The sequence below is a fragment of the Peribacillus glennii genome (assembly GCF_003429105.1).
GTDB classification, from domain to species: Bacteria; Bacillota; Bacilli; order Bacillales; family DSM-1321; genus Peribacillus; species Peribacillus glennii.
The window spans coordinates 1-57,671 of the sequence record NZ_QVTD01000017.1 but is presented as its reverse complement, the minus strand read 5'-3'; the positions used below and the strand labels follow the sequence as shown (position 1 = coordinate 57,671).

At 40.6% G+C, this 57,671-nt stretch carries 39 protein-coding genes and 2 pseudogenes (1 of these 41 running past the window's edge); 17 read left to right on the top strand and 24 right to left on the bottom strand.

What is annotated here, in order from left to right; translation table 11 throughout:
- Nucleotides 1–832, bottom strand: partial view of an Ig-like domain-containing protein gene (locus D0466_RS19270; protein WP_117324158.1) — the 5' end (the start) only. Its footprint begins 998 nt before the window's first position; 832 of the gene's 1,830 nt are visible here — the first part of the coding sequence; it begins with the start codon at nt 830–832; its stop codon lies beyond the left edge, outside the window.
- Between the two features lie 301 nt (nt 833–1,133).
- On the bottom strand, nt 1,134–2,432 hold the full coding sequence (locus tag D0466_RS19265; protein ID WP_233522724.1) for a BMP family lipoprotein: 1,299 nt from the start codon (nt 2,430–2,432) through the stop codon (nt 1,134–1,136).
- Nucleotides 2,433–2,701: 269 nt separating this feature from the next.
- On the opposite strand from D0466_RS19265, the gene D0466_RS19260 reads away from it, so the two are divergent.
- The 3 genes from D0466_RS19260 (at nt 2,702) to D0466_RS19250 (ending at nt 7,802) form a co-directional block, all read left to right on the top strand.
- Nucleotides 2,702–3,457 (top strand): YncE family protein, encoded by a 756-nt coding sequence (locus D0466_RS19260; protein WP_117324157.1) that lies wholly within the window; start codon nt 2,702–2,704, stop codon nt 3,455–3,457.
- A gap of 672 nt (nt 3,458–4,129) precedes the next feature.
- Nucleotides 4,130–5,692, top strand: coding sequence for a sensor domain-containing diguanylate cyclase (locus D0466_RS19255; protein ID WP_199484590.1), 1,563 nt, complete (start codon nt 4,130–4,132; stop codon nt 5,690–5,692).
- A gap of 37 nt (nt 5,693–5,729) precedes the next feature.
- A complete protein-coding gene (locus tag D0466_RS19250; RefSeq protein ID WP_233522722.1) occupies nt 5,730–7,802 on the top strand; it encodes a sensor domain-containing protein in 2,073 nt (690 codons plus the stop codon).
- 845 nt (nt 7,803–8,647) lie between these two features.
- Here the strand turns inward: D0466_RS19250 and D0466_RS19245 are convergent.
- Complete coding sequence (locus tag D0466_RS19245) at nt 8,648–9,454, bottom strand: hypothetical protein (RefSeq protein ID WP_117324154.1); 807 nt, start codon at nt 9,452–9,454, stop codon at nt 8,648–8,650.
- 818 nt (nt 9,455–10,272) lie between these two features.
- Here D0466_RS19245 and D0466_RS19240 point away from each other — a divergent pair.
- Nucleotides 10,273–10,995 (top strand): SH3 domain-containing protein, encoded by a 723-nt coding sequence (locus D0466_RS19240; RefSeq protein WP_117324153.1) that lies wholly within the window; start codon nt 10,273–10,275, stop codon nt 10,993–10,995.
- Between the two features lie 186 nt (nt 10,996–11,181).
- Here D0466_RS19240 and nagZ read toward each other — a convergent pair whose 3' ends face one another.
- Together nagZ and D0466_RS19230 are read right to left on the bottom strand one after the other, a co-directional pair.
- Complete coding sequence (nagZ, locus tag D0466_RS19235; protein WP_233522720.1) at nt 11,182–12,543, bottom strand: beta-N-acetylhexosaminidase; 1,362 nt, start codon at nt 12,541–12,543, stop codon at nt 11,182–11,184.
- On the bottom strand, nt 12,540–13,967 hold the full coding sequence (locus D0466_RS19230; protein ID WP_158555963.1) for a TcaA 3rd/4th domain-containing protein: 1,428 nt from the start codon (nt 13,965–13,967) through the stop codon (nt 12,540–12,542). Before D0466_RS19230 ends, nagZ begins: the two co-directional genes overlap by 4 nt.
- 464 nt (nt 13,968–14,431) lie before the next feature.
- Between D0466_RS19230 and D0466_RS19225 the strand changes: the two genes are divergently transcribed.
- Genes D0466_RS19225 through D0466_RS19215 form a run of 3 tightly spaced genes read left to right on the top strand, consistent with a single transcriptional unit; the run spans nt 14,432 to nt 17,977 of the window.
- On the top strand, nt 14,432–14,920 hold the full coding sequence (locus D0466_RS19225; RefSeq protein ID WP_117324151.1) for a zinc ribbon domain-containing protein: 489 nt from the start codon (nt 14,432–14,434) through the stop codon (nt 14,918–14,920).
- A gap of 15 nt (nt 14,921–14,935) precedes the next feature.
- On the top strand, nt 14,936–16,531 hold the full coding sequence (locus D0466_RS19220; protein ID WP_117324150.1) for a zinc ribbon domain-containing protein: 1,596 nt from the start codon (nt 14,936–14,938) through the stop codon (nt 16,529–16,531).
- Nucleotides 16,532–16,546: 15 nt separating this feature from the next.
- Nucleotides 16,547–17,977 (top strand): zinc ribbon domain-containing protein, encoded by a 1,431-nt coding sequence (locus tag D0466_RS19215; protein ID WP_117324149.1) that lies wholly within the window; start codon nt 16,547–16,549, stop codon nt 17,975–17,977.
- A 220-nt stretch (nt 17,978–18,197) separates the two neighbouring features.
- Here D0466_RS19215 and D0466_RS19210 read toward each other — a convergent pair whose 3' ends face one another.
- The 5 genes from D0466_RS19210 to D0466_RS19190 all read right to left on the bottom strand — a co-directional run bounded on the left by D0466_RS19210 (nt 18,198) and on the right by D0466_RS19190 (nt 24,026).
- On the bottom strand, nt 18,198–19,871 hold the full coding sequence (locus tag D0466_RS19210) for an NPCBM/NEW2 domain-containing protein (RefSeq protein WP_158555962.1): 1,674 nt from the start codon (nt 19,869–19,871) through the stop codon (nt 18,198–18,200).
- 578 nt (nt 19,872–20,449) lie between these two features.
- Nucleotides 20,450–20,812 (bottom strand): hypothetical protein, encoded by a 363-nt coding sequence (locus D0466_RS19205; RefSeq protein ID WP_117324147.1) that lies wholly within the window; start codon nt 20,810–20,812, stop codon nt 20,450–20,452.
- Nucleotides 20,813–20,871: 59 nt separating this feature from the next.
- Nucleotides 20,872–21,276, bottom strand: a complete 405-nt coding sequence (locus tag D0466_RS19200) for a hypothetical protein (RefSeq protein ID WP_117324146.1) — start codon at nt 21,274–21,276, stop codon at nt 20,872–20,874.
- 509 nt (nt 21,277–21,785) lie between these two features.
- Entirely contained in the window at nt 21,786–23,111 is a 1,326-nt protein-coding gene (locus D0466_RS19195; protein ID WP_117324145.1) for an APC family permease, read from the bottom strand.
- 15 nt (nt 23,112–23,126) lie between these two features.
- A complete protein-coding gene (locus tag D0466_RS19190; protein WP_117324144.1) occupies nt 23,127–24,026 on the bottom strand; it encodes an acetamidase/formamidase family protein in 900 nt (299 codons plus the stop codon).
- 384 nt (nt 24,027–24,410) lie between these two features.
- On the opposite strand from D0466_RS19190, the gene D0466_RS23110 reads away from it, so the two are divergent.
- The gene (locus D0466_RS23110) at nt 24,411–25,253 is read left to right on the top strand and encodes an anthrax toxin lethal factor-related metalloendopeptidase (RefSeq protein ID WP_233522718.1); all 843 of its coding nucleotides are present in this window, start codon (nt 24,411–24,413) and stop codon (nt 25,251–25,253) included.
- Nucleotides 25,254–25,355: 102 nt separating this feature from the next.
- Here the strand turns inward: D0466_RS23110 and D0466_RS19180 are convergent, their stop codons facing one another.
- Both D0466_RS19180 and D0466_RS19175 read right to left on the bottom strand, forming a co-directional pair.
- Complete coding sequence (locus D0466_RS19180) at nt 25,356–27,533, bottom strand: DUF262 domain-containing protein (RefSeq protein ID WP_117324143.1); 2,178 nt, start codon at nt 27,531–27,533, stop codon at nt 25,356–25,358.
- A gap of 12 nt (nt 27,534–27,545) precedes the next feature.
- Complete coding sequence (locus D0466_RS19175) at nt 27,546–29,183, bottom strand: DUF262 domain-containing protein (protein ID WP_117324142.1); 1,638 nt, start codon at nt 29,181–29,183, stop codon at nt 27,546–27,548.
- 503 nt (nt 29,184–29,686) lie between these two features.
- On the opposite strand from D0466_RS19175, the gene D0466_RS19170 reads away from it, so the two are divergent.
- Together D0466_RS19170 and D0466_RS19165 are read left to right on the top strand one after the other, a co-directional pair.
- Nucleotides 29,687–31,651 carry an alkaline phosphatase family protein gene (locus tag D0466_RS19170; protein WP_117324141.1) on the top strand — a complete coding sequence of 655 codons (1,965 nt, stop codon included), beginning with the start codon at nt 29,687–29,689 and terminating at the stop codon, nt 31,649–31,651.
- A 447-nt stretch (nt 31,652–32,098) separates the two neighbouring features.
- Entirely contained in the window at nt 32,099–33,904 is a 1,806-nt protein-coding gene (locus D0466_RS19165; protein WP_158555960.1) for an Ig-like domain-containing protein, read from the top strand.
- A gap of 203 nt (nt 33,905–34,107) precedes the next feature.
- Here D0466_RS19165 and D0466_RS19160 read toward each other — a convergent pair whose 3' ends face one another.
- The gene (locus D0466_RS19160) at nt 34,108–38,175 is read right to left on the bottom strand and encodes an InlB B-repeat-containing protein (protein WP_117324139.1); all 4,068 of its coding nucleotides are present in this window, start codon (nt 38,173–38,175) and stop codon (nt 34,108–34,110) included.
- A gap of 750 nt (nt 38,176–38,925) precedes the next feature.
- Between D0466_RS19160 and D0466_RS19155 the strand changes: the two genes are divergently transcribed.
- A complete protein-coding gene (locus D0466_RS19155; RefSeq protein WP_117324138.1) occupies nt 38,926–39,111 on the top strand; it encodes a hypothetical protein in 186 nt (61 codons plus the stop codon).
- Nucleotides 39,112–39,139: 28 nt separating this feature from the next.
- Here D0466_RS19155 and D0466_RS19150 read toward each other — a convergent pair whose 3' ends face one another.
- From D0466_RS19150 to D0466_RS19140, 3 genes are all read right to left on the bottom strand, one after another.
- Entirely contained in the window at nt 39,140–39,331 is a 192-nt protein-coding gene (locus tag D0466_RS19150) for a hypothetical protein (RefSeq protein ID WP_117324137.1), read from the bottom strand.
- Nucleotides 39,332–39,353: 22 nt separating this feature from the next.
- Nucleotides 39,354–40,301: a hypothetical protein gene (locus tag D0466_RS19145; protein WP_117324136.1), complete on the bottom strand. Its 948-nt coding sequence runs from the start codon at nt 40,299–40,301 to the stop codon at nt 39,354–39,356.
- A 448-nt stretch (nt 40,302–40,749) separates the two neighbouring features.
- A complete protein-coding gene (locus D0466_RS19140; RefSeq protein WP_158555959.1) occupies nt 40,750–42,510 on the bottom strand; it encodes a pre-peptidase C-terminal domain-containing protein in 1,761 nt (586 codons plus the stop codon).
- Nucleotides 42,511–42,862: 352 nt separating this feature from the next.
- Between D0466_RS19140 and D0466_RS19135 the strand changes: the two genes are divergently transcribed.
- Complete coding sequence (locus tag D0466_RS19135) at nt 42,863–43,954, top strand: DUF5050 domain-containing protein (protein ID WP_158555958.1); 1,092 nt, start codon at nt 42,863–42,865, stop codon at nt 43,952–43,954.
- Nucleotides 43,955–44,134: 180 nt separating this feature from the next.
- Nucleotides 44,135–47,164 (top strand): leucine-rich repeat domain-containing protein, encoded by a 3,030-nt coding sequence (locus tag D0466_RS19130; protein ID WP_117324133.1) that lies wholly within the window; start codon nt 44,135–44,137, stop codon nt 47,162–47,164.
- A 145-nt stretch (nt 47,165–47,309) separates the two neighbouring features.
- Here the strand turns inward: D0466_RS19130 and D0466_RS19125 are convergent, their stop codons facing one another.
- Nucleotides 47,310–47,801, bottom strand: a complete 492-nt coding sequence (locus D0466_RS19125) for a hypothetical protein (RefSeq protein WP_117324132.1) — start codon at nt 47,799–47,801, stop codon at nt 47,310–47,312.
- A gap of 91 nt (nt 47,802–47,892) precedes the next feature.
- On the opposite strand from D0466_RS19125, the gene D0466_RS19120 reads away from it, so the two are divergent.
- Nucleotides 47,893–50,760: a carboxypeptidase regulatory-like domain-containing protein gene (locus tag D0466_RS19120; RefSeq protein WP_117324131.1), complete on the top strand. Its 2,868-nt coding sequence runs from the start codon at nt 47,893–47,895 to the stop codon at nt 50,758–50,760.
- Between the two features lie 55 nt (nt 50,761–50,815).
- Nucleotides 50,816–51,478 carry a hypothetical protein gene (locus D0466_RS19115; protein ID WP_117324130.1) on the top strand — a complete coding sequence of 221 codons (663 nt, stop codon included), beginning with the start codon at nt 50,816–50,818 and terminating at the stop codon, nt 51,476–51,478.
- A 234-nt stretch (nt 51,479–51,712) separates the two neighbouring features.
- Here the strand turns inward: D0466_RS19115 and D0466_RS19110 are convergent.
- Nucleotides 51,713–52,044 (bottom strand): annotated as a pseudogene (locus D0466_RS19110) (IS110 family transposase); the annotation flags it as partial.
- A gap of 325 nt (nt 52,045–52,369) precedes the next feature.
- Nucleotides 52,370–52,762 carry a hypothetical protein gene (locus D0466_RS19105; protein WP_117324129.1) on the bottom strand — a complete coding sequence of 131 codons (393 nt, stop codon included), beginning with the start codon at nt 52,760–52,762 and terminating at the stop codon, nt 52,370–52,372.
- Nucleotides 52,763–53,103: 341 nt separating this feature from the next.
- Here D0466_RS19105 and D0466_RS19100 point away from each other — a divergent pair, with 341 nt between their 5' ends.
- The gene (locus D0466_RS19100; protein WP_233522716.1) at nt 53,104–53,466 is read left to right on the top strand and encodes a hypothetical protein; all 363 of its coding nucleotides are present in this window, start codon (nt 53,104–53,106) and stop codon (nt 53,464–53,466) included.
- Between the two features lie 379 nt (nt 53,467–53,845).
- Here D0466_RS19100 and dnaB read toward each other — a convergent pair whose 3' ends face one another.
- The 4 genes from dnaB to D0466_RS23705 form a co-directional block, all read right to left on the bottom strand.
- Nucleotides 53,846–55,138: a replicative DNA helicase gene (dnaB, locus tag D0466_RS19095; RefSeq protein WP_233522715.1), complete on the bottom strand. Its 1,293-nt coding sequence runs from the start codon at nt 55,136–55,138 to the stop codon at nt 53,846–53,848.
- Nucleotides 55,135–55,479, bottom strand: coding sequence for a replicative helicase loader/inhibitor (locus D0466_RS19090; RefSeq protein WP_117324127.1), 345 nt, complete (start codon nt 55,477–55,479; stop codon nt 55,135–55,137). The genes dnaB and D0466_RS19090 overlap by 4 nt, the downstream gene beginning before the upstream one ends.
- A complete protein-coding gene (locus D0466_RS19085) occupies nt 55,472–56,227 on the bottom strand; it encodes a conserved phage C-terminal domain-containing protein (RefSeq protein ID WP_117324126.1) in 756 nt (251 codons plus the stop codon). Before D0466_RS19085 ends, D0466_RS19090 begins: the two co-directional genes overlap by 8 nt.
- Before the next feature lie 196 nt (nt 56,228–56,423).
- Entirely contained in the window at nt 56,424–56,495 is a 72-nt protein-coding gene (locus D0466_RS23705; RefSeq protein WP_407675652.1) for a hypothetical protein, read from the bottom strand.
- Between the two features lie 31 nt (nt 56,496–56,526).
- On the opposite strand from D0466_RS23705, the pseudogene D0466_RS19080 reads away from it, so the two are divergent.
- Nucleotides 56,527–56,813 (top strand): annotated as a pseudogene (locus D0466_RS19080) (IS1595 family transposase); the annotation flags it as partial.
- 114 nt (nt 56,814–56,927) lie between these two features.
- On the opposite strand, the gene D0466_RS19075 reads toward D0466_RS19080, so the two are convergent.
- Nucleotides 56,928–57,230 carry an EthD family reductase gene (locus D0466_RS19075; protein WP_117324125.1) on the bottom strand — a complete coding sequence of 101 codons (303 nt, stop codon included), beginning with the start codon at nt 57,228–57,230 and terminating at the stop codon, nt 56,928–56,930.
- Nucleotides 57,231–57,671: the final 441 nt, after the last annotated feature.

The window sequence follows — 57,671 nt, the reverse complement described above, 5'->3', positions numbered from 1 at the left end:
TGAAGATGGTACCATCATCGGCAACAGCAGCAGACCCAAATTCAGCAGTGGAAGCCTTTATGAATTCGTGATTTTTAAAAAACAATCCTTGTGCCCATATATATCCCCCTTTTATTAATGTAGGGGTAGTATAAAAGCCTATGTCATGAAGCGCTTTACCTTCAGGAAAAACATCCCTGGGCTTAAAGCTCCAAATGATTTTCCCATTTGGGTCAAGCTTATATAAATCACCAGGTGAATTATATAATCCTGTGCCAATGTAAATGTTCCCTTCCTTGTCTAAGGATGGAGATGAACCTGCTACAGCATCTTCGAATAATGTCCGCCACTTTTCCTTACCATCTGGAGAGATTGCAGCAAGAACACCTGGGAAACATTTGCTTCCTTCACAAAATTTCTTATCCGATTCAGGATCCCAGCTAAATGCGCCAATATAAATGGTACCGTCACTGCCTATGGTTGGAGTCGACCCGATTTCCACATCTTCACCATTGCCAAGGGAGTATACCCATTTGGTTTTCCCATTTGGATAAAGGGCATGGACTGACCCGTCAGCATATCCCCCCATGTAGATAATCCCATCTTTATCAATGGCGATACCTGAACCGAGCTTTCCAGAACTCCACTTTACTTGAGGCACGGACGGACCTTCATACTTTGACTGTCTCGACCAATTGTATGTAGTAGGGTGAGGAGCCTCTGATTGATATGCCCCTTGTTCATAACCTTTTCCTTGCTCAAATATCAGGCCTTCACCTGCCGCATAAATTGGAATGGAATGGCTCATCAAAAGAAATAGAATGAATCCGTAAAATATAAACCTTCTAAACATTTAGTCCTCCCGCGATTACTATCAGTTCCCTTATGTTTTTAATAAACTATTACCATAAAATTCATAAACTTATAATATTCGAAACGTCTATATAAGTAAATATACCTACTTCTGCAATAACACTGCTTTCAGCACCAATGGCAAAAAAGAGTAGTTCTCAATGTATATAATTAGGACAAAACTTTTAAGGATAAAAAGTACAACAATGGATGTAAAATCTCACGATGAAATCCAAATAATACAAAAAGGATAGACAAGCGGAATCTCACACTGTCTATCCTTTTCTATCGTAAAAAAAAGATTAATTATGGGGAACTTTAATCTCGCCGGATTTGACTTTCTTTTTATATTCCTCTACTTTTTTAATTGTATTGTAGTCTAAGTTAGCAGTTGCTACATCTACTCCATTTTCCGCAATGCCGTAGGAGATCGCTTTTCCACCAGGGAACTGCCCCTTTTTCGTCCTGCTTGCTATATCATAGACGGCAACATCCACCTTTTTTAATGCAGACGTCAATGTTACATTGTATTCCTTGCCGTCCACTTTTACCATACCTTCATAATGCTGGTCACGATCAACCCCGATAACCCATATATTTTGGGATGGATCTTTCATCTTTAACTGCTTGGCTGCAGCAAAAACGCCATTTCCCGTTCCTCCAGATGCATGGTAAATGATATCCGATCCCGCTGAATACATAGCGGAAGCAATCGCCTGCCCTTTATCAGGCGCTCCAAACGAGCCGGCATATTGAATCGCAACCTCGGCGGAAGGGTTGACAGCTTTAACGCCCGCTACGAAACCTGCCTCATATGCCTTTATCATCGATGATTGAATACCGCCGATAAAACCTACATTATTAGTTTCTGTCTTAAGACCAGCTACCACACCTGCCAGGAAGCTGGCTTCATGCTCTTTAAATACAACGCTTGCCACATTCGGTTGATTCACATAGCTGTCAACAATGGCATATTTGCCTTTTTTATTTTTAATGGCAATACTGCTGATTGGCTCATGCAGGAGATATCCGACACCAAATATAAGGCCATAACGGTCTTTAGTAAGAGCCTCAAGATTCTTAGCGTAATCCGCATCAGTTTTCGACTGTTTATACGCAAAGTGAACACCCGTATCCTTGCCGAATTTCGAAAGCCCTTCCCATGTCGATTGGTTAAAGGACTTGTCATCAACGCCCCCAACATCCGTGACCATCCCGACCTTCGTCAGACCTGTACTCGGCGGGTTTAATTTCGCTAAGACTTCCTTTGGAACCGCCGTATATTTCACTCTACTATCCTTTTTCACATTATGTCCGCTCCCAACGTTGTACCACGTTGTCTTCGAAAGCTTTTTCGTACTGTAAACGGCATATACTGATCCTTTTTTTATTTTCTTGATTGTTTTGAGCTTGTTTTTCTCAATCTTAACAAGAGTTGTCTCTTTTACTGCTGTTACTTTCCCGACAACGCCTTTTTTGACGGTGATTCCGCCCCATTTCACGGAAGCGGGCGCAGCTGCCGCTTCACCAGGTAAAAATGCAGACGCGAAAACAATTGCCGCAACCAGAAAAATGAATAATGATTTTAGTGTCTGTCTCATTTCTATTGCCCCTTATCTTTCATATCATTTATAAAATAGGTGACTAACAAGACAATACATCGTATCAACCTGATTTATACGTCACAATACCTAGGTTTTTAATAGGTATAATATACCATTTAAGTGTAAATTTATCTATAATAAACTATAAAACTTTTCTTATAAACGGAATGATTTAAATTATTGTTAAGTCCTTTATCCCTTTATCAGCTTCCTGAAAATATGTACCATTAGGTTATAATGTATTGAATAATCACCAAGGAGGCATCATGAGTAAATTAAAAATTCTTCTTTTTGTGATTGTGTCACTTCTTGTAGTTACTGGCTTTATTAAAAGCTCCAAGGCAGAATTAGAGATAAATGATACTGTTGTAAAGCCTAAATTCCATGTGGATTCGAAAGAGAATATGCAAGGAATAGCGTACTCAAACGGGCATATGTATATTGGATTCGATATCGGGAAAGACCGCGGCAGGATAAGGCAATACACACTGACCGGCAAACTTGTGAAAACAACTGCGCCGCTTAAAACCGGCCATACAGCCGAATTGGACGTCAGAAATAAAAACGGACGGTTATATGTGGCGAATGGCGGAGGAAAAAACCCCTTAAAAATCCATGAAGTAGATGTAAGCAAAAATAAAATAACCGATACATTACACCTTGATAATTTAGGCAATTCCGGCCTTTTGGCGGTAGACAACGACCGCGATCGCCTGATTATCCATTCTGCGAAAAATGATAAAGGCACCCCGCTGTTCAGCATTACCGACTTTAATGGAAAGATACTAAAACAATTTAAAATTCCTTATCAAGGTGTACCGCAGGGTTTAGAGCACCATAATGGAAAAATTTATTTTTACACAAATAGCAAAATCACCGTTATTGATGAAAAAGGAAATATCCTCAAAACACATAAACTCAAAATAAAAGGGGAAAGCCAGGGAATCACGGTTGTAGATGACAAGAAACCTTATATCGCAGTGGCATATGATGAGCCCCACAGAATCTTTGAATTGAAATAAAATTGGTCCTTTGCGAGTGAGAGGGGTTGTTCCTCATTAAAACAACCGTAATGTACTTTCCAATCAGCTTTTACTGAATTAACTAAACCGTTATATACTTCCAATTGATGCTGGTGCTCTTCACATACTAGCAGCATATCAGCCCCCGCCGGAATTGCTTTTTTTCCATGTTTTTATACGAATAACATTTATTGACTGCTATACGATTTATTATGGAGACGGGACTACAAAAAGTGAAAATTTCCGATCCAAATTCTTTGTATTTCTGCTGCCTGACGGCTTAAAGGTCTAGCAGCTTCTTGACACAATACAAATCCCCACTTATAACTAAAACATTTTTAGTCTGAAATTGTGAAAAACGAGGTTGTCCCAAAAGGTTGTTGAATGACGACTTTTATGGGCAGCCTCTATTTTTTTCTGTTTTTTCCTTCGAAAAAATTTTCGTGTATGGAAAATTCTGCTTTAAATGCTTGAATGGAAATTTCCGCATGCTAAACTCTTAAAAAACCATGCTGAAATGTCAAATATAGTGCTTAAAGGCGGTTGGACAGGTTGTTACACATATGATTCTATAGAAGTGAGCTAAAATACCCATAACCAATCAGGTATTTATAACTAGTCATTATTGCTGCTCACTTACCTACTTTTACCTACCAATAAAGGATGTTTGGAATGAAACCAAATAAAGGATATACACTCCGATTTACGATTAGTTTGCTGGTTATTGCCTCTGTTTTGCTAACTGCAACCATAAGCACATATCTTTCAATAAGTTTTAATAAAAGGTCTTTAACGGCAAACTATCTGGATTACAATTTTCAATATGCGAAAAAGCTAGCTTTAGAGACTAACACACTTATAACTTCCATGCAGCAAAAATTGGATGCGGTGGCAAAACTGGCTAACCATCATACTTTTACGCAAGAAGAAATGGATCTCCTGTTAACGGCGAACAAGCACTTCTTCAATTCTATTTTTATTGCTGATTCTAACCGGGTGATTCAGAATATTAGTCCTTCAAGTGCAGGATTAAAGCCAGGTATTCAATTAAATACTGAAACAGCCAAGATGGCGGTGAAACTTAAGAAAGGGTTTATATCAAAGCCCTATAAAGCGACATCAGGACGGCTCATCCTTTTAATTTCTTCTCCTATTTTTAGCCGTGATGGGGCATATGGGGGTTTTGTAGGCGGTACGATTTACTTGGAGGAAGAAAATGTACTAAGCCAAATGTTATCGGAGCATTTCTATGGGAATGGGTCATTTGTTTATGTAACCGACCAGAATGGAAATATCATATTCCATCCTAACAAAACAAGAATCAATACTTCAGCATTGTCAAACAACACCGTGAAAAAGGTCCTTTCGGGTAAAAATGGCTCGCAGCAGGTCCGGAATTCCAAAGGAAAAGATTTTTTTATGGGTTATGCATATGAACCGAATACAGGCTGGGGGATAGTATCCCAGACTCCTGTTACAGTCTTGGAGCGGCCACTTAACCATATGATACTGCAAACGATAATAAAATCGTTACCTCTGTTTATATTGATTTTATTGGTTTCCTGGTTGATTGCGAATCGTATTTCAAAGCCGCTCCATCTATTAGCAAAAGGTTCTGAAGATGCGATTGCACACAAAAAACAAGTTCCCTCCCAACCAAAAATCAGTTCCGGGATCTATGAAGTGAAACAGTTATACAAGCATATTAATAAACATATCGAATTATTAAACAATGAAAATCAAATCGACGGGTTGACAGGACTGGCGAATCGAAAAACCTTTCAGCAGGTGATTGAGGAATGGTTTGAGAATAAAATCCCTTTTTCCCTTATTCTCCTGGATGTTGATCACTTTAAAGGCATTAATGATAAATTTGGACATTTAGCGGGAGATGAAGTGCTAAAATGCCTCGCCTCTTCGCTCCGGTCGTACTCCAGAGAGGGAAATTTGAATTTCAGGTATGGCGGTGAAGAATTCGGCATTCTAGTTAAGGCTGCTGATGCAGACACTGCATTCAATATAGCCGAACGGATAAGAATTGCTGTAGAAACCGCAAGGACTCCAACAGGAAGAAATATCACAATCTCTCTTGGGATTTCACAGTTTAACAATGACACATCAGATATAGATGAAATTATTAAAAAGGCGGACTATGCCCTCTATCAATCGAAGTCAAATGGCAGGAATATAACAACCATGTATAAGGATATAAACCATTTTAAAATAGGCAGTTAATTGTAGGGAGATTACCATGGAAAACTATTACCGTAGAATGATAAATAAATTGTCAAAAAATAATGATAACTCTGTTTTTCAGCTTGCCTTTTATCAATCAACATTTCATACATTAATTGAAAAAGCCCCGGTTGGCATATATATATTAGAAGAAGGGCAATTTGCTTATGTAAACCAGTTTTATTCAAACCTTTTAGGGTATCAAAAACAGGAAATATCTGAAATAGAATTGTCTCTGGAACAAATCATCTATCCGGAAGACCTCTCCATTTTAAAAAATCACATCAAGAAAACAGCCTTACGAGAAGATGTTGTGGCAGAATACAGGGTTAGACAGATTAAAAAAGACGGCACTATCCTGTTGACTGAAATGAATATTTCTACTTCTGAAATAAATGGAAAACAAATATTTTTCGGGACTGTCATGGATATTTCAAAACAAGTGGCATTTCAGCAGCAAATCGAGGAAGCCAACGAACGACACAGATCCCTTTTTGAAAACAGCCCGGATGCAATCTTCTCTTTTGACCATGAAGGGCAATTTCTTAGCGCCAATCCAGCAACCGAGTTGCTGGCGGGATATTCAGCACAGGAGTTAGAGCAGATGTCCTTTCGCTCCATAGTAGCAACAGAGGATTTGCCAATGGCCATGAAGAGTTTTGAACAGGGAAAACAAGGTATATCAAGTAACTACAAAATTCAGGCAGTACGTAAAGATGGGGGGAAAATACATATAGACACCATTCATTTTCCTATGAGGGTTAACGGTGAAATTATTGGTACATATGGTGTTGCCAGAGATATCACAAATAAGATTAAATATGATCAACAATTGGAAAAACTCGCATTTTATGATCCACTTACTGAACTGCCGAATAGAAAATTATTTGAAGACCGGGTGGGACAATTACTGAACTTTTTACATAATGAACAACGCGAATTTGCCGTTGTGTATCTGGATCTGGACCGGTTTAAATTTATTAATAACTCATTGGGCCGTCAAAATGGGGATGAATTCTTAAAGCTGGTAGCAACACGATTAAAGAAAAATATGGAAAAAACCGATACGCTCAGCCGCATGGCTGGTGACGAGTTTACCATCCTTTTGCCAGACGCCACTAAAGAAGAAGCAATAAAAACGGCAATTAACGTAAATGAAGCGATAACGGAACCCTTCCAGATTGCAGGTAATCTGATAACGGTTTCAGCAAGCATCGGCATTGCTTTAGGCACAGATTCTAAAGTGACAGTTGATGAAATAATACGGAATGCCGAGACCGCGATGCGGTACACTAAAAAATTCAAGAAAAACATCTATACACTGTACTCTGAAGAGCTGGATGCAAAAGCTTCCTATAGACTTTCCATTGAAAATGATTTAAAGGTTGCCATTCAAAATGATGAACTGGAATTATTCTATCAACCGATTATTGACTTGAATACGAATCAGCTGAAAGCAATGGAAGCTCTAATTCGCTGGAACCATCGGGAACATGGGCTTATTTCACCTAACGATTTCATCCCGATAGCAGAAGAAAGCGGGCAAATCATTGAAATCGGCTCATGGGTCCTGAAAACTGCATGCCGCCAGAATAAAAAGTGGCAGGATTCCGGTATTCTTCCTTTTAAAGTAGCAGTGAATGTTTCCACTAAACAGCTGCAGCATTATAATTTCATCCATTCTGTAGCCAAAACATTGGAAGAGGAAATGTTAGAGCCAAAATGGCTGGAGCTGGAGGTAACAGAGAGCATTCTGCATGAGGATGTTGAGTTTATAAAGGAAAATCTGTTGAGATTAAAGGAATTAGGCGTTTGTCTGTCAATTGACGATTTCGGCACAGGCTATACCTCATTAAATTATTTGCGGGAATATCCCTTCGATAAAATAAAAATCGATCGTAGTTTCATAGATGACATTAATCGGGACTTGAATGGAAAACGGATTACGTCAGCCGTAATATCTTTAGCCCACAGCCTAAATATGAATGTGGTTGCAGAAGGGATCGAGAATGAAACCCAGCTAAACTACCTAAGTGATGAAAGATGCGATGAAGGGCAAGGATACTTTTTTAATAGACCGTTACCGGTAAATAGACTGAAATTCAATTAATATTCTAGGGAATGATAAATTTCTTCTTTGTGAAAATGGGAAATCAAGAAATATGCAGGGTCTCTACGGTAGGGTTTAAGCCTCAAGCTGAACATTAGCACTCCATCCATTGATAGCAATATCCTATCTGTTGTTTTTGAAGATATCATCTCTTGCGTTAAAGATATATCATTTGTATTCGCTGCAATCAGACTTGGAACATAAAAAAGCACATGCAAAAAATGAATATAGGTAACTGCTTAATTAAAAATTTACCTTTACTGATAATTTTTACTATTACTATATACTTTTCAGGTAAATAGGAGTATACAGTCTTTTAGCATGTAGTCTTTTCATTAGTTTTCTATTCATGAAAGTTCAAAAAGGCATGAAAAACAGATCAATCTATTAATCAATCGATTGATAAAGAAAATCAAGCAATTAGGAGCCCACCCATATAGAAATTGCATCGGCACATAATCGGTATATAAAAACCCTTCTCGGATGAGAGGGGTTCAACGAAATGTGGCCAAAACTCTATCTGACTATATCCAAAAACAACTCTCTACTGTCGTACTTCGGCATAGGAGGTTACTTACTGTGTCCTTATCTTCAAATCTCTTCTTTTTTGATTTAGTTATGTAATCACCTTAGCGATAGAATATACAAACCCGAATTTCATTCATGTACAAAGTATTTTATCATGATTCACCCTTATAATTTATACCGAGCTTGTGACTTTCCAGTTCGTTTGGTTTTGTGAGGGTTACATACACCTTCCCGCTTTTTGTTCCTAGCTGCTTGATTGATACTTTCATTGAACTCGATTTCGATGTTCCTGAAGCAAGAATTTTATTTGAGCTGTTTTACACCTTTACAACAGAACCTCTTTCGATTTTGGAAACGGTGATGGTATCACTTTTGTTCTTATTGTTGAAGATCTTCACTTGCGAGGCTGACAACTTTTTCGTTACTTCTTTCGCTTTTGCAATTAGTTCGTACTGAACCTCTTCTGTCTCTGCCAAATGATCACCATGACTCCACTTTGCCAAGTTATAGCTGCTTCGGTACCAGTTCCACGATGGATACCTGATGTATCCAGTCAGGCTTTTCGAACCGCTTGTTCCGCTGTTCATAACAAAGGAAGCCTTTATCCCATTTTTAACGAGCTGATCTGCCACTTGTTCAGGTGATTTGTAAACTTGGGTTATATAATCTTTTGATAATTTGTAGGTTACGATAGCTTTTTTGCCCAGGTAGCTCATTTCCACCGGCATTTTCACTTTCTGTGGATAAAAACTGATCGTACCCCGCAGTTTAGAACCACTATCTTGTATCTGGAGTTCCATATACTCATAGAGCTTGGAATTCACAGGTGCTTTTGACCTCCATGTGCCCCTTATCGTTTTCCGCCAGTCTACCTTAACGTCGTATTCTTTTTTATAATAATTACTAAAGTCTTTAGAGAGATCTTTCGTGTATAGATCCAAAATTGGGGAATCAGGGTTTAGCTCCCTTTTTTCTGTCGCCGTTTCATTTGAATAGATGACCTTTTGAAGCGCACCGAGATTTTTGTCCAGGCATGTCACTGCTCCCGTCTGCTTTGATAACGGGTCCCTGGCCGTGATCACACTGGCGCATGTATTGGCTAAATCTCGTGAATCCTTTTCCATAATGGCAGAATGAATATTTATTATTAATTAACTACTGGTCGGAGCCTATTAATCTTCCGAAGTGAAAACCTCCCCTGGCGCCGTATCATTTTTCATCGGTAAAATCGTTTAACGCTGTTAACAGAACAAAACATTATCACTCAATCAATATATCGCAAACTGAACAATGATTAAGAGCCCTTCCCTGATTTCCTTGTATCTAATTCAAACCCAACAAATCCGCGGCAACTATGGTCGGTTCATAAAAATTAACATCTTCTTTTATTGCATGAACAAATATTGGTAAGATACCACTCCGGTAATACCCTGGGGTTAAGGAATGTAAATTAGTAAAGAAATAGAAGGAGCCACGATCACATACCATATCAATTTTGTGTAAATATCCGGTGTGTGAAACACTAATAGAGAACTCATAACCTCATATACTAAAAGGAATTAATGAATCCGTTGAATATAACATAAAGACTAAGTCTATAAGGAGGATTATTTTGAAAACAACAGCGTTAAAATGGTTCGTTACTGGTATCAATCTATAAATTGTATGAGCAGGTTTCTGTATATGGGAGCAAAAAAATCCTCGAATAATTGTCCACCGTTCGGGAAACAGTGATATACATTTAATCATTGAAACATAGTGCCTTCGTTTTTAATCAAACGTTTGATTGATTTAGTTTCTAATGAAAGTTGGTCAATATCGCTGTATGCTTGTGCCTTCTTTAATTTATTTTTTCAATATCTTTTCGGTCTTCCCTAGAAGGAAAATATAAAAGCAAGAGTAAAAGGTGGTATAATAACCCTATTAAAAAGGGGGACATTATATGAAAATACATACTTTCACAAAACTGCTTATCTGTTTTATTCTGGCCTTTTCCTTTCTTTTCCCTTTAACTTCAAACAGCGGCCATGCCGCTGCCACAAAGATCGCATACGTTGATGTTTCAGGCAGCCTTAATGTCCGCAGCGGTCCAGGGACGTCATATAAGAAGGTCGGTTCGCTAAAGGACAATGCCAAAGTCACGGTTTATGCAAAAACAAATAATGAATGGGCAGAAATTCGTTTCAAAAAAAAGAAGGCCTATGTGGCCACTCAGTACCTAAGGTTCTATTCATCAATTTCTTCTGCTGAAGTAAAACGAATTACCGACAGGGTAATCGCCATGCAAAGGAAGACTTGGGAAAGGAACTATACCAAAAAACAAATTTTTTCCATTATGAGCCCCGGCTTTACAACATCGTTCATCGAAAAATTCTTTAAGCAGCAAATGCGTTATGTCGGAAACGATAAAAATGGCAACTCACTGTACCACCAAATTGAAACCGAAGTTTGGGGCTACAACGTAGATGCCTTTGACTGGGATTTATCCTATAGCCCTAAAAAACCATCTGCAAAATTTTACACAAAGAGTGGTACACAGTATTTAATTGTGTCCCAATATTTCTACAACGACATGGATGGGAACCACTGGAGTTACCTATACTTATCCAGAAGCAGCTCGAAATCAAATTGGAAGGTATACAAAAATTCCAGAAAATATGATTAATTAGGAACATCTCAGTTTTCTATCAATGCTTTTATCGAATCCATACGGGCGGCTTTGTCCGCCTTTTATTTACTATGGTCAGGTACGCCGCAGCCTTGTTTTTCTAATTTTTAATAACCCAAAAAGGGTGCCCCACCGGTGGAGCACCCTTTTAACGCTGAATCCCCTTAGTATGCAGGGATATCTTTAATTGAGATTGAGATTATTGATATACTTTACACTCTTTTCTTTTTTAACCGTTTGTTCAGCCTGCCCGGGATCGACTGTTCGATGTGCCATGTGGTTCATCTTGTAATCCAAGATTCGTTTGGCAGCATCGTTAATCCGCTCTACCGGTATTTCCCCTTTTTTTACTGCTTCGACTAAACCGTTATATACTTCCAGTTGATGCTGATACTCATGGCAAACAAGCAGCAAATCGGCCCCAGCGAGAATTGCTTCTTTTCCCATGTCTTTATAAGAATAGTATTTATTGACAGCGCCCATTTCGAGATCATCCGTGACAACGATTCCTTTATAACCAAGCTTTTTCCGGAGCAAGTCTTGAATGATCGCCTTGGACAGACTTGCCGGTTTTTCTTTATCATAGGCCGGATATTTTATATGTGTGACCATTACGAAAAACTTTTGGTTATCTACTTCACTGATGATACGTTGGAAAGGATAGATATCCAGATTCTCCAAATCAAGCTGGTTAGCTTGTACTGAAGAGGTTTCCACATGTGGGTCAATATTGCTTCGCCCGTTCCCTGGAAAATGTTTTAACGCCCCGGTCACTGAAGCAGCATTTAACCCTTGTATGGCTCTCGTTCCGTAGGCATACGCCTTTTCAGGATCTTTCCCAAAAGACCGGCTATCTGTGCTGGAGAGATCAAGTACAGGCGCAAAGTTTATATTAATGCCCATAGATGCGATTTCTTCCCCGTTTAATTTAGCCACTTTATATACTTCTGAAACGGAAGCACGTTCCCCAAGCTTTTGCTGTGACGGAATCGGTGATATTTGCTCCCGCATCCGAAGAATGCTTCCGCCTTCTTGGTCAACCGCCAACATAAGAGGCAGCCGGTACTTGCCTGCATTAGCCGACTGCTGCAATGAGTTGGATAATTCCGCCACTTGTGCCGGGGATGACATATTTCGGTCAAAGTAAATGACACCCCCAATGTTTTTCTGTTCAATCAGGTCTTTGATTTCGCTGCTTTTTTGATATCCGTTGAATCCTACCATCATTAACTGGCCAACTTTTTCTTCTAACGTCATATCATCAATAAGTTGGTCTATATCCCTATTTATGTTAGTAGGGGATTCCTTTTTCTCAGTTTCCGCTATCGTGGTCTCAGTTTTTTCTTTTTTTGCATCATTACCGCTGTCCGATTCAGAATCATCGCTCTGCTTCCGTTCCTCTTGAGGCTGTGATTCCACTGTCTGTTTAGGGGCAGTCACTTCCATATTTAACTTCAGCAACAATGCCAATAATGCTATGAGAACAAAAAATAAAGTAATCGTAAATGGTTGTTTCTTCTTTTTTCTTTTTGTGCGTCTCATCATTCTGTCCTGGCTTGAAGTTTCTTGATGTCTGCTTCAGAAAGCTTCCATCCGGAAGGCTCTTTTACCAGATGCCATTTCCCTCCCCAAGTTTGGACTAAAGTATCTCCATTCGGCTTGGAATCGCGGGATACCATTTCAAATGAGGCAGTGGCTTTATCTCCTTTTACATCATCCACGACTACATATTTCACTTCATCACTTAAATTGTTTTTGTACCCCTTTTCCCAGTTGGTGTAGCCGACTTTTGCTTTACGTCCCGAGCTGAAAAGCTCATACGCGTCTGAATAGAAACCAGAGGAAATATCATTATAATGAGAATAAATAACATCCTCTATATCAGATTTTGCAGTTTCAACTTCTGCAGCGGCTTGGACTGCACGTTCTTCCGCTGCTGCCGCAGCTTCTGCTTTACGGGCCTCAGCTTCTTGAATTACAGTGTCATCAATGGTCAAATCCAGTGAATCACTGTTATCTGTGACAGGGATCGCTTCACTGGTTAATTTTTTTCCCTGCATCTTCAACTCAGCGTGAACTTTAATGGAGCCATCTAACGAAACAGGGCCGATCGTGCCAAGCTCTCTAACCGATTTTCCTGTACTTTTTCCATTAATGAAAACGGTGGCTTCGTCATAGTTAGAATAAAGATCTACTTGTTCTCCAGATAAGTCAAACTCTACGTCAATCTTGTTTCCCTCATAGTCTTTAGGGTCTACCTTTTGTTTATCGGTTACTGTAGCATATTCACCTTTAAAGGAGCCTTTAAGTTCATGTTCGATAGGAAGAAGCGGGCCTATTGTCCGCTCATCCTCTTCCTTTAATTTCCCTCGGTCTTTTCCATCTATGATGATAGAGGCATCTGATTGATTGGCAGTTACTCTAAAGTAAACAGGCTGGAAGCTTACCCCATATTGGCTAATCACTCCCCACTTTTTCTTGGACTCTACTAAAGTGAAAATGCCTTTCGTTTTAGTGCTCATAAGGCTGTCATTTTCAAGCGATTGTGCTTCTCTCCTTAAATTGTCTTTCGTTTCGGCAAGGAGGTCCGGATTGTTATGAAAATAGTCCAAAAGCATTTTAGATTCGGATTCCTCCACGACCATTTCATCCTGGCCTTTATTTAACAGATTAGTCAGAGCTTTCTCATCCTTGTTCTGTACAGCCTGCTCAAACTTTGTTACCACTTTTATCGGTTTATTCATGGCCTGTGCTGTTTTATAGCCCCCAAAACCTATCAAAGCCAGTAATAAAACTGAAAGTGCAAGAATCTTAGATTTCTTTGATTTTAAAATTGACGAAGAAGCCTTATTCACTGAACGCTGCGGTTTAGTTGGTTCTGGTTCCCGCTGCTTGACCGTTGCTCCACAACCAGTACAAAAAGTCTGGTCCTTTTTCAGTTGTTCGCCGCAATTGTTGCAATAAACCATTATCCTACCTCTTTCTCCCTCTAATTCTAAGGTAATATCTAACAATATTATATTATTCGACATTTTAATATACAACAACATGCAAAAAATAACGATCTTAAAAAAAGATTTGGTACGGTCTAGAACATTTTTATTCAAGTTCAACTTAATTATCCTGTTTATGTTAAAATTTTAACCAAAATGATGTAAAAATGTAATAAGATAGACACGGGTCTTTTTATCCAATTCAAACAAGGTGCCGGTTTGATCATTCGCTTTAACTCATTAACTTATTGAAGGAGTGGTATTTACCAATCATCACAGGTCTAACCTTCTGGCATAGGAATATAATCGACTGTTAATGATTGTACCAAATACGCTTCCGCAGACTGAATCGTGCCGAAGTGTTGCCTTGCACTACTGCCTTGCTACGGGCAGGAGTTTTATTTATCTTAAAATCTTATTAACTAGGAGTGTGTAATATTATGAGCGATTTACAAACAAAGCTTGGAGGCGGTTTGAATATTCTGCAGGATAGCCTTCAACAAGGAAAACAGAAGCTGCAGACTGCCCAGGAAATCAGCCAGCTGAAGAGAAAGCTGCAAGATGCCAGTGAACAGAGGTCAGCCCAGTTACTAAAGCTTGCCGAAGAAACTTATAAAATGGTGAGACAGGGCTCCATTCAAGAAGAAGCAATCGTTCAGCAAGCGCAGCCGATTCTAAGCCTTGACGTACAAATTTATCAAATCAATCAAGCGTTAGAAGAAATCAATCAACAAAATGCGAATGGACAGAGTTGTTCAAGCTGCGGATCATCCGTGACAGACCAGGATAAATTTTGCGGAAGCTGTGGTTCCCCTGTGTTAAGGCAGGCAGCTGCTGCCATTGAGTACGATGGAAAATGCGGAACTTGTCATGCAGGCATGCCTGTGAACGCTGAGTTTTGTGGATGCTGCGGCGTCAAAGTTGGATAACAAGGAGGAAAATAAATGTACTGCAGTACCTGTGGAACAGAAAACCCGGCAACAAACAATTACTGCCTTAATGATGGCACGATACTGAAACCTGACAAGGGCAAATTCTCAATACATGCCTCACCTGCGGCGACATTCTGTTCCGGTTGTGGAAGCTCCGTCTCGGCAAAGGATAATTACTGCCTAGCCTGCGGTTCTACTTTACATAGCTATCAGAAAACAGCCTTCGTAAAGGATGGTTTAAAACCAGCGTCTACGGGCACGGCAATAAAATCATTTTCAATTCCAAAAATAAATATAACCATACTTAAACCCGCTATTATTTCATCCATTATCGGACTTGTGCTCGTACTGATTTTGAGCTTCGGGTTATTACAAATGAACACTCAGGCTGTTAAAACAGCTTTCAGCCAAGACACTGACGTGAATATAACTTATTTAATTGAAAGCCTGAGAGAACAAACCGGCATGGATTTGCCTGAACCGGGGGCTATAATTGGTTTAACCGACATGATGATGATGTCCCACTTGGTTTCGGCCGAGCTTGATGCGAATATGGATTCGTTTGATGAAAAGTACAATATTTCTATTAAGCTTTCATTCGGCCTCGTATTCATCCTGCTGATCCCAGCCATAGCACTCTTTGTTTCCGGGATCGTCCATCGAAATATGACAGGGGATGAAAACCCTTATTCCCTTTTATATGGGGCAGCTTCCACCGCTATTTTATATGGTATCCTGCTAGCCATTCTTTCATTATTCAGCGGTTTCTCTTACGATGTGAAAAATGCGACTCCTAAGTTCCTATTAGATGTATCCACTTCCTATTCATTTTTTGGCGCATTTCTAAAAGGGACCATGATCGCATTCTTATTCAGCATGCTGGGAATGCTATTTTCATTGAATTATAGACGGGTTACAGGACATTTAAGGGATATGTTCCCATTTGGGGACGCTCTTCACCAGGGGATCTCTACATTCTTCCGAGGGTTTATCATTTTTTCAGTAGTTATGATATTCATCGTCCAGAATACGTTCAAAAAGATCGCTTTATTTGCCGGTGAGTTCAGTGACGCGGAGTACTTAACGAACCTAATGGACAAATCGTTCAGTTTTATTCTTGCGATCGGCACGCAGCTAGGTGCATTGATTTGGAACCTGGCCAGCTTCGGGTCCTTTACGGCCAGCACCACCGAGGGTATGGACGTCTCCACGATGTCTTATTCCATGCTTTCAGGACTTCAAACCAGCGGGGACGAACTGGGTTCAGAAATCCAGCTTGCATTGGCTATGACTGATATTGGACTATATATCAAATTCGCAGCTTTGGTTCTTGTCGGGCTGTTTGTGTGGTCCGGCTACAGCCTTTCCAAAAATGGAATGGCCAGCATTAAGTCACTGGCTGTCTATAGCCTTGTTTATTCGATTCTATTTGCCCTATTCACATATTTCGCGAAAATCCAATTTATAGGAGAAGCGCCAGAGCATGGGGGTCCTGGTGTGATTGAAATGATGATTGGCTTCGGCAGTTTTGCAGCATTTCTAAAAGCATTTATTTTTGCTTTTCTATGTGCCTATGCGGGAACTTTTATCCGGAAATGGAGAAGCTGACAAAGGAGATAGCACATGAGATTCTGTAAAAATTGCGGAAAGCAGCTGACAGACAACCAAACGTTCTGTACACATTGCGGTACCCTACAGGCAATTGAAGAGATTTCGCCTGTCCCGGCACCCACTCGAGTTTCCTCGAACCGGGTTAAGCAGCCCCTTTCCATGAAGGCAAAGACAGGAATAGTTTCGGGAGCCCTTGTCGTGGCTGCATTAGTGGGTACCCATTTTTATCTTTCTTCCGAAACTAAGCCAATTCATACAGTAGATGAATTCAAGAAGGCCGTACAAGCGAAAGATGCTCAGAAGCTATCCGGTATCATTAACAGTGGACAGGATGAGCTTGCTATCACGGATGACGAAGCAGCCTCTTTAATAGACTATCTAGTAAAAGAAAATGATTTTACACAAATCAGCAAGGAATTGGAAAAACAGGCCTATAGTGTGGATGGATATGCTCCATTAAAACCAATCACAGATGCTTACAACAATAAGCTTGTCAAACTAAAGAAAAGCAGCAACAAGAAGTGGTTCGTTTATGATCAGTATGTTCTGGAATTCTTTCCCATAGAACTGACGGCCTCGTCCAACCTGGCAGACACGGAAATCTGGCTTGACGGAAAGAAGACGAAAACCATAAAAGAGGCCGAGACACCTGAAATGGTCGGTTATATATTTCCTGGCAGCCATAAAGTGAAAGCCATTTACAAAGGAAAGTATAGCGAACTCACGTCAACCGAAACACTTGATATTTCAGATGCTGCGGAAAATGAACTTAGTGTTTCTTACGAGCTTGAAGGTGCCTCGGTCACTGTCTATTCTAACGATGAGGATGCAGTCCTTTATTTAAACGGAAAAAGCACCAACCTACGGATTGATAAAATAAACAGCTTCGGACCGATCGCCACTGACGGTTCCATTAAACTCCACGCACAAAGGAAAGTGAATGGCAAAACAGAAAAGACAGAGGAATTTGCAGTAACTGATGATTCAGAAGTGGAGCTGTTATTTGAGGAACAAGCTATAGAGGATACGGCACCAGTAGAAGCAGACCTTGCCGAATACGAAAAGGACATTGGGGAAGACGATATAGCAAGGTTCATGGACGGCCATTTCCAAACACAGGTCGAAGCTATCAATGCACGTGACTTCTCATTAGCAGAAATCACCATCGACCCGGCCGGACCAGCCTATACTGAAGCACGTAAATATATAGGTAACCTCGACAAACGGGGGATAACCGAGGATTACGAGGGGATGAACCTCATCTCCTACGAAAAAACGGCAGGCGGGTACCATGTTACAACTGAGGAAAGCTATACGATATATTATGGGGATGGAACAACAAAATATAAAAATTTCCGTTCCAAATTCTATGTGTCCCTTCACCCGGATGGCTTAAAGGTCTATAAGCTTCTTGAAACAAAAGAAATCCCCAGTTATGACTAATGGGTCAAAACTACGAAAAACGGACAGTGATGCAAGATTACTGTCCGTTTTTTTCGTGCATTCCGATTGGGATTTGGCCACCGGCATTCTTCCAGAATTTAATCAAACGCTTGTTTAATTTTATCCTGCATGAAAAAAGCCTGCAGACCAATCCAAATAAGAGACGTGGTCTGCAGGCTTTTTTTGTATTGATTACTGATGCTGCAAGTGAATCAGGGCCTTACTTTTTTTGTGTGACCTTTATATATTTTGTTGCACTGACGCGCCCTTTGGAGTCCTTTACATTCAATGCTAATGTTGTCCCTGCTTTTTGGGCAGAGATGCTCATTGAGAAGGCGCCTTTACTTGTAGTTTTTGCAGTCTTAATGGTTTTACTTCCAATTTTAAGTGTCACGGTAGAGTTCGCCTTAGCTTTACCGGTTATCTTCGTTGTTTTGTTGTTCACCGGGTTTACAGATGGCGGGTGCGGTCGGTAAGTCAATAACGGATGTTCTAAGATCACTCCATGTCCTGCACCGCCCTTTGAATGGCTGGCTTTGAAAGTAATATACTTTGTCCTGGATGGGATGGAAGCAATTACTCTACTCGACTTTGATTTATTATCAAATGTTTTCTTGTAAATCACTTTATTATCAGCATAGATAAATAACGTTGTTTTGCCCCTGTCCCCTGTGCGCCATTTATTATCGAGCGAGATTTTAGTTTCCAAAGTCGGGTAGGCATAATCCGCAACATAAACTTTTGCAAATGTTTCATAATCGCTGCTATAGTAAGGTTTAAGCCCAAATCCCCGGGCAACTAAGTTTCCTTCAGCCATTTGAAATGCCTCTGAACCCCATTTTCCTATATAACCATTATCGTTTTCAGACATTCCGAGATTATCAAGAGCGATCGTATCATCCTCCGACACAGGATCTAGGCTTTTTGTGAGAACAGGATTCTCAATAATTACAGCATGATTCCCTTGTGCACCTTTGTGTTGCAGAGCATAAATCGTTAGGTAATCCGTCTTCTTAGGCAATCGTAGCTTTACATTTTGTGCAGCCGTTTTATTTGTGAAAGTTTTACTGTAAAGCTTCACATTGTCTGCATAAATGCTTACTTCTGTTTTCCCTTTATCTCCTGTCGTCCACTTCTTGTCCAGGGAGACTCTTGTTTCAAGAGTGGAATAGTCATAATCGGTAATTTTAAACTGAGTAAATATTTTATTTGTGGAGGAATAATATGGTTTTAATCCATATCCCCTTCCAGCCAGATGGCCATCTGCCATTTCAAACGGGATGCTGTTCCAGTCCCTGTAATAAGAATCTTCTGCCGAAGAAGAACCGATATTGTCCAGCGCTAACATGTCCTGCTTGGCAGATGCGGGAAGAGCATTCGTTAACCTTGCATTTCCGAACAGTGCCCTATGACCTCCTTGTGGCCCTTTGGTCATGACGGTATAAAAAGTGATATTTTTTGTACCGGTTGGGATTGGCAGCTTGAGGTCTTGGGGCGGTGTGGTATTGGCAAAGGTTTTTCCATAAATCTTTTTATCATCTGCGTAAATCAATAATTCCGTTTTACCCCGATCGCCGGTGTTATAGCCGTTCTGAAGTCCTGCCCTAGTCTCTAAAGTAGTATAGTTATAGTCTTGGATATTGAATGTTGCACGCATATTATATGTAGAACCATAATACGGGCTAAAGCCTATACCCTTTGTAAAGACTTCGCCTGATATATCCTCAAAACTTGAGCTGCTCCAGTGGTCAAAATACACATCTTCACCTTGAGTCAATAAACTTTTGGTTAAATACAGCTCACTTGCATTCGCATGGACTGGTGTTTGCACCATCCATGCCATTGATACGGCCATGATTAAAACGGCCGCCAAAACCAATTTCCTTATGTTCAACTTTTTTACACCCCTTTTTAAATGATGACTTTTCACCGTAACTCCCATAACATTTCTCTTCTTTTTGGGAATACCTATTAACAGATTGTTAATAGGATTATTTTACTATAAATTGTTTTTTCTTGGAACGATTAACTTAATATTCCACAAAATATAAAAAAGATTATCCTCTGCTGACTAAGGAAATAAAGAAACCAAACTAAGGATAGTAATTAATAGAAAAAAAAAAACTACTTCTTTAATCAAACGTTTGATTAAGAAAAATAGTCCTGCTATATTGAAATGAAAAAAGGAATACCCATACGAAGTATCCCTCCCTTTACTATTGGTAGTTTACTAATCATTTCGTAACAGCTATCCGAATCGCCATCCGGTATCATATGCATCCGGTTCAAAATGCCATATCCCGGTGCCTGGTCTGGTTGCAGTTATAGCCGGATAGCCATATGTTAGATGACCGCCTTGGGTTGTTAAAATGCGATATCCAAACTTTTGGCTATCCTCTAATAGAAAGGGTGCCAGCTCTGCGCCAGATCCTGCACTAAAATGTGATAGAATTACAGCTACATTATATTGCCTTACTTTTTATTTTTTGGCCACGAAATGAACTCGTCTTTAGGACACCGGAATAGAATGTCCTTTCCATCGACATGCCATACAATCCCCTGTGTTTCCAATACACTCCCCACAATTGCAGACAATTCCTTTGCATATGAATTCTTCCAGCTTCTCTTTTTACGTTCCTTGGCAAATGCCTCTCTCTTCTTAAAACCAACCTTAAGTGCCAGCTCGTCTAATTCATCGCCAAGGGTATGACAAGTACTGCTGGTGTAGCGCTTACTTGGCTCTGCACAGCGTTTATCAGTAGCAAAGTGATAAAAACTGGTCACACCGTCCTCAATATCCGGAAAACTCATATACCTAACCAACACTTCTTCCATTTGCATTCTCCCCTTTTCAACACAAATATTGACGATTTATAAGTGAATTGGCACACGGCTTAAACATACTTGCAAACTTCTTCCCAGATGATTTCTGAAGCAGGATGGCCAAACTTTAAAGAGGTGGTACCAAATGGTCTCGCAAAGGACGGATTTGCTTGTTCGAGGATAGTCCGGATTTTACTGTATGGAACCGCTTTAATATATTCATAAAACTCCTCTAAATTCATAAAATATTCGGCATCGTTTTCTCCATTATCCGCTTTCTTTTTAACACGGCCATCCGCCACCCCTCTAGCCACAATTCCTTTTCCATTGCAGTATAGAAGGACCTTATCCTCTGGCAAGATGGATTCTATATGAGTTTTGGTAGATCGATAAGCTGCACATTTTTGCTCCTGAATCATTTCCTGTTCATATCTTTTATCTGTTTTTTGATTGGTATTTATAATGAATAGATTCATGTTGTGCAGCCCCCATTACTTAGTTATCTACTTACCATTATCCCATAAAATGAATATTTAGAAAAGTATGACATAGTAAAGATTACCATAAAAAAGGAAGGTTTCTCCTCGTTGAACTTGCGTTATAGTTTACGACATTTCAGGCAAATTGGTTAAGAAGCTGCACAAACGTCGACTTCTGGGGAGGCGGACCAGTCATGCACTCTGTCGATGCCAAAACAGGCGAATTATTATATATTGACGGATTCAGCCTGAAGCTAATAAAATTCTAATCTAACAAAGGAACTTGAATATACGTAGCATCATTTTTCTTGAACCACTTTGGTTCCGCGTTTACTGTTAGTAGGCTCCCTGCCTCTGAACAATGAACCTGATATACAAGTCACCATATAACTGCCGAGGGGTCTGACTCCTCAGCGCATTAAAGCACTGGGGGTCTGACCCCCAGTGCTTTAATGCGAAACGACAGGCACCATCGATTTCCGATGGTGCCTGTCACCTTTTAATACTCAGATAGCCTCCCTCTCCTCCGGGCTTATTTCCAGATGTTTTGCTCTTGATTTTCTTCCAAAGAGGTAGTAATACCCCACCCCTACTAAACACCATATTCCACCGACAATGATAATTTGTATGCCTGAGAATATAATGGCCAGCAAATATAACACGATGCCGAGAATGGGTGTGACCGGATATAACGGTACTTTGTACGGGCGTTTTAAGTCCGGGCGTTTTGAACGGAGATACATGACGAGAAAACATGCTACTATATAACTTAGCGCATAGCCGAATACACCAAGGAAGCCCGCCCAAACCCAGGCATTCTCAGTTATTGTTGGCAGTAAAGAAACAACTATCATGGATCCGCCTGTAAAATAGAGAGAGGCCTTAGGGACTCCCCGTTTTTCGTCTACTTTGGCAAATACTTTTCCAAACCACCCCTCCCTTGCCATGGCGTACATGACACGTGTTTGGCCCATGACTCCTCCATTAACCGTACTCATGGAACCTGAAAAGCTTTGAACGGAGAGCCATGCAAGGCCTATTCCTCCAAAAATCATCGATCCCGCTTTTAATAATGGAGCATCTGTCGATAGTTCACTCGCCGGCAATAGTCCAAATAAAATAGTCGCAAACCCTCCGAATAAAACAGTCAAGAATGTTGCCGCTCCAATCAAAGCTTTAGGAATATCTTTGGAAGGATTCTTGGATTCTTCAGCAAGAGTGGCCACAACTTCAAATCCACAAAAGGCAATGACTACAAACGGCAAGGTCTGCAGGATCGGCATAACCGTTCCATGCGGGGCAAAGTCTTTATAAAGTCCTATATCGAGATGTCCCAGTCCCAACATGATAAAAAGTGCAGAAGATACAATTAAAATAATGCCAAAACCGGCCTCTACTATGGTAGATAATTTAACGCCTACCATGTTAAAAATAATAAAAACCAGCGCTGTCGCCAGTGCACCAAGCCATTGCGGTATCGCCGGAACCAATTCATGAAGATATATGCCCACTGACACAAGCTCGACGTTCAAGCCAAATAAAAGGGCAAACCAATAAATCCAGCCTACCATGAACGAAAATGGATGGTCATTTCCAAATGCCTGTTTCGTATATTCCCAGACACCCCCGCACTTCGGGAACATGGTGGCAAGTTCAGAAAAAACAAATGCCGTGGCGAAGGTTGCAAGGCCGCCAAATACGATATAGGATACAAATGTAAGAGGGCCGGCTACTTCAGCAGCGCCCCCAACGCCGATCATAAAACCGGAAGCAACAACCGTTGCATATCCTGTAAAAAGCAATAACCATTTTCCTAGGACACGATTTAACATATTTACCCCTCTTTTCTATTTGAAGTTATACCCGTATTGAGCAAATACTGATTTCGATAGCTCCATCCTTGCTGTCATAAGGGGATCGACTACCTGGCAAATCTTCAGGTCTCCGCCAATGGAAAGAAACATTCCAGCCTCTTCAATGGTCATGCCCAGCTTTTCAACCAGGATTGAATGCATCGAAATCGTTGCTTGCTTGGCTGCTTCATCAACAGTTTTGGCTGAAACGATTGTCATCACCATTTCTCCGTCATCAAGCAGCGGAAGAGGATATGTTTCTCCTTTAATGACACTTACACGAACCTTTACTTCCCCCGGTATTTCAAGGCCGCAAATCACAATTTCTCCATCCCCCATTATGGCGTGCAAATCTCCCATTGCCAGCAATGCACCCGAAACATTTACTGGCAGATATAAAGTCGCTCCCTTTGCAATTTTCTTGCAGTCCATATTCCCGCCATGGGCCCCCGGTGTTCCTGTTGGAATGTCTTCATTGGGCGGAGCGGTTCCAATGACCCCGATCATCGGCTTTATGGGGAGGTGAAGCTTTTCATTAAAAATGGCCTTCCCATCTTTAATCGGGATGATCCTGGTTGCTTCTTTTTTGATTATTTCCCCAAGAACGCCCATACCTGGACCAACTGCCATGACACCCTGGTCTTCGATACGAATATCAAGAATTTCCACTTTTAAAATATCTCCCGCTTCTGCTCCTTCTATATATAAAGGACCAGTGGCAGGATTTATTTGATCCCAGCCAACAGAACTGAAATATTCATCTTCCTTTGTAATGGTGTTGCTGAAACAATCCAATGTTTGAAACACCACTTCAGCTCCTGATGCTGCTCGCGCTGCTGCTTCATTGTTTGGCGACATGGCCAGGATTGAATGATCTCTCGTAATTGTGACCATATTCATTTCTCCTTCCCTATAAATATAGTTAATTCTTACATCAACGGCCTGATTACACTATAAGCTTGTAAGATAATCTGACAAACATTTTTGGCTAACCCCTTACAGTAATATATTTCCTTACATTCATAAAATGCATGGTTTCTCATATGGAGGGCCGTTACTTACACTATTTATAAAGAAAAAACGTTTGGACCCAGCGCTGGTTAAAATTGTTATTATGGTTGGCGGAGAAAACCTGTGTACGCATTTTATTAAACTAACTTCCTCAACCAATTTTTCATCTCAGCATACAACTACATTGTTTACAGAAAACTATTTATATTTTTTCTAAAAAAGATGCTACAATGAACCTAGTAATTATTACCTAAAGGGGAAGTCATCGTGAAAAGCAGATTAATAGTGAAAATAGCATTAGCATTTATATTAATTACAGGTTTGCTGCTGCCTCCCGGGATATCTGAAGCCGCAACTAAAACCGATGCAGCAACAGGAAAAATTGAAATACTGCATGTGATGGAGAAGGCTTCAAGCAAGTCAAGAAAACTGGGAAGCTTAAAACAAGGGACACAACTAACGGTGTATACAGCAACAAAAAGTGGCTGGGCTGAGATACGTTATAAAAGTAAAAAGGAATATACACTTACAAAGCAGGTAAAATTTGCAAGTGTATCAAGCTCCGCAAGATATTTGCAAAAAATTGCAATTCTGCCAAAGTCAAAATATGACAAAAAAGAAGCAAATGCAATGTTGAGCCGGTTGGATAATATTCCAGCAAAGCTATTAAAACAGTTATACGAAAATGGTTACAATATTAAACTCGTAAATGGGCCAATAACAAATGAACCGGAAATGGAAGAATTTAAGGGTGTTACACCAAGAGGATGGGAAGGAACTGGATTAACATGGGATGATGTCCCCGGGGCAGGCGGTAATCCGGTAATCGTTCGAATAGGATATAGTGAAAGAGGAAAAGGACATGGTGCTATAAATCTTGAACTTCATGAAACAGCCCATGCGATTGATTATATGCTAGACATTAGCCATTCAAGTAAATTTATCAAAGTGTGGAAGGCAGAGCAAAAGAAAGTATTAAAAGCGTCCTATTATCAATATCCTGAAGAATACTTTGCAGAAACCTTTGCCATGTACTATTTGTCATCTGCTTCACGGAAACAACTGAGTGCTAAAGCACCTTTAACAGTAAAATTTATAAAGGGATTATAGAGGAAGCGGGCATTTGATAATATTGAGAACGTTAATTTCAGTTGCATCCGCTAAACGCAAAAACAGAGAGCCAAAAACTCTCTGTTTTTCTTTTAAACTCCATTATCCGGTGGTGACAGGCACCGCAGCAGCGCTTACTAATTCATGCGCCTTCATGACAAGAGCATAGCCTTGCTCAACTATATCGTAATTGCTTATTGTTTGTGCATAGCGGTCCAGGTCATCCTTCATTTGGGTGTCAACTGCGTATGTCCATTGGGTGCCATTTAGCCTGAAGACGATATTATTCGCCATTTTTATTTCACTTCGCTCTGTCAAACGCTTTTGACAGTCTTCCATTCTACAAATAGAATCATCGTCAACTAACATAACAATTGCTTCATAAATCGGGTTAATGTGTACGGACTGCAAATTTATGCCGGATAGGCGTTCGATGCCGGACAGTTTGGCATTGTCATTGTCAGAGAAAGTAAATACTTGATAATAGTCCTTTATCATCGAGTCGTATTTTATAAAATAGTATTGCCAGTCGAACATCGTCCATTTTTTCGTCTCAATTAGGGATGAAACTTTCTCCTCCATAGATTGACCGCGCGAATTCATAATGGCTGTAATAAACTTGGTAAAGAAAGGTTTCAGGGAATCTTTATTATAAGTCCATAAAAATTCAAGGTTGGCACTATTGCCGCCGAATAAATAACGTGCCCCTAAATTGCTGGATCCAATCTTCACCTGATAATTACCAATCGAAAGCATGGCACGAGATAAAAGTGCAGGACTGATCTTTTCAATCTCCATAAGCGTATAGGGAAGCTGATTAGGATAGTTAAGAAAGGCATCGATCCATAGATGAACAGCCCCTTTAAGTCTTGGTATATCCTCAAGCTTGTGAAGATCTGTCTTTAGCTGCGGATTTTTTTTAATTAGCGCCGCTTTTTCCTTCTCCTGCAACAAGCTGCGTTCGGCAATGCCGGAAAGGCTATCCATTTCAAGCAGCCCTTCATATATAGGCTTATTTAACATAACGATTTCATCAATTGCGTTCAAAATTGGACCGATATTTTCAACACGGAGGTTACTATTGAATACACCGTTATTTCCTTGGCGAATACGATTTAGTAAATTGCGAATGACACGCAGCGTATCCACTAAGTCTCCTTCCTGTTTGGCAAGCTTTTTCACGATAATTGTATAAAGAAGTATGCGTTCATCCAATTGCAGCGTATTGTTGATGCATTTATCAAAAAGCTGTATATCAGTATTGAATAAAGGCAACTCGTTAAAGATTGTTTCAAACTCCTGATGAATCTCCTGTTGGTCCTTCCATAAAGATAAAACAGCAAATAAAAACTCTATATTTTCCTTGTTATTGTATACAGCTGCTAAATCAGACACCTTACTGAAATCCTTAGTAAGAATGCCCGAACTTCTGACAGAAAGGTGGGCCTTCAGATAAAGAGCACTGCTTATAAATGTAAACAATTTCATAAAAGCATCATCAATCGTGTAATCTTTACCGCGATAGGCCCAAAGAAGATCCGTCCATTCCGTTTCAACCTTCAAAGAAAAATGCTTGCTCTCGTCAACAAAGCCGTTTTTCTCTAACAGTTGTTCAAATTGTGCCTTAAAGTTCTCAAAGGTTGAAAGAGGCTTACCGCGTGAATTCATCTTAATATACAGTTCATCGCCCAAGCCAAATCGTTTCAGCTCAAGGAAACTAAATGTGATGGGACAATCATCACTCATTAGCTTATCTAAAACCGGTTGATCTATAGATTCATAGATGTCGTGTATGGCATCTAACACGACAAGCATCCCTTCTACCGTAGGATCCATTTTCCAGCGGAACTGGAACCATTTCTTGTTTTTTATGATTGATGCCACAGTTGTTCCATTAAACTCCGTATAGGAAATGGGCTGTCTTGTTAGTTGTTCGCAAAAATCACGGGCACTGACCCTGGTTGAATACGAGAATTTTACCAATGTTTCTGAAATGTTCTTTTGTTCTTTGACAGCAAAATACCAATGCAGCAAAAACAAAACAGTGAGACGCTGTTGCCCGTCCAGGGGAGACAATACATTCTTTTCTATTGATCCATAAATGAAATCAAAATCCAGGTTCTTGTTATCGACAAGAGCACCCTTTATGTTTTCCAGTAACGAAGAACGTATTTCTATCGTCCGATCATCATTACGTCCCTGTGCGTAGTCCCGCTGAATCATCGGAATATGTACATCATAGGTTTCAAGCAGCTTCCAAAATGTATTAGGCGCAGTCATGCCTTATCTCCTTTATTGAAAGATTTCAAATGATTTTTTGATTGCCTCTAAATAGCCGCTGCGATCTGAAACGCTCCAAAGCTGGAAGTGTTCAACCTCGTGGCTATAATATTTCATAAATACATTGCGTGTACATATAGGAATGAAATTTCCCTTTTTGTCATAATCCAACAGTTTCCGATATTTAACTGGATAAAAGTGATTTCCCAGTGCACTATTTGTCCCTTGATCGAGCAAAGCCAGATTATCAAGCGTATCCAAATCAGTCCCAAATCTCTCTTCTGTGGAGCCAATAACCATGGTAAATAACTCATCGAATTCCATTTGTGTTAAATTTTGATTATGTAACTCACCCTTTAATCTCTGAATGATTGCTGCATCTGATGGGTCATGCAGCTGGTCAAACAGTTTAATAGAATCACTGATCCACGCCCGCCAAAGTTCCTTTGTCCGGAGCCCCTCTGTATTTTGGGCGTGTATATGTTCGATACTCCATTTCCCATCTACATAAGCATCAAAAGGGAATCGGACATCGTAATTCTTTTGATTTAATGTAGTTGCTATATTAAATAAGAGAAGAACATTTTTAATATGATGGTTGTCTTGTCCATACTGTAATTCACTTAAATCAATTCCATCAATTTGCTGGTAGATTTGTTTCTTTAAAGAGTTTCGAAACGCAATTTTGTCGGTGATTTCAGGATGTTCATAAACATCTATTATGTCAGCGATGTCTTTATTCTGCATTAAGTACCCGATGTAATGATAGAGCGTATGGTCCTCAAACCACTCTTCCAATAATGCTAAATATGATTTGATTTGCTGCCAGACTGTACGCAGGTCAGCTTGCTCTTGAATTTTATAAAAGGTGTAGAATTTGTCATACTGTTCGTTTTGTGTGTTTTTTGTATACAGATCAAACAGCAGCTCAATCCGGCTTGTATACTTTTTTTCCGGATTGATGAAGTACCAAAATCGGTTATCACGCAGTTTACGTTCGATAGAATCCCACTCATTGGCCATTTCAAGCTGGCGGTCTTTATTGGCAGTTAAAATAAGCGCTTTAATCAGCTCGGCATTTGTTAGCGGGATTTTACCTATATTCAAGCGGCTAAATACTTCCCTAACCTCAATTGTAGGGTCGACCTCGTACCAAATGACCTTCACGCGTTTTCCTAAAGCAATATGAAATTCATCCTCCAGCGTTTCCGAATCCATTCGTGGAGCATTGAACCAGTTTTTCACCGTTTCGTATGCCTTCTTGAAGAAAAAAAAGTCAATATTTTTTTGCGGTTCAACACTGTCTAAATTATTTAAGGTTTTCTCACTATCCGGCCGTATTTCATAGGTAATATCATAATTCGATCTTCCCAGATACGATAAAATAATTTTAATCGTGGTTAATCTCTGCTGGCCATCAATTACTTCATAATGTTTTTTGCCATTTGCTTCGCCATTGCGTTCTCGAACTACAATAGGCTGTAAACAATAAAAGTCAGACGAATCAGATTGCATAAAATCATAAATATCATTCAATAAATTCAATACCTGCTGTTCATCCCAGCGATATCCTCTTTGATAGGACGGTATGAAAAATGACATATCTCTCCGAAGATCGTTTACCGTTTTCATTTTAATGAAACTTGCCATAGTCGAACCTCCATTTTCACCCAGTTACTATCTTTCCACCATCGTTTAATTTATCGGATTACATTTTACTTTTGTTATCCAATTCGGCCCTGGCACCATCACAGTTGTAATTTCAGGTTCTCTCTTTTTCTTAATCAATCGTTCCATTAAATTCTAGCAAACTACCCTGATGAAAAATTAGCAGGGTCACATAACGCGCTACGTATGATGATATTAAATCCTTCGGAAATGCACCTCAAAAACGGGACGTTCTTCCACCTTAAGAATCAATTACGACACGAAACATCATATGTCATAAATACTCCACTTCCAACCTTTTTTTGTTGTATGCCGGTGAGCATGGAAGTCGTTGGGTCTGCTTGTACTAAACATCCTTGTCTAATTTTGTGAAACAAAATTATGGGAGAGTAAAAAGCTTCACACTTAAATAGAGTGCTGACTTGTTTACTACCGTTTTTAAAACGGGTAAAGTCCTGTGAAAGTGACATCTCAGGAGGACATATATGTATAACAAACTACGCTTACTTGCATTTTTACTCTTTATAGGATTCTTTACCTTGAGCGGGTCCGCTTCCGCAGCGCCATCAGATAAAACATCCCATGATAAGGTTGTAATGATCTCGTTTGACGGGATGCGAAATGATTTGACGAGGAAATATATAACAGAAGGTAAACTGCCTTCAATAAAAAAGGTGATGGACAATGGAATCATGGCCGAATCGTCCAAGACCATTACCCCTTCTTTAACAGCTCCCTCTCATGCTGCGATCGCTACAGGAGCGACTCCTTCCAAAACCGGTTTTGTCAGCAACCAATGGCATGAACCTGAAACAGAACTTCTCAATACCAAGGATGCATTTAAAAACCGACTGCAGGTTAATCCCCTTTGGGTAGAGGCAAAAAAACAAGGGAAGACGACCGCGACAGTAGCTTTTGCCGGTGCCAACCCGACGGCCGGACATCAAGGGAATTATTCTGTCTATTATGGAGAAACGTGGTCCCCGAGTAATTTGGAAAAGCTCTCATTTAAGGAAGCACACGGCTGGAAATATCCCGGGACACATTTCGGCCCATTATTTGAAGCAAGTTTTGAGGTACAGATGGAGAAAGCAAAGAATCAAATCATTCATGTTTTGGCTGTTGATTCCACCAATGACGGCAAAAGAAACTATCTAACATTCATATTGTCCGACGATAAACAGGTCGATGAAAAGGATGCAGTCGCAGAGCGAGATGAATGGGCGTCTCTCCCCTTGCCTGTAAAAGGCGGCCTTATGGCAGGATTTTGGTTTAAATTCAAGGAGACACCGGATGACTTAAATGGCGTCACGATGTACCGGACTGCCGTTTCCTCGGGTGTTATCGACGGCCCTCACGGCTTTGCAAAGGATATTCACGATACATTCGGTTTTTTCCCAGTACAGGATGATTCGGAAGCCTTTAACAAGGGATGGATCTCGCGGGAGGAATATGAACAAATCAGCACAAGGTTTGTCGATTGGGTTACGGATGTATCACTGTATATCAAGAATAAATACAAGCCCGATTTGTTAATGTTTTACGCGCCGCAAATCGATCATGAGGAGCATCAATTTTTACTGACCGATCCACGGCAGCCTGGCTACACAAAGGAAAAGTCAAAGAAGTATATGGGTTACGTTGAATGGTCGTACAAACTAGCCGATCAAGTCGTAGGCAGGACACTTGAATCCCTTAAAAGCAGGGATCACTTATTCATTGTATCCGATCATGGCATGGAGCCTGCCCATTCGATGCTCAATCCTAATCATCTGTTAAAGAAAGCAGGCCTGTTGAAGCTTGATGAAGAGGGCAAAATTGATAGTAAGAATTCAAGCGCGTATGCAGTGTCCTCCAGTGGAACTGCACATGTATACATTAATGTAAAAGAAAGGGAAAAGGGAGGGGCCGTTCCATGGGATGATTACGAAGAAGTAGAAAAGAAAATCGTGCAATTGTTTAGAACTTATCAAATCAAGCCAACGGGGAAGTTCAGCTACTTCAAGCATACAATCAGGGAAACCGCCGAAAGCATACCCAGTCAGGGCTTCAATATTCCGCTTTACAAGGAGAATGCTATAAATCTCTATCATTATTTAATCGAAGAAAAAGTCCACCCTTATAAAAACGTAATCATTACAAAGAGAATAGACAGTCTCGATAATAAGCATTCAGGGGATATTCTCTTGCTGGCCGGATCCGGCTATGTCATGGGAAAAGATTACAAGAAAGCAGTTACACCTACCCTGGAACTGGGAACCCATGGCGGAGATCCAGACCGTGAAAAATTAAAACCGGTGTTCCTTGCCATAGGAGATCGGATCGAAAAAGATAAAACGATCCATCCCATATCGAACCTGGACATTGCACCTACCGTATACAGTCTCTTAGGACTGCGAACCCCTTCATTTGTCGAAGGGAAAAAGATTAAAGAAGGGATAAAAGAGTAGCAGCCCACCTTTTGCTGCAACTGCATTTTTAATCCCTGGTTAATAGGTAACGCCTGTCACTCCCCGAATAATTCCGGGGAGTGGCAGGCTCAGTTTAATCGTAAAACCTCCGCATCTAACTTCTTTTCTCGCTTACAGCGTTTGGTCTATTTTCTCATAATATCCGCCGCCTTTTTCTCGAGAAAAAGGTACCGAGGTACCATCGCCATCCACTGCTATTCTTCCAGGAGGATCTACAAATTCTATTCTAATGATGCACCCTCCATGTATACCTTCCAAACCATCTAACACTGCTAAGCATCCATTGAATAAGCAATTGCCCCTATCCCGAATAAGTCTTAGCCTAATAAGGGGCCAGAATTGTATCTTTTTCGATATAAGTGTTGTCGCTATCCATCTTATAAGTGGTAAAATATTACTATATTTTCAAAAAAAGAGGTGCTACTTTTGTTTAGCTATTTGAAAAAATCAGTTGGCGGTCTCGCTATTGTTTTCCTCGCTCTATTATTTCTAGAGAATGCGGGGTCTGCTGAGGCAAGCGGGAAGGCAAAACTATATGTAGCCAAGTCCGGAATCGCAATAGGTGAAACGATACAGTCGAAGATTCAAAATCCTCCAAAAGAGCTGAAAGGATCATTCACCTTTACATCGAGCAATGCCAAGGTGGCCGTTGTCAATAAGACTGGCAAAATAACTGGAAAAGGTCTGGGTTCGGCAACGATTACAGCCCGGAATGGAAAAGGTAAGCTAAAGGCTGTGATCCAAGTAAAACCTGACGTTAAAAAGATTGCCCTATCACAAAAACCAGGCGTTATTTACGTGAATGATACCTTTAAAATCGATGCCCGTGTCACCATGAATCCGGCGAACAGCAAACCGCCAAAATTAACCTATGAATCTACCGATATGGAATTCGTGTCGGTTGATCAAAAAGGAACCGTAACGGGATTAAAAGAAGGCAGAGCTAATATTGTCGTAAAAGCTGGGGCCAAGTCGGTAATCCTTCCTGTTCAAGCTTCTTCTAAAATTGAAAAATTTGATGTCAGGGCCGAAAAATCGGTCATTTCCCCCGGGGAACAAACGTCGCTTCAAACGATTATCAAAATGAAAAAAGCAGAATTCAGCCCCGCTAACATTGAATACGAAATCAGCCCTGCAAATGTTCTGTCGATCGATGATGACGGCACGATTACCGGGCTTCAGGAAGGCACGGCCACAATCATGGCAATTGCCGAAGATAAACAAAAACAGCTCACCGTAAAGGTATCTGATTATTTATGGACGGCCAATACACGCCCTGGAATAAGTATTTGGAATGTTACCTGGTCCGATGACGCAAAGCTCTTTGCTTATGGCCAATCAGTGTATGATGCTAAAACCGGAAGAGTAATCAGAACCTTTGAAGGTGCCGTGGACTTCCACGGAAACGGGCTATGGGAAACAGAGGCAAATGGAAAGATCACTCAATATACGAATCAGTTTAAGCGAATTAAAACATTAGATACGGAAATGAATATAGAACTTTTCTCGATTGATAAATATGAACGGCGCTACACTCCTGACGGAAAATGGCTGGCCCTTGCAAATGGCTATGACAAACAGTTAATAAATCTACATACTGGAGAACTGGAACTTCAATACAAAAAGATTTCCCAAAATAGCTGGGATAGCAGTTCTTGGGATGGCGGGGATACTTTTTTAACGATGAGCCATGATGGCAATAAAGTCGCCATATCTGCTAATTTGTTCCCAAATAGAAACCACATCCATTTATTTGACACCTTTAAAAACACGACTGAAGAATATTTACCTGTCATAAATTTAAGAGGGATTGATTTCAGTAAGGATGACCGATATTTAGTAGTCCTCTCGGGAGAGGGCAGTGATTCCAAGATTGAATTTATCAACCTTGGGACAAGCATGGTCGATCATGCAATTGATGCGCAAGACAGCCAAATAAATGATTTCACCTTAAGCTCTGACGGAAAAATGATAGGGGTCTCAAAGGAAAACGGTTCCGTTGAGATATACAAAACTGACAGTATGGTATTAATAAAACATCTCAATACGCAATATAACAAACAACAAATTAAGCTTGAGAGAGAACCCAAACCCGCACTGAATGTTTCATTCAGTCCCGATGGAAAGTCCCTGCTTGTATTATATAAAAATGATTCAATCCAGCCGGGCAGCACACCCCATGATACCATCTTATGGAATGTATCGACTCTTCAAAACCAAATGAAAGAGTGATGAAAAGAAAAAATTTTAGTGACGGTTTTGCTGAAAATATCATATTTTATATCAAGCCTATATATTTCATTGCAAACACTTATAAACTTTCTTTATTCGAGAATGAAAGGACAGAATGAAAGCCCCGACTCTTTAGAGAAGGGGCTTGTCCTGTCTATTAGCTTTGCAGCTTACTCTTCAGTGTTCTTGTTATCGTTAATAAATTACAGGGTTTTACGATAGACAACGCTGGAAAATCCACTGTATATTTTTTTACCGTCTACAATGCGGTACGCTCTTACTTTGTAATAGTATGTCCTGCCTTTGGTCAATCTTGTGTTTGTGTAGCTTACAGCTGAACCTGATGTAAGAGTCTTCACCTTCGTATAAGTCCCTTTAGAGCTGGCCGCCCTAAAGATTTCATAACCGCTGGCTTCACTAACCTTACTCCATGATAATTTCGTAGACGTGCTGCTTGCTTTAGCGGCTTTCAATCCAAAAGGTCTGGCAAGAACAGGAATGCCGCTTACTGTACTGGAGTATGAGCTGTAAACTTTTGTTCCATTCACCGTGCGATAGGCACGTATTTTGTAAAAATAAGCCTTATTAGTTGAAAGAGTGCGGTCGGAATAGGCCAATGTACTGGAACTAGCCGTTGCAATCTTGTTGTAGTCTCCGGTTTTAGAGGAAGCCCGGAAAATTTCGTATCCTTGTGCACCCGAAACACGTCCCCAACTTACTTTCACCTGGCTGAAGCCTGCCGACACTGCTTTAACAGATGCCGGAGCTGCTGTGTTCTTGGCATATCGTGCATATAAAACCAAGTTAGAGCTGATGGCCGTTTTCAGGCTGTAAGGTGATGTGTCTTTCGAAGACTTAAACCATCCGACAAAAGTATAGCCTGATCGCGCCGGAACTTTTGGTGCGGCGACAAGTGTTCCATGATCAACCTTGTTCGTTGCGATGCTCCGTCCGTCGTCATTTTTAAATGTAACGGTATATTGGTTGATCTTATATTTTGCCGTAATCGTTAGATCTGTTGTGACTGTTTTGAAATCCTGATTCCAGCCTGTGAAGGTATATCCCGTCTTCTTTACGGCTGGAGCTATGGCTGTCGCTCCATGGTTAATCATTTGGGTGCTGATCACCGCTCCATCATCATTCTTGAATACAACCTTATACTGATTCACCTTATACTGGGCGGTGACTGTCAAATCAGACGTGATAGTATTAAAGACCTGGTTCCATCCGGCAAAGGTATATCCTGTTCGTTTTGGCGGCATAGTGGCCGCCGCCGCTGAGCCGTGAGCTACTTTTGAAGTACTCAAGATTGTACCATTGTAGTCCTCGAATATCACTGTGTAGGTGATGGGCTGATATTTCGCAGAAACGGTTAGATCGGTTGCTACGTTGGTAAAATTCCGGTCCCACTCTATGAAAGTATGTCCAACTTTAGATGGGTCTGCCGGCGCTTGCGCTGATCCGCCATATTCAACCTTTTGAGCCCCAATCTCCGTTCCATCCCAATCTTTGAAAATAACGGTATATTGATTGATTTCAAATTTAGCAGTGACTGTTAAATCAGCAGTGATCGTACCAAACTCTTTGTCCCACCCGGTGAAGGTATAACCTGTCTTATTTGGATTCGGCGGAGGGGTAATGGTTGAGCCATAGCCAACCTGGCCGGACTTCAGCACGTTTCCATCCTCATTCTTAAAGACCACCGTAAATTGCTTTATTTCATATTTAGCCTTCACCGTCAAATCGGAGGTGACCTTATTATAGTCGGTATCCCAACCCGTAAATGTATAACCTGTTCTGGATGGTTCCTCCGGCGGCGTTGCCGATGAACCTTCGACGATTGTTTCAGCTTTCAGTTCTTTCCCATCGTAATCTATAAACTTCACATCATATTTTTCTTGTACGGAAGCATTAACAAAAGCGGTAAGGTCTCCATGTGTAATGGCAACGGTTTGCTGTCCAGCCCGGTCTTTATCAAATCCGCTGACCATGTCTGCTACTACTGGAACTTCGAACTCCTCTCCGCGGCTTGTCCGAACCGAAAGCGCCGCCCCTTCAGCTTGAAAATCTTCGCCTTTTACATACGATAACTTTTCAGGCACGCTTTTCAAAATGACATTCAGATTCATTTCTTTTTCTATGGCAGGCATGCCCTTTAATTGAGGGAATACATAATCAGCATTTCCCTCCATCCAAATATTTTGGAAATCGAAACCTTTGAAAGCGGGCTGCTGCATCATTTCTGCAAAGCTTACTTCAACCCCATAATCTTTGATGTTTGTTGGCTGATGCAGGGCAATGGAACTATCCATATAGTAGCCATCCTCTACACTGGCTGATTCCCAAGGGGCGCCTCCAATAATCCCGCCGAAAGGAAATACCGACTCTTTGCGGTCAGATAAGCTGCCAGCATGATAAGAACGTTTTATGACGGCCCCTGATTCTGCAAATCCAGCAATTCCGCCACCATTATCTGTAGCGATGATGGCACCGATATTGAAGGTGTCCGACACATTCGAGCCGACCAATCCACCGGAGATTCCTCCCGCTGTATCTCCGTTCACTGTGCCGGTGTTATACGATTGTTTGATCGAGGACTTTTGGCTATCGGATCCCAATATCCCGCCAACCGTGTTCCCGCTTACCATGCCATTATTGGATGATTTGGCAATACTGGACTGGTTGCTTGATCCAGCAATGCCGCCGGCTAGTCCACCTTTAACACTGCCAATATTCTGGCCTTGCGAAATAGTGGTGCCATAAAATTCTCCTGCTATCCCACCTGCCACAAAATTACCTGTGACCTTACCTTTATTTATACAATCGGCTATGATGCCATTGCTCCCACGATTCATTCCTGCAATTCCAGCGGCTGTTAGACCGGTAATCTCACCGAGGTTTTCACTATCAGTTATGGTTGAACTGGATGTAGACCCTGCAATTCCTCCTGCAAGACCCCGCTCTTCACTTCCAGTAATCCTGCCTGTATTTTGGCTGTTGCTTATCTTCATTCCAGTTAATGATCCGACAATTCCTCCTGAACGCTCAGTTCCTGAAATACCACCCTTATTGCTTACATTATCAAAAGTTGCTTCTATGCCAGTTGCATCTCCGACTATCCCGCCGGCATGTGTCCCCTGAACAGGACCAGTATTTTCGGAGTATGTAAGGGAAGACTCAGTCAAATATCCGACAATTCCTCCCGCGTTTTCTCTATCAGCACTAGTCTGTTTAGTCAGAATAGCCCCTGCATTTGAGCTGTGGCTAATGGAGGAAGGCTCTCCTATCTGGTCAGAAATCTGTCCGGCAATTCCACCGGCATAGGTCATATAGTTCGATTCGGCAGTTATATCGCCAGAGTTGGAGCTATTCAAAATACTAGAACGATAGGATGTGCCATTTATTCCTCCAACGTTTGCCCTGCCATCACCTGCAGAAGGTTTGGTGGACGCAGAGATATCTCCGTAGTTATGGGAGTTTTCGATGGTTGTTTCTTGGCTATAACCGACAACTCCGCCAACATTATCGTCCCCAGAGTTTTTTGGATTTTCAATTATGCTCAATGTCTTACCCTGGACAGCCCCATTATTGATACAATCTGTTATTTGCGAAGTATCGCCGTTTCCTATTAATCCGCCAACGTAGGACGAAGTATTAATAGACTTATATGCATAGTCATTATTATTGGAGAATGTGATCACCCCATTAAACTCGCAATTAGTAACCTTGCTTTCCTGAACAGAACCCGCCAATCCGCCAATAAAAAGAGATTTATGCAACCCCTCTGGACTATCCGATGTATGGGTCATATCCATTTTAATTATAGCGTCTTCGAATATGATATTTTTGAATTCAGCAAGATAACAGTACCCAAATAAACCGGCATATACGGTTTCCCCAGAAGAAGGAGTGTTGATTGACATTCCACTTATTTTATACCCGTTTCCATCGAGAACTCCTTTGAAATAGGAATGAGGATCCCCGATTGGTTCCCAACCTTTTCCTCCATGGTAAAACTCCCCACCCTCTGAAAGGGCAGCCGTCATATCGATGTCATTCATCAGAATATATTTTCCGCTGAGATTGTCCCGTATCTTATCCAGGTCGGCAACTGAATAAATGGCCATAAACCCCTCAGGGACTGTGTCCAATTGTTTAAAATCAGAGGCGCTTGCTACGTTGGGCTGCGAGGAACCCAGCGGTCCCACTTCTAAAAATAAGACTAGCCCTAAAATTAATAATAATAGAGCCCTGATTATTATATGTTTCATAATTCCTCCACAATTTTATGATAGTTGCTTCCAATTATTCAGCCTTTCTCCTCTTAAGGAAATAGATGCATTATTATTTTACCGTTTAGAGAAAAACATGGATAATGGTGCATTTTGGGATTTAAAGAAGCAACTACCAGTCTAATTGTTCGATGGAAAGTAATACCCTTTCCTCTGTGTTAAACGCCCTGACGAGTTGCAATCTTCCTGGGCATTTTTTGTCCCCTCTTTCCGATATATACTTTTTTGAATTCTTGAATCCGTTCTCAGCCCCCTCCAATTCCCAGAATCTCTCTCATGTTGGCTAATCCCTGCGAATGACTTCTTCGGCTGCCGGCTTGAGAGGGATGTTAAGAATCAAAGAGTCTCCATTGCATCAGGAATTACACGAGTCCCAACAAGCAGCGCTCCGGTGAGATCCAAACTTTAGGCGGACAAACCGACACAGCTGCGAACTACAGATGCCTTTCTTTCGGGCTTCAATATTAATATAATATTCCATACAAAAACCCGAACTGAATTCAGTTCGGGTTTTTTGTGAATTTGATGAAAAACGAACCATTAGATTGAATGGTTAACAAAAAAATTTGACAGTATAAGTGTAAACACTTAAATACGCTCATTAAACAGGATTTTGTCAAATTCCCACTCATAAAATTCATCATATTTATCAATCTAAAACTGTATCTTATCTATAAGTTTGAATTATTGATCGTTAAAATAACGTACTGTCACAAGGGGGTAAGCCAATTGGATTTTTCAAAAAAACAGAAAGCAGCGATCCTTAAAGCGAAAGAGGTTTTACACGATCCAAAACAAAAACCAATTAGAACGAAACGTGTAAGAGCAAGTGAACTAAATACGGCTTCAGAATTCATCTCTAATAATCACTACATACAGAGTATATTAGCTAAAAAGTTTAACATAGATAGATAACTCATTTGACAATTGGAGATTTGTTCTCCTAATGCCGTTCAATCAGGTTAGTCACCAGCGGGTCATTTGCCCGTATTCTAACAGCTCTTTTCCTGACTCTGGGAGGTCTTGATGAATCTGATGTAGTGCCGGATAACACTTTCTTGGCCCGTAACACCGCATCAATATAAGCCTGTGAGGTAAGTTCTAGGGTGATAACTTTATTTGGATTCTTAGCCATAAATATTCACCTCTTTCGTTAATTATACCTGAACCTTGTCTAGTATTTCCAGTGATAAATAGTCGTCTTCATATTGCTTAGCTAATTCCACAATACCCAGTAATACTGATCTATCATACTGATCGAATTCCGATCTATGACGTGAAAGGACAATAAAAGTTTCTTTTTCCTCAAATACTCCTTTATATATGAGATAACTTTTTTCGTGAATATTATCCCGGTTAAACTTATTGATAATAACCGGTTCCATTTCTTCGTCTATATATCCGAGGCTGTCCATTACTCTGCTAGAGAAGATATACGGATCAAACATCATTTCTTCCTTTGTGATCAACTCAAATGAAAAAGGCGTACCTAACTCTGCTTTATAAAAATCTCTCATTTCTTGCAGGAACTCAAACAGAAACTGATTTATTTCCCCTGTGTGTTTCTGCTCCATATAATATTCTTTCTCAACTGTCCGCGTCATTTCTGCAAGAAACTTTGTTTTAGAAGCAGTTAATTCAAATGTTTCAATAATGGCCTCGTCTTTATCATTGACCTCAAACTCCAGATTGAATATCTTAAATCTCCTAAGTCTATAAAGCCCAGCTGGAATCACCAAAAACATTAAAACCACCACTAAGAGATAGAACAAATTGCTTAACAATATTTGCACAACTTTATTCTGTACGATTGGCTTTACCACTAATTCCGTCACGGTGATCTTACTTTCTTTTTTCTTCTCACCTGTACTTTTTTCCTGTTTATTAACCATTTCTTTCTCATTGCTTGCAGATGTTTTTCCGTTACCCTTTTCAATGTCCTTTGAATCGGATTGCTCTGTTTGCGAATTTTCTTTACTCTTAACATTATAGAGCTCGACGATAGTATGTAAAACTATTACCGTTACTAAAACGATATACAAACCAATGGTAATACTCCTCATCCAGTCAGAGAAAGCAGGTTTATCAGTTTTAAATTGGTTCATTTCATCACCCTATATCTATTTCATCACTATATAAAACCTAAGTTAATAGTATCCTTCCAACCCTTTTAAACCAATACTTGAAATCTTCACAGTCAAAATAAACAACCTCCTGACAAATTAATTGTACTTACAGAAAAATAAATAAAAATGAAAATAGTAGAATCCTACAGTGTTAGCTTGGAGTAAGTAGAGGATAATAACAGAAGAGAACAAGAGGAATCCAACTAGAGGATATAACATAAATTCAACACAGACACCAAAAACCCTGCAAAAAAAAAGAAAAGCCCTGGAGATATCATACTCTCCATGCAGCTTTCCATTCTCAAACTAAATTATTAGATTTTTTTACCCTAATTCGTGTAACAATTTGTGAAACAAGAAAATTCGAGGAGTGACAGGCACCTTTAGCAAAAAGTGCCCGGACCATGTATCACCGGGGCACTCTCCTTTACAATTTCACTATGGTTGCGGCTGTTGGGCTCTTTGCTCCCTTTAAATCTTTTGTGTACACGGAAATTTTAGTTTTCGCTTTTTGTTTTGGTATCTTTATAGAGTAATAGCCGTAAGAGCTGGTTTTCCCTGTAGCAATGGCCTTGCTTCCTGCCAGGATATATACCTTCATATTCGGAGTGGCTTCACCGGAAATATAGGTATCATCTGATTCAATATCATTAATGACCGGCCGGAAATATTTGCTTTTCAATACAGAAAGGCTGTATGGCTTCGTCGCTGCGTAGCCGTCACTCTGTGGAGAAACCTTTATATAATAAGTTCCTGCCGTAAGTGCTTTATACCGTGATTCAACCGGTTTCTTTGACCAGCTGTTTTTTTCCGCAAGCTTCTTGCCCTTGCTATCGAGAATGGTAACCTTATATTCCTTCACTAAATTGGACAGGGAAACAGAAAGGCTCTCACCTTTTTTCAGGGTCATTTTATAGTAATCTTCGTCCATCGCTGAGCTGATAACCTCTTTGTAGACAACCCCTGATGTGACAGGATAAGCCGAATCCCTCGTATCGTTCGATTCAAGCTTCTTTTTATCATGGACGACGGTTTTTGTCGGGAAGGTTGCTTGGACCTTATAACTTTGCGTATTAGAAAACTTCTTTGAATGTGTATAGATATGTAAATAATAAGGCCCTGCTTCCGTAACCGTTACGTCTATATACTTCGAAGCTTCATTGACATATTGGCCTATCGCAATCCTGTTTCCTTTATTATCATAAAGCGTTAAATCATAATCCAAAGGCGGCGCGGAAAAATTAATCCGGACATGGCCCGGTTTATAGACAGATAGCTTAAATACATCGATATCCAGTCCATATTCAAGTTTGGCCTGATACGTTTTGGCCGAAGTCAACGAATAGCTTGTCTCTTTCGTGTCATTGGGTTCAAACGCTGAGTCATGTGCCACAGCAGCTGGATAAGTTGCTTTAAATATATACTCTACTTCTTCGGAATACTCCTGCTGTTGGGAATGAACCACTGCATAATATTTTCCTGTTTCTTTAGTGGTGTAATCGAAGTGGTCGTACCCGCTGAAAAATGAGTTGCCCCCATTGATCTTAATCCAGTCTTCATTATACAAATCTACACGATAATCATATGGAAGGTTATCAAGCCAAATTCTTATTTGTCCCGGCTGTTTTACATCCAGTTCATACACATCCTGGTCAAACTTGGAATCGAGTTTCGCCTTATAGATTTCACCCGATGCAACCGGATAGGCATTATCCTTCGTATCATTAGGTTCATACCCTGAATCGAAAACCGGGCGATCTGACGGGAAGGATGCCTTCAATTTGTATTCTTTGCTGGCAGAATAACCAGCAAGACTATGCACTTTAATATAATAGGTGCCCGGATCCGAAAGCTGATATTCCTTTTTGGTGGCATCCGACTCATAAACCTCTTCTGAAGAAAGAACCTCAAAACTATTCAAATTTTTATCATAGAGTGTAACCTCATAACGGTACGGCATGTTTTCCAAGGCAACCCGGACCTTTCCTTCTTTCAGGACTTGGATCTTATACCAATCCTGGTCCTCTCCATGTTCAATCTTCCCGAGAGCGGGTATGCCCGAAGAAAGGGATATCGCCTGTTCCGGAGTCTCGCTGCCATCTGTTTCAGAAATTCCTTCCGCAACCGCTGTAAAAGAACCTGAGACAATTAATAAAATAACTGCCATTAAAGAAACAATCTTCTTCAAAACCATCTTCCTCCTATTAACATATGACTAGCCAACAGGAAAATATTACTATACAATCCACTATCTGTCACCATATTCTCTTATGCTAAACAAATCGATTGAAGAAAAGCCTTTATGGCTTCTCTTAAGCATTGTATAAAAGATAAGTCCAAGGGTAATAAACTAGAAAACCGGCACCCGTTAGTCCATCCATTTGACGATTGCCAACCTTTTTAACGCTTTGTTTACGGTACCTATTACTATAACAATTATAGAAAAATAGCATTCCTCAAGGCTTATTACCTAAATTGTAATGACGGATGAATATATTTCCATTATAATATTGGTACATTTTACTATTTACGAGGGGGATATGATGAAAAAATTTAGATTCAAAGCTATTATTGGTGCCCTTTTATTGTCTACTGTGTTGCCAACAGCAGCCTTTGGCGCATCAAACGAAGTTTATTATCCTGTAATCGGAAGTTCAAAAACATCGCCAGGAATCTATAAAGCGGTTCCTAATGGCAAAGCGTCTCTTGTGCAAAAAGAAACCCGGTATGTATTAAAGAGGACGAGCAACCCGCCAATCGCATTGAAGGATACAAATGTGTACACTGTCAATAGCCGGGTAGCAAAGTCCACTGATAAGTACCCGAATCAGATGCCGCTTCAACATGTACAACAAGTCGGAAAAGACGTGTATTTTGCCAGATTCTTGTTTCGCGGCGAATATGCCGGCGGCTGCGGCGGAGGCTATGCCGATATCCTCGAGATCTATAAACGCAGCAGCAGCGGAAAAATCAGCAAAGTAACAACGGACCGCGTGTCTTCAGACGCGGCAGACATCTTCAAGGTTTCCGGCTCCTACCTATACTACGCTAAAGTTGAGAATGCTGGTTTCGGAAACTTTACCATCATGAAATCAAGACTGGACGGAAAGAACAAACGCGTCCTTCAAAAAGGTGTCTCCGATTTCTGGATCAATGGAACATACATTTATTTCGAGAAGTCAGGGAAATTATACCGCATGGCCCTTGATGGAAAAGGCTTGAAATCCTTTAGTTTTAAGACAAAACTTTATGGAGACGGCGGCTGTGATGGCGGCAACTACACAGTCGGTGAAAACGGTGTCTCTGTTTCCGGTTATGTAAATGATAAGTACGTCAATTATTTCTTTGATTACGCAACAGGCAAGATCACTACACAATTATCCGGCGGTTTAAAAGACGACCGCCACCCATATATTCTTGATATGGATGTAAATAAGAAACGTTTGGTGGCACAAACCTTCCTTGACGATGGCGGAGACCAGGTTTCCGTTTACGACTTTTCAGGCAATTTGATTAAGAAGCTGCACAAGGTGGACTTCTGGGGCGGCGGACCAATCCTGCACTCCGTCGACGCCAAAAAAGGGGAATTCCTGTACATTGATGGAAGCAGCCTTAAGCTGATCAAATTCTAATCTTAGAAAGGACTCAGCCGGATAAAGGAACGTAACCCGGTTTTGAGTCCTTTTACTTTCGCCTTTCTAGTATTGAAACGAATTGCACTATAATCCCCATGTACTCTATATTCGCTAGTTGTAGTGTTTGACACCCTTCTTATTTAGACGAATAAATCACCACCAGGATTAGGGGTAGAAATGATGAAACGATTGTTAGCTATGCTTGCTTTTGCAATGCTTGTGTTTTTCAGTCCTGGCGAAACCCCAAGTATATCGGCAAAGGGGCTTTCCAGCCAGGAAATCATTAAAAAGAGCCGGATACAAGTGGATTTACGTGATAAAGACGGAAAAATTCATAAGGCATATCTATACTCAGAGAAGGAAACGAAAGGCTATAAAACTCAAAATAAAAAGAAATACACAGTGTACCATGGCAGTTATAAACTAGCGCTATTTGATAAAGACAATAAGAAAAAATTGTCCGAAATCAACACCGGGATCAAAACCTTTTCTTCGTCCATGAATGTTACGGATACAGGCACAATTAAAATTTTCCCTTATAAGGCAGGCCAGCCTAATTTGGTCGGAATTACAGAAGAATTAATTCCGCCGGCAAAGAAAGTATACGCATTTCATTCTCTTTATTATGTGAATAAAGGAAAATTATCAAAGGTCAAAGTTCAAGTGGATAAAGAGCCCATGTACTTTTATAACTTTGATAAATTAACAAATAACAAGCCAAACGAGTTTGTTGGTTCGTCCAGGTTTAAAGATACGCAACATGACGGAACCTTTATATTCAATTGGTTATTCAAACCAGCCAGCAGCGAGCTCGATGTTACTTCGGCCAAATTTGTCAGAAAAGATGGCGTACAGGAAAATATGCCGATCTTTTCATATATCAAGGACATTAGATTTAAAGATAAAGGTCTGGAATCAGCGGTCCGCGATACACTGAAGAAACCGTCTGGTACAATCACGCTTACAGATTTAGATAAAATAACGGCAATTTCGGCTAAATATCACGGAATTACGGATTTAAGCGGTCTGGAATATGCAAGAAACCTGGAAAAGCTGGATGTAAGTTATAATGGCCTGGATGAAAAAGACTTTTGGCCGATCGAGCAGAACCCTAAGCTGCAATATCTCGATATCGAAAGCAATTATGGTATTCGAAACCTTGGCTTTATTGAAAGAATGTGGGGCGAGCTCTCTTTCCTGAATATAGGTTCTACCCGGGTAAATGACTTAAGCCCGCTTGAAGATGCCAAGAGTTTGAAGGAACTCTATCTGTATGGAACGGAAATAAAAAATTTACGCCCGATTTCGAATCTGCGAAGCCTTACATATTTGGACATCAGCGCGACGGATGTTTCCGAGTTAGAGCCTATAAAAGGGTTAAAAACTCTGGAAACACTCTGGATGGAACGAATCAATATCGATTCATTCCAAGCGCTTAAAGGTTTGACTAAACTAAAGAAGCTGAATATCGACAATACATTCTACGGGACAGATGACCGTATTGACGGAAGCCCTTTGAAAAACCTAAAGCAGCTGGAACTTCTTTATATGGACAGGGTTTTCTTTAAAGACTTTACGTTTTTGAAGTCCATGAGTAATCTCAAAACGTTGAAAGCCCCCTATTCCCATGTTTCAGCCGCGGATGTCAGGTTCAATACTTCGCTGGAACACCTTGATATCAAATCGAAGGATGTTTCGGGGCTGTCCAATCTTACTAAGCTTAGATATTTGGATATATCGGACAGCGGAACGGAAAATATCGATGCCTTGTCCAATCTTAAAAATCTGACCGAACTAAACGCATCTAACAATGAAATTCAGGATATAGCACCGATTTCGTCCCTTCCAAAACTTGAAAGATTAGCGCTGGATAATAATCAAATAAAGCGGCTGCCACAATTCAGCCTGCCGCATTTATCCTTGCTGGGACTATCGGAAAATGATTTTTCAGACCTGACACCATTAACAGTATTAACGCAACTGCAGGAGTTAGACCTTGGATACGTGGAATTTGAACCTGGAAGCCTTTCCGCCCTTTCATCTCTTGAGGCGTTGGAACGGCTGGGTCTATCGGCAAGCAGGATTACTTCCATTGAACCTTTGTCCAAGCTGGTTCATATTAGCCAATTAGACCTCTCGAACAACAAAATTGAGGATATTAAGCCTATTGCTGCCTTACCGAAGCTGGAAAACCTGGATGTGTCCCTAAACAGCATTCAAAGCCTGCCGGAATTAAATCTGCCGAATCTGACGGCACTTTCGGTATCAGGGAATGAAATCGTTGATATCACCCAAATTGGAGCCTTGAAGAAGTTGAATGATCTTCAACTCGAGAACAATCCGATCCGTGATTATTCACCTTTGAAGCAGCTGCCGGGATTAGAAATGGAATATCCGGAAAATGAGGATGAAATAATCAAAGACAGTCTGCTGGAACAAGCGATTCGCGAGGAATTAAACAAGCCCCAAGGCGGAATTACAAAGGAAGACCTGTCCAAATTAAAGTCTTTAGAAATCTACCAATCAGAAGTAAGGTCACTAAAGGGGCTTGAATATGCTACGAACCTCACGAATTTACAGATTTTCGATACTTGGGTAAGTGATATAGAACCTTTAAAGGGTATGAAACATGTAAAAACCCTGAATCTCGGGTTCAACAAGATAAAGAATATTGAGCCGCTAAGTGAACTGGCCGGCATAGAAGAACTGAATCTTGAACACAACCGCATTGAACAAGTTGATTCTCTCGCAAATCTTACAAGACTCAGAGATTTAAATTTAGGTCATAACAGAGTTACAAAAATAGAGGCTTTGTCTGATCTGAATGCATTAGAAAATCTGGAGCTGCGTAACAACAGAATCATTCACGCAGCCTTGTCCTCAATGGATAAATTGAAGAGCCTTAATTTGATGGATAATGATATTAAAGAGATTTCCCTCGAGAATGTAACCAGTTTGGAGGATCTCTCTCTGGACCAAAATCCTATTGAATCCGTTTCATTCCTAAGAAACTTGGATCGGTTAAGATCTATCAGCTTCATTGATACGCCAGTAAGGGATATTACCGTTCTCACCGGGTTAGAAAACCTAATCTCCGCGAGTTTTGATATGGACATCGTCCCATGGGAAGATGCTACGGTTAATACTCTCCTTGAGCGCGGTGTTGAATTGCGTATAAATGGGATATTTTACGTCAATGGCGAGTAGCGGCGGGTCTTGGCCCCGACAGACGGAACCATCCTCTAGCTAATCAAATTGTTATGCAAAAAAGAGACTCAGCCGGATGAACCGGTTGAGTCTCTTTGCTTTAAGCATTAAAGAATATTAATGGCAATAGATCCTGGCTCCCACACTACCGCTTCTGCGGCTTCGACATTTTTATGGACGGGTTTATCTCTTTTAAAACATCAATGATTTCCTGAAAGCTCTTCCCGAAATTGGCTGCATTCAGGGTGAGTTTTTGTCCTTCTTTTGTCCGGATAACAAGGGATCTCGTTTTCTTTTCCGGAGTTTGATTTACAAACCCTTCATCCATTTCTTCTTCCCCTATGGCAGACGATAGATTTACCACGAAGTACATGTGTTCAATATCCTTAACAGGTATCGTTTGTTTGCCCTGCAGATAGTAAATGATCCGCCCATCCTGGATGACGATCTTTTCTAGGTATCCATAGTTGATGATAGAGATGATCAGTCCATAAAAGACCAGCGATATAATAGCTGCCACTGCCAAATGAAAATCAAACAGATCCTCTAACATGATGAAAATTAATATAGGACCTATGGCCGAAATAACATAGGCCAATTTCTTGCTTACCTGGTTATTAAAAACATCTTTTTTCACAATTTCATCCTCTTATTTTTTCATTTCCCAACAGTTTTTCCTATTATTATAGTATTATATACCTATATTCCCAAATTCAGGAGGTTTGCAGATGCAAAAAAGAAAATATTTTCATATTTTCATGGCTTTTTTTCTATTACTTTCGTTGATTTCTGCGCCATTGATGGCCCACGCAGAAGAGACATCGTATAAGACTCTTCCATCAAAGAAGAATGTGCCATTGGATAAAGAGTGGACCATAAGCTTTAACAATGAATTAGAACCGGCATCCATCAATGAACAAAATGTCTTTGTTTTGGACAGCAGCGGGAATATAGTTTCGACCTCCGCGTATGTTCATGACAACGATAAACAAGTCCTGGTAAGGCCTCCCTCAGAAGGATATAAGGCTAATACCAGCTACACCCTGTTCGTAGAAAGCGATGTTTATTCCAAGAAAAATAAGCTGATTAAGAAGCCGGTCAAGATGTCCTTTAAGACCGGGACGACAAAAGCCGATCCGGCAAAAACCTTTACGCCGCGTAACGACAGCGCCAATGATGTGGTACTGAGCAGTAAAATTGCCGATGTGGACAGCAAGGTTTTCGAAGATGCAAAAGATATTAATTTAGAAGGAAATTCAATCGTTTATCCAGGCAAAAATGATGAGCTTCTTGCTTTAAAGCCTGGTGAGATCATCGTTTTGCCTGCCACTGAGACCTATCCCGGCGGGTATGCGAAAAAAATCGTCAAGGCATCATTCGATGGCACCAATACAATCATTACAACCTCCGAGCCCAAAATGGAGGAAGTAGTCAAGGACATGGATGTTTCCAAACAGTTCGATATCGATATCACTGACAACGGAATCAATCCGGACGCTTTCCCTGTTGAGCTTCGACGCGTTTCAAAAACTAGCAATAAGATTGTTTATGCTTCAAGGGAAGACACAAGCGATAAGATAACAGTCGGAAGAAAGAATGACTACCAGTACATAGAATACAAGGATTTCCCTGTCTTAAAGGATGATGACGGCGACGATATCGCTACCTTGAATGGAATGCTAAAGATCTATGATCCTAATGTAACTCTGGATTTTAGCTTCTGGAGACAAAAGTTTAATTACGCGGAGTATTCAAGCCGTTATGATAACAAATTAACAGTCACGCTGGGATCGGATGTGGAATTTAAGAAGAAATTCGACCCTACCCTTGCCGTCCTCCCTGTCAAATTCATGGGTGCTCTTGGGGCGGAACTAAAGCTGCAGGCGATTTTCAGCGCCGAGGGAAAAATCACCTCCGAAATCGGCCTGGATACAGAACTGAATGTACGCATGGGTGTAAAGAATGTCGATGGACGCTATAAAACCTTTGATGAATCAAAATTTAAGAATTCACCAAAGGTGACGGCCCTCAAGGGAACATTGGAAGGCAAAGGCGCGTTGCGCACTGAATTGGCCGTTGACCTGTTTCAATGGGAACCTGCCGCCGTTTATGCTGAAGGCGGGCTCAAAGCTAAGCTTGAAGGGGAATCATCTACAGACTCCATCCTTTGCTTTAAAGGCGATTTAAGCTTTTACACCCAATTAGGCCTGGAAATTACACTTCCATTTTACAAGGAAGAATTCAGCTACTCGCCGTGGAAAAAGAGTTTGCTGAAAGGCTCGACTTGCCAGCTCGAGGATCTCGTGGTCAACCCCGGAAAAGTTGTTTTAAAACCGGGAGAAAGCATACGGATTGGCGTGAAAGGAATTGACGCCTCATTCCGGGAGAAGGAATTCTCGCTGCCGGACACCGGAATTTCACTGAAGAGCAAAGACAAAAATGTAGCCAAGGTGAACACGTTTGGCGATATTACCGCTTCAGTTAACGCAGAAGACGGTGATGAAACCGAAGTCGAGGTTACCTATAGCAGTGATATGTCCAGAAGCATTACCAAAAAAGTAAAGGTACAAATCGCAACGGACAGCCAATTCAAGATCACAGCAAGCGGAAAAGTCATCGACATGATTACCAAGGACCCTATCGCGGACGCCAAGGTGTCAATCCATGATCAAAGCAACCGGGCTATTGCGGAAACAAAAACAAATGACAGCGGGGAATATTCCGTTAAAATCCCGCAAGGCAAGTACAAATTCAAGGTATCGGCAGTAAATTTCAGGGACGCCGTTTCAAATATTGAAGTACCAGAGGATATGACGGATAGCGTACTTCCGATTAAGCCTGTCCTCATGGTCAGTGAAAATGCCGAAGTGGGAACTGTGAAAGGAAAAATAGTGAATGCAGTCAACGGTGAAATCGTCGAAGATGCAACGATCTCCCTACGCTTTGGAGATAATCAGGAAGAGGGCGATATCTTCACTACTGTAACAACCGACAGCCAAGGATTATATGAAGCTGCCATCCCTGCAGGTACCTATACAGGGGAGATTAGTAAAGAAGGCTTTGTTACTAACTTTACTACCATCGTTTCCGAAGCAAACACAGTGACTGAAAACCAGAACGCAACGATTACCCCGCTGCTAAATAGCGGTGATATGCGAATCGTCCTGACATGGGGCACCACCCTGGAAGATATTGACTCGCATCTGTTCGGACCAGCCGAAAATGGCGCATTCCATTTATTCTATAGATTGGTAGGCGACAGTGAATATGAAGTCTATAGCGGCGCCAAACTGGACATAGACGATCGATCGTATGAAGGACCTGAAACCGTCACAATTACGGAACCTCGTCAAGGGGTATACCGGTATATAGTCCATGATTACACAAACATGGGATCCACTGACAGCTTTGCCTTATCCGAATCGGACGCCAAGGTAGAAATCTTCATGGGGAATTCCGATGTACCGGTCCGTGTCTTCCGTGTTCCGGCAAATAAACCAGGAACTCTATGGAGGGTATTTGATTTCAATACCAATACCGGCAAAATCACGTCTATCAATGACATTATCTATGAAACACCGCAGGACGTAAATTAATTGGTGCAGGAAGGAATACCCTTCCTGCCTATCAATACATTTGGGAGGCAGCTGGATGAGAAAGTTTCAAGCAATCTCTTTTCTGATCGCTTTTGTTCTTCTTTTTTCTTTTGCTATGCCGAATCAGACATCGGCGAAGGTAATGTGGGGGAAAGTTGAAGTAACGACTGGCATGACCGGAAAAGTCGAAATCTTAAAAGATACGGATCTATTGAAAAAAGATTCCAATGGAAAATTCATAAAAAGCGGGAAAGCAAAAAAGGGCAAGGTCTACCGTACTGTCAGCTATAAAAGTCCATACTATGGTCTTGAGAAAGGGCTTTTCATTAAAAAAACGAGCAGCATTCGTTATACAGCCATCCCGGAAACATTGCTGATCGACAAACAACTGGAAAAAACGCCCGCCAATAAGAAATTGATTTGGGGAAAAGTCGAGATCAAAAAGGGCATGACAGGAAAAGCCACCGTGCTCAAAAATACAACCCTTTGGAAATTGGACAAAAAGAAAAAGCCGGTAAAGTACAAAACTGTCAAAGCAGGCAGTGAAATTAGGATTTACAGCTATAATAGCAAAACAAAGTTATACAAGAGCGACAGCGGTGTATATATCAAAAACGACAAAAATATTAAATACACCGCATTAAAGCTTAAAACCGTCACTGACCTGCAAAAGAAATTAAATGAAACCGATGAGCTCGATGTAATCACTATTGAATAGCTGACGCATGCAGCGCAAAAAGGAATCCGCCTGAGGTAACTTCCCTAAGGTGGATTCCTTTTCATATACTATTCTAATAATAATCCTGATGCTCCAATGTTGAAACGGAAGTATGGTGAACGTTCAGATTGTAATCTTACAAAGAAAGCAAGCCCAAAGATAACTTGAATAGGATTAGGTGAGCAATGGATAGTGTCGTTAAATTTATTGTTAGTATGATTTATCGCGGTTTTATTTATTACTTTTTACCAAATGAGGATTAACCGTTACTACTTCAATATCTTGCTTTATTAACCATTTTGAAAGGTTGATCCAGTAATGTCCTTGCGGGTTCCATACCGACCATCGCCACTTCAAGTTTATGTATTCTTTTAATCTCGTATATCCAGTTTAATAATGTCGCAAACATTTTTTTCAAAAGTGATTGCATCTCCAACTACAATCCCATAAAAATTGACAGCTCTGGCTACGTAAAATTGTTGTGCAATATCCACCCCAACAACGAGATGCTTATCAGAAATTCTTTCTATTAGTTGATTTTGTTTGTCCTGCATTTTAAACTTCATAGTAAGGGTTCCTCCTAAGGTTTTGGGTTAGAGTCGAGTCTACTCTTAAATCTTGCTGAGGAGCCCTTATTTTTATCAAAGTTCAAAAATAATGATCTACAGGAATGCTAAAGGGTGCGTTAGCTTAGGTTCATAGCCGTCATGTTGACGGCTTTTCTTATTGTGCTATCGGGGCAGTTTAATTTAAGTGTAATTATTCACAATCTGTATTTTTAAATGTCCTTTTCCTCCACAAAAAAGACCCCACCACATAAAAAAGGAGAATGAATTCATTATGAAATCATCCCCTCAAATAGTTTGAAAATGCTTATACTGATATTACTCATCAATGACTCGCTAAACGTTTTTCAAAATCCGCCTTAAACAACAGAATAGCATCAATATTTACAGCAAAATCGTGGTCACTGATATTAAAATTAGTTATAAACTCGTCAGATCTCTCACGAACCATAATTGTTGGACGGATATTGTCTCCAATAGCGTCCTGAGTTACAGCACTTCCATAGAAATACCAGTTAGTTTCAGTAGGCGGATTTGCTGCATTCTTTGATAAGTCATTTTTTATTATTTCGCATAAATTATCCATAAAATCTTCATTAAGCTTAATGTTTTTTCCATACTCACCATCAACAGATATATCAGCATATCCATACCAAATATTCCTGCTTGATCGCTTTCCGTCATTTGACGTGTATGTTTCATCAAACAAAATCTTCATTTTCATTACCCTCCGTTAATATAAAATTTCTTCACACTATTATACACCAATTAGGGGTACAGTCAGGAAAGTTCGGATTTACAACGGTAAGATTTTTGAGACAAGTCGTATGAGACTTTGAGAATCCTTGTTTTACAATAATTTATGTTTGTCTCAATAACCTTACTCTATTGAGATTGTGAAGTGGTACACTTAAACTAACGGGGCAGGTTAGTGGAATAACTATGTTACAATGTAAGAAACAGAAGAGTTGTTATAGGAAGTGAAAAATGTTTTTTTATTACTTAATGCTCATACTTGGAGTATTGTTTGTAGTAGGCTCAGCAATTTACTTCATTCTAATGTTAATTGACAAAGACTACCCATTATTAGAAATAAGTAAATGCTTTTTAGCCTTTTTATTTGGTGTTTTACTTTTAGTTGTTACTCTCCCAAGTTTAAAATATGTTGTGCTTAAGGAATATGATGTCGTCAGTGGGAAATGTGTTATCGAAATAGATTCATCAGGTCGTTCTTCTGAAGCAGATTTTGAAATGCTCGATACAGATGAAATGTTTTCCTTCAGAGATATTCCTGCACTAGATGCTTATGGAAAGTCAATCCCTTATTATTGTGAGGTGACAGTTACAAAAGACCATGAGTTTGAAATTAGTTATAAAATATATAATGCCAAAACACGAAAGTTAATAGTAACAAGTAAATAGCCTTTGTTTACAGTTAAGTGTTACCATAAAGTACGTGAGTAACTAAGGGAAAAGAGTTTAAGTGTCATCATGACTGGTGGCACTTTTATTTTTATTAATGTTATTGACAAAAGTTAATGAACAATACGAACAGAATGTGAAGGAATGCACTTAAACTAACGGGTGCTTTAGTTGAACAAGACAATAACAAAACGAAACGCTTGGAATCTAATCCAAGCGTTTTTTGTTTGCTATTTGTACTACTATTTATGGAGCTATACACAATGTGTTTTTAGTATGTTATTTCATTTCTGTTTTTACATTTTCCCCACATCTGAACTACTTATCTTACTGGAAATGGCTTTTCGCTTCTTCTTTACTTTGCGGATTTAAAAAAGGCCTATCCCTCTTCAAACCTTCCAATTTCCTTATGAAAAGTAAGTTTTACCGTCCCGATTGGACCATTCCTTTGCTTCGCCAGGATGACTTCCACAATGTTTTTCTCTTCGGAATCCAAGCTATAGTAATCATCCCTGTACAAGAAGGCGATGAGATCGGCATCCTGTTCGATTTGGCCGCTTTCACGGAGATCCGACAGCATCGGCCGTTTATTTTGCCGGCTTTCCACACCCCGGCTTAGCTGGGACAGGGCAATGACTGCTGCATTCAGCTCCCTTGCCATGTGCTTCAATCCCCGGCTGATTTCGCTTATTTCCGCCTGCCGGTTCGGCTTGCTCCCATCCCCGACAATCAGCTGCAGATAATCGATAATAACAAGCATCCTTTTTTCATCCCCCAGCATCCTTCTTGCCTTGCGGACCTGGGACCAAATATAGCGCAGGTCCATTCCAGCCTTGTCATAGATTTGAAGATTTGACGTAGACAGCATCCCCATGGCCTTGGAAAGCTTCATCCAGTCCTCATCCCCAAGCAGTTTTTGGGGATTTCTCATTTTCTGGTTGGAAATATCCCCAAGGGAACTGGTCGCCCGCTTCAAAAGCTGCTTCTTGGCCATTTCCAAAGAAAAGACAAGGCACGCATCACTATGTGCAGCGTAAGTAGAGATATTCATGGCAAAGGCGGTCTTCCCGACACTGGGGCGGGCTCCTATGACGATAAAGTCAGATTCCTGAAAACCGCCTGTCAGTTTGTCCAGCTTCTTGAAGCCGGAGGGAATCCCGGTTATGTCTGGATACTCCGTTTCACAATCATTATATATTTCAGTCAGGCAAGGAAGGATGCATCCATCTTCCTTGCTTCCGTGTTTATCAATTTTCATAAGCTCCTGAATTCCGTGATGAATGGTGCGGCCTATATCCTCCGTTTTGGCCTCCTCCATAATCCTGCCCGCAACCTCGACGGCCTTCCTTTTTTGAAAGTATTCGAGAACTATGTCCTGGTAAAAACCGAAATTCGCAGTGGTAGGAACGCTGCCTGCCAATTCGGTTATATAACCGATGCCGCCAATTTTATGTAGATTATGTGTGCCAATCTCCTCCATCACCGAGATCACGTCAATGGGTTTCCCTTTAGCATCTGCCCGCTTCATGGCCCATAGGATCCGTTTCAGCCTGGTATGGTATAACTGTTCCGGCTCAAGGACGCATTCCCTTATCAGGCCATCCTCCAGAAAAAGGGCACCCACCACCGCCTCTTCCGCTTCCTGATTAAACAATTCCATCACCTCAATCACATCCGAGCCTCCCTGATACCCAGTATCTCTCTCATGTGGGCCAATTCCTGCTTGATGACCTCTTTCGATGCGGGCTTATGGCGGGTTTCAAGGATCACTAGAGTCTCCTTCACATCAGGAATGGCACGGCAGCAACCAACAGCCCCTGCTCCAACGAGATCCGAAACTTTAGGAGGAAAAGCCGATACAGCTGCAAATGACGTAAGCCTTGCTTTCACGGATTCGAACGAGCAGGACCTTAAGACATCATGCCAGGCATCAATTTTCTTCTGGTCCAACTCAAACTGGTCATAATACGCCGTGATCAATTCCAGTATCGTAAAGAGTTCATGCTTAGTCATGTAAATCAAATTCCTCCCTCCGCCATTTTTTCTTCCCAGGCTTCTGGTTCAAATAGGATTCAAACTTCGTCCCGAATAAAGTCTCCGGCCGGAGGAACTTGCTCCAATGCGGATCATTCAGCCATTCAGAGGCCTTTAGGTCAATCACCTTCTTAAAATCCTCCAGGGTAAACCCCTCCCGGAACCTGGCTCTAATGAACTCCTGGTTTTTTCTGGTAGTCGGCTTGTAGGCTGCATTCGTTTTTTGATTGAGGTATTCAATGATCTCCCTGACAGGCAATATATCTTTTTTCTCTGTTGTAGTCTCTGTAGTAATCTCTGGTATTGCTTGGCCCACGCTGAGCCCTTGCGCGTCTCTTTTTTCATCTGATAACACATCATGATGGACCTGTGAAGGGCCAGAATGGGCCTCTGCCAGCCCTTTCTCCAAACCAGCGAGTTTTTCGTAATTAATGGTATACCACTTCGTTTGATCCATCTTGCTGTAGTTAAACCGATTCGAAATAAGGTACCCCATATCCTCCAAAGCCCTCACCGTCCGCTTTACCGTATTAAGAGACCAAAACGGCAGCTGCCTGTTCCACTCTTGATAGGTGTTATACACCCACTTTTTCCCCTCGACCCAATTGTCGCTTTTACACAGCCAATAATGGATCTGTTGAAGCATCATCGCCTCGTTCAGCCCGATTTCCAGCGCCAGAGACGGTAAGACCAGCAACGGGGTATCCTTCACTACTAATTGATTCATCAGACCTGCTCCTTTTTAAAAATTTTTAATTCAGAAACCTCGGACCGCGTATCCGGCATACACAGCTAGATCGTTTCTTCCTTCACCCCTTTTATAACGCCATACGGCCCAAAAGTAGCATGTGGAAGGAAATTTTTTTATTAAGCATCTATAAAAAAAGAAATGCTCTGCAGAAATTTCCCTGCAGAGCCATCGCTTAATGTTTGGCCACTCTAACCGTAGCCTTTTTGCTCACGTTTCCAGCTTTATCTTTCGCAGTAACCGTCAATGTGGTCTTGTGTTTCTGTGGGTTAATCGTAACGGAAAAGGGTCTTCAACACGAAGCCCTTAACCTAAGCAAAAAAGAATATAACGAAAAGGAATCTATCATATTCAACACCTTAATGGCTATCATAAGCGACTAAAAAAATGGATGGACCGTTTTCAAGGAGTGGCGACAAAATATCTTCACAACTATTTGTCTTGGCACCGGTTCCTGGAACTGAACAAAAAAATTCCTTCACTAGACAGAACGAAAGAAATGTTACTAGTCTCTTGTCAGAGACCGACTTTTACAACAGTTGAAACCATTAGAGACGTGGGTTAAGTACGGGCCAACGAATGCCAATTGAGCCATTTATTAAAGTGTTGCTTAAGTCAAAAAAAAAAGAGACTGCTATCTCTTTTAAAACTAACGTACCCGCTTTTAGTTGTAAATTTCTTATTGACTAATTAAGATGACAGGCGGCTTATTTAAAAACTTAACAAGATTTCCAACATCATTTTGGGCTTCCTGACCTATTTCTGAAGCCATTGATTCTTGGAAGGCTTCCATGTTTTCAAATTCAAGTTGTGCCATCAAGTATAAATCGGCCTCCGTATTCTGAGTCTGTAACACATTTTGATAGCTTAAATTTTTTAAATTCGGCAGTTTCTGAACAAGAGGAATATGAACGTCATAATAATGGTTTTCAAATCCCTCTTTGTCCTTTGGCTGTTCATAAATAACTGTCATCTTAACCATACAAAACAACTCCCCTAAGTTTATTTCCCTTAAATTACTATCCAATAACAGAATTAAATATATGACAAATATGTAGCAGTTAAAATAAACATTCGCCTTTATTCTCTATTTCTCCTTCAACCACAAAAAATAATTCTTATTTAACTGACCCGCCCTTGGAAGAAAAATATCCCTAGGCAACAATCATCCAGAACAGAGTCAAACAAAAAAAGAAAAGCCCTGGAGAAATCATACTCTCCATGCAGCTTTCCATACTCAAACTAAATTATTAGATTTTATTTACCCTATTTCGTGTAACAATTTGTGAAACAAGAAAATTCGGGGAGTGACAGACACCTCTCTCATGCAGAGCCATCGCTTAATGTTTGGCCACTCTAACCGTAGCCTTTTTGCTCACGTTTCCAGCTTTATCTTTCGCAGTAACCGTCAATGTGGTCTTGT

What these genes read in the sequence shown, in the direction of transcription:
- D0466_RS19075 (WP_117324125.1), bottom strand. Translation starts at nt 57,230, where the DNA reads ATGGTTAAGATGACAGTTATTTATGAACAGCCAAAGGACAAAGAGGGA.
- D0466_RS19170 (WP_117324141.1), top strand. Translation starts at nt 29,687, where the DNA reads ATGTATAACAAACTACGCTTACTTGCATTTTTACTCTTTATAGGATTC.
- D0466_RS19180 (WP_117324143.1), bottom strand. Translation starts at nt 27,533, where the DNA reads ATGACTGCGCCTAATACATTTTGGAAGCTGCTTGAAACCTATGATGTA.
- nagZ (WP_233522720.1), bottom strand. Translation starts at nt 12,543, where the DNA reads ATGATGAGACGCACAAAAAGAAAAAAGAAGAAACAACCATTTACGATT.
- D0466_RS19100 (WP_233522716.1), top strand. Translation starts at nt 53,104, where the DNA reads ATGTTAATTGACAAAGACTACCCATTATTAGAAATAAGTAAATGCTTT.
- D0466_RS19090 (WP_117324127.1), bottom strand. Translation starts at nt 55,479, where the DNA reads ATGACTAAGCATGAACTCTTTACGATACTGGAATTGATCACGGCGTAT.
- D0466_RS19175 (WP_117324142.1), bottom strand. Translation starts at nt 29,183, where the DNA reads ATGGCAAGTTTCATTAAAATGAAAACGGTAAACGATCTTCGGAGAGAT.
- D0466_RS19265 (WP_233522724.1), bottom strand. Translation starts at nt 2,432, where the DNA reads ATGAGACAGACACTAAAATCATTATTCATTTTTCTGGTTGCGGCAATT.
- D0466_RS19195 (WP_117324145.1), bottom strand. Translation starts at nt 23,111, where the DNA reads ATGTTAAATCGTGTCCTAGGAAAATGGTTATTGCTTTTTACAGGATAT.
- D0466_RS19085 (WP_117324126.1), bottom strand. Translation starts at nt 56,227, where the DNA reads ATGAATCAATTAGTAGTGAAGGATACCCCGTTGCTGGTCTTACCGTCT.
- D0466_RS19200 (WP_117324146.1), bottom strand. Translation starts at nt 21,276, where the DNA reads ATGAATCTATTCATTATAAATACCAATCAAAAAACAGATAAAAGATAT.
- D0466_RS19205 (WP_117324147.1), bottom strand. Translation starts at nt 20,812, where the DNA reads ATGGAAGAAGTGTTGGTTAGGTATATGAGTTTTCCGGATATTGAGGAC.
- D0466_RS19240 (WP_117324153.1), top strand. Translation starts at nt 10,273, where the DNA reads ATGAAAATACATACTTTCACAAAACTGCTTATCTGTTTTATTCTGGCC.
- D0466_RS19150 (WP_117324137.1), bottom strand. Translation starts at nt 39,331, where the DNA reads ATGGCTAAGAATCCAAATAAAGTTATCACCCTAGAACTTACCTCACAG.
- D0466_RS19230 (WP_158555963.1), bottom strand. Translation starts at nt 13,967, where the DNA reads ATGGTTTATTGCAACAATTGCGGCGAACAACTGAAAAAGGACCAGACT.
- D0466_RS19135 (WP_158555958.1), top strand. Translation starts at nt 42,863, where the DNA reads ATGATGAAAAAATTTAGATTCAAAGCTATTATTGGTGCCCTTTTATTG.
- D0466_RS19255 (WP_199484590.1), top strand. Translation starts at nt 4,130, where the DNA reads ATGAAACCAAATAAAGGATATACACTCCGATTTACGATTAGTTTGCTG.
- D0466_RS19120 (WP_117324131.1), top strand. Translation starts at nt 47,893, where the DNA reads ATGCAAAAAAGAAAATATTTTCATATTTTCATGGCTTTTTTTCTATTA.
- D0466_RS19160 (WP_117324139.1), bottom strand. Translation starts at nt 38,175, where the DNA reads ATGAAACATATAATAATCAGGGCTCTATTATTATTAATTTTAGGGCTA.
- D0466_RS19190 (WP_117324144.1), bottom strand. Translation starts at nt 24,026, where the DNA reads ATGGTCACAATTACGAGAGATCATTCAATCCTGGCCATGTCGCCAAAC.
- D0466_RS19250 (WP_233522722.1), top strand. Translation starts at nt 5,730, where the DNA reads ATGATAAATAAATTGTCAAAAAATAATGATAACTCTGTTTTTCAGCTT.
- D0466_RS19260 (WP_117324157.1), top strand. Translation starts at nt 2,702, where the DNA reads ATGAGTAAATTAAAAATTCTTCTTTTTGTGATTGTGTCACTTCTTGTA.
- D0466_RS19130 (WP_117324133.1), top strand. Translation starts at nt 44,135, where the DNA reads ATGATGAAACGATTGTTAGCTATGCTTGCTTTTGCAATGCTTGTGTTT.
- D0466_RS19115 (WP_117324130.1), top strand. Translation starts at nt 50,816, where the DNA reads ATGAGAAAGTTTCAAGCAATCTCTTTTCTGATCGCTTTTGTTCTTCTT.
- D0466_RS19245 (WP_117324154.1), bottom strand. Translation starts at nt 9,454, where the DNA reads ATGGAAAAGGATTCACGAGATTTAGCCAATACATGCGCCAGTGTGATC.
- D0466_RS19225 (WP_117324151.1), top strand. Translation starts at nt 14,432, where the DNA reads ATGAGCGATTTACAAACAAAGCTTGGAGGCGGTTTGAATATTCTGCAG.
- D0466_RS19105 (WP_117324129.1), bottom strand. Translation starts at nt 52,762, where the DNA reads ATGAAGATTTTGTTTGATGAAACATACACGTCAAATGACGGAAAGCGA.
- D0466_RS19145 (WP_117324136.1), bottom strand. Translation starts at nt 40,301, where the DNA reads ATGAACCAATTTAAAACTGATAAACCTGCTTTCTCTGACTGGATGAGG.
- D0466_RS19215 (WP_117324149.1), top strand. Translation starts at nt 16,547, where the DNA reads ATGAGATTCTGTAAAAATTGCGGAAAGCAGCTGACAGACAACCAAACG.
- D0466_RS19220 (WP_117324150.1), top strand. Translation starts at nt 14,936, where the DNA reads ATGTACTGCAGTACCTGTGGAACAGAAAACCCGGCAACAAACAATTAC.